At 68.8% G+C, this 57,142-nt stretch carries 49 protein-coding genes and 2 pseudogenes (1 of these 51 cut by a window edge); 27 read left to right on the top strand and 24 right to left on the bottom strand.

Annotation, left to right across the window (positions count from 1 at the left end):
• Positions 1-323 carry the beginning of a class I SAM-dependent methyltransferase gene (locus AB0L89_RS28475; protein ID WP_365146745.1) on the bottom strand. Its footprint begins 445 nt before the window's first position, so only the first 323 of its 768 coding nucleotides appear in the window; it begins with the start codon at positions 321-323; its stop codon lies beyond the left edge, outside the window.
• A gap of 75 nt (positions 324-398) precedes the next feature.
• Positions 399-1,085, bottom strand: coding sequence for a helix-turn-helix domain-containing protein (locus AB0L89_RS28470; protein ID WP_365146742.1), 687 nt, complete (start codon positions 1,083-1,085; stop codon positions 399-401).
• Positions 1,086-1,308: 223 nt separating this feature from the next.
• Between AB0L89_RS28470 and AB0L89_RS28465 the strand changes: the two genes are divergently transcribed.
• The 7 genes from AB0L89_RS28465 (at position 1,309) to AB0L89_RS28435 (ending at position 9,228) form a co-directional block, all read left to right on the top strand.
• Entirely contained in the window at positions 1,309-2,451 is a 1,143-nt protein-coding gene (locus AB0L89_RS28465) for an NAD(P)/FAD-dependent oxidoreductase (RefSeq protein ID WP_365146739.1), read from the top strand.
• 88 nt (positions 2,452-2,539) lie between these two features.
• On the top strand, positions 2,540-3,364 hold the full coding sequence (locus tag AB0L89_RS28460; RefSeq protein ID WP_365146736.1) for a tetratricopeptide repeat protein: 825 nt from the start codon (positions 2,540-2,542) through the stop codon (positions 3,362-3,364).
• Positions 3,365-3,799: 435 nt separating this feature from the next.
• On the top strand, positions 3,800-5,173 hold the full coding sequence (locus tag AB0L89_RS28455) for an aspartate aminotransferase family protein (RefSeq protein WP_365146733.1): 1,374 nt from the start codon (positions 3,800-3,802) through the stop codon (positions 5,171-5,173).
• A 107-nt stretch (positions 5,174-5,280) separates the two neighbouring features.
• Entirely contained in the window at positions 5,281-5,925 is a 645-nt protein-coding gene (locus AB0L89_RS28450; RefSeq protein WP_365146730.1) for a nitroreductase family protein, read from the top strand.
• A 16-nt stretch (positions 5,926-5,941) separates the two neighbouring features.
• Entirely contained in the window at positions 5,942-6,949 is a 1,008-nt protein-coding gene (locus tag AB0L89_RS28445) for an aldo/keto reductase (RefSeq protein ID WP_365146727.1), read from the top strand.
• 32 nt (positions 6,950-6,981) lie between these two features.
• Positions 6,982-8,175, top strand: a complete 1,194-nt coding sequence (locus tag AB0L89_RS28440; RefSeq protein WP_365146724.1) for an acyl-CoA dehydrogenase family protein — start codon at positions 6,982-6,984, stop codon at positions 8,173-8,175.
• 84 nt (positions 8,176-8,259) lie between these two features.
• A complete protein-coding gene (locus AB0L89_RS28435; RefSeq protein ID WP_365146721.1) occupies positions 8,260-9,228 on the top strand; it encodes a 3-oxoacyl-[acyl-carrier-protein] synthase III C-terminal domain-containing protein in 969 nt (322 codons plus the stop codon).
• Between the two features lie 58 nt (positions 9,229-9,286).
• On the opposite strand, the gene cs1 is transcribed toward AB0L89_RS28435, so the two are convergent.
• The 4 genes from cs1 to AB0L89_RS28415 form a co-directional block, all read right to left on the bottom strand.
• On the bottom strand, positions 9,287-10,261 hold the full coding sequence (gene cs1, locus AB0L89_RS28430; RefSeq protein ID WP_365146718.1) for a clavaminate synthase Cs1: 975 nt from the start codon (positions 10,259-10,261) through the stop codon (positions 9,287-9,289).
• Positions 10,258-11,208 carry an agmatinase gene (gene speB / locus AB0L89_RS28425; RefSeq protein ID WP_365146714.1) on the bottom strand — a complete coding sequence of 317 codons (951 nt, stop codon included), beginning with the start codon at positions 11,206-11,208 and terminating at the stop codon, positions 10,258-10,260. The genes cs1 and speB overlap by 4 nt, the downstream gene beginning before the upstream one ends.
• Positions 11,209-11,269: 61 nt before the next feature.
• Positions 11,270-12,817, bottom strand: coding sequence for an asparagine synthase-related protein (locus AB0L89_RS28420; RefSeq protein WP_365146711.1), 1,548 nt, complete (start codon positions 12,815-12,817; stop codon positions 11,270-11,272).
• A gap of 3 nt (positions 12,818-12,820) precedes the next feature.
• A complete protein-coding gene (locus AB0L89_RS28415) occupies positions 12,821-14,536 on the bottom strand; it encodes a thiamine pyrophosphate-binding protein (RefSeq protein ID WP_365146708.1) in 1,716 nt (571 codons plus the stop codon).
• 445 nt (positions 14,537-14,981) lie between these two features.
• Here AB0L89_RS28415 and AB0L89_RS28410 point away from each other — a divergent pair, with 445 nt between their 5' ends.
• The 3 genes from AB0L89_RS28410 (at position 14,982) to AB0L89_RS28400 (ending at position 19,031) form a co-directional block, all read left to right on the top strand.
• Positions 14,982-17,123 carry a BTAD domain-containing putative transcriptional regulator gene (locus AB0L89_RS28410; RefSeq protein WP_365146705.1) on the top strand — a complete coding sequence of 714 codons (2,142 nt, stop codon included), beginning with the start codon at positions 14,982-14,984 and terminating at the stop codon, positions 17,121-17,123.
• A 207-nt stretch (positions 17,124-17,330) separates the two neighbouring features.
• Positions 17,331-18,494 (top strand): bifunctional glutamate N-acetyltransferase/amino-acid acetyltransferase ArgJ, encoded by a 1,164-nt coding sequence (argJ, locus tag AB0L89_RS28405; protein WP_365146702.1) that lies wholly within the window; start codon positions 17,331-17,333, stop codon positions 18,492-18,494.
• 21 nt (positions 18,495-18,515) lie between these two features.
• Positions 18,516-19,031 carry a flavin reductase family protein gene (locus tag AB0L89_RS28400; RefSeq protein WP_365146699.1) on the top strand — a complete coding sequence of 172 codons (516 nt, stop codon included), beginning with the start codon at positions 18,516-18,518 and terminating at the stop codon, positions 19,029-19,031.
• Positions 19,032-19,114: 83 nt separating this feature from the next.
• Here the strand turns inward: AB0L89_RS28400 and AB0L89_RS28395 are convergent, their stop codons facing one another.
• Complete coding sequence (locus AB0L89_RS28395; protein ID WP_365146696.1) at positions 19,115-19,600, bottom strand: DUF4232 domain-containing protein; 486 nt, start codon at positions 19,598-19,600, stop codon at positions 19,115-19,117.
• A gap of 248 nt (positions 19,601-19,848) precedes the next feature.
• On the opposite strand from AB0L89_RS28395, the gene AB0L89_RS28390 reads away from it, so the two are divergent.
• Both AB0L89_RS28390 and AB0L89_RS28385 read left to right on the top strand, forming a co-directional pair.
• Positions 19,849-20,616 (top strand): phosphotransferase, encoded by a 768-nt coding sequence (locus tag AB0L89_RS28390; RefSeq protein ID WP_365147243.1) that lies wholly within the window; start codon positions 19,849-19,851, stop codon positions 20,614-20,616.
• Between the two features lie 126 nt (positions 20,617-20,742).
• A complete protein-coding gene (locus AB0L89_RS28385) occupies positions 20,743-21,408 on the top strand; it encodes a Type 1 glutamine amidotransferase-like domain-containing protein (RefSeq protein ID WP_365146693.1) in 666 nt (221 codons plus the stop codon).
• Between the two features lie 18 nt (positions 21,409-21,426).
• On the opposite strand, the gene AB0L89_RS28380 is transcribed toward AB0L89_RS28385, so the two are convergent.
• Positions 21,427-22,364, bottom strand: a protein-coding gene (locus tag AB0L89_RS28380) for an IS5 family transposase (RefSeq protein ID WP_365146690.1) whose coding sequence is annotated in 2 segments (ribosomal slippage) — positions 21,427-21,968 and positions 21,968-22,364 — 939 coding nt in all. Because the reading frame shifts where the segments join, the coding sequence is not laid out codon by codon here.
• Here AB0L89_RS28380 and AB0L89_RS28375 point away from each other — a divergent pair.
• Positions 22,353-22,982 carry a class I SAM-dependent methyltransferase gene (locus tag AB0L89_RS28375; RefSeq protein ID WP_365146687.1) on the top strand — a complete coding sequence of 210 codons (630 nt, stop codon included), beginning with the start codon at positions 22,353-22,355 and terminating at the stop codon, positions 22,980-22,982. The genes AB0L89_RS28380 and AB0L89_RS28375 overlap by 12 nt on opposite strands.
• A 187-nt stretch (positions 22,983-23,169) precedes the next feature.
• On the opposite strand, the gene AB0L89_RS28370 is transcribed toward AB0L89_RS28375, so the two are convergent.
• On the bottom strand, positions 23,170-26,067 hold the full coding sequence (locus AB0L89_RS28370) for a BTAD domain-containing putative transcriptional regulator (RefSeq protein ID WP_365146684.1): 2,898 nt from the start codon (positions 26,065-26,067) through the stop codon (positions 23,170-23,172).
• Between the two features lie 267 nt (positions 26,068-26,334).
• On the opposite strand from AB0L89_RS28370, the gene AB0L89_RS28365 reads away from it, so the two are divergent.
• Complete coding sequence (locus AB0L89_RS28365) at positions 26,335-27,129, top strand: DeoR/GlpR family DNA-binding transcription regulator (protein ID WP_365146681.1); 795 nt, start codon at positions 26,335-26,337, stop codon at positions 27,127-27,129.
• A 68-nt stretch (positions 27,130-27,197) separates the two neighbouring features.
• On the opposite strand, the gene AB0L89_RS28360 is transcribed toward AB0L89_RS28365, so the two are convergent.
• Positions 27,198-27,830, bottom strand: a complete 633-nt coding sequence (locus AB0L89_RS28360; RefSeq protein WP_365146678.1) for a TetR/AcrR family transcriptional regulator — start codon at positions 27,828-27,830, stop codon at positions 27,198-27,200.
• 95 nt (positions 27,831-27,925) lie between these two features.
• On the opposite strand from AB0L89_RS28360, the gene AB0L89_RS28355 reads away from it, so the two are divergent.
• Both AB0L89_RS28355 and AB0L89_RS28350 read left to right on the top strand, forming a co-directional pair.
• Complete coding sequence (locus tag AB0L89_RS28355; protein WP_365146676.1) at positions 27,926-28,666, top strand: SDR family oxidoreductase; 741 nt, start codon at positions 27,926-27,928, stop codon at positions 28,664-28,666.
• Between the two features lie 110 nt (positions 28,667-28,776).
• Positions 28,777-29,175, top strand: a complete 399-nt coding sequence (locus tag AB0L89_RS28350) for an ester cyclase (RefSeq protein ID WP_365146673.1) — start codon at positions 28,777-28,779, stop codon at positions 29,173-29,175.
• Positions 29,176-29,197: 22 nt separating this feature from the next.
• Here AB0L89_RS28350 and AB0L89_RS28345 read toward each other — a convergent pair whose 3' ends face one another.
• From AB0L89_RS28345 to AB0L89_RS28330, 4 genes are all read right to left on the bottom strand, one after another.
• The gene (locus AB0L89_RS28345) at positions 29,198-30,055 is read right to left on the bottom strand and encodes an NAD(P)H-binding protein (protein WP_365146670.1); all 858 of its coding nucleotides are present in this window, start codon (positions 30,053-30,055) and stop codon (positions 29,198-29,200) included.
• Positions 30,052-30,549 carry a nuclear transport factor 2 family protein gene (locus AB0L89_RS28340; protein WP_365146667.1) on the bottom strand — a complete coding sequence of 166 codons (498 nt, stop codon included), beginning with the start codon at positions 30,547-30,549 and terminating at the stop codon, positions 30,052-30,054. The genes AB0L89_RS28345 and AB0L89_RS28340 overlap by 4 nt, the downstream gene beginning before the upstream one ends.
• A 109-nt stretch (positions 30,550-30,658) precedes the next feature.
• Positions 30,659-31,345: a DUF3159 domain-containing protein gene (locus AB0L89_RS28335; protein WP_365146664.1), complete on the bottom strand. Its 687-nt coding sequence runs from the start codon at positions 31,343-31,345 to the stop codon at positions 30,659-30,661.
• A gap of 451 nt (positions 31,346-31,796) precedes the next feature.
• Positions 31,797-32,459 (bottom strand): helix-turn-helix domain-containing protein, encoded by a 663-nt coding sequence (locus AB0L89_RS28330; RefSeq protein ID WP_365146661.1) that lies wholly within the window; start codon positions 32,457-32,459, stop codon positions 31,797-31,799.
• Between the two features lie 293 nt (positions 32,460-32,752).
• Between AB0L89_RS28330 and AB0L89_RS28325 the strand changes: the two genes are divergently transcribed.
• Entirely contained in the window at positions 32,753-33,178 is a 426-nt protein-coding gene (locus AB0L89_RS28325; RefSeq protein ID WP_365146658.1) for a Rid family hydrolase, read from the top strand.
• Positions 33,179-33,304: 126 nt separating this feature from the next.
• On the opposite strand, the gene AB0L89_RS28320 is transcribed toward AB0L89_RS28325, so the two are convergent.
• Complete coding sequence (locus AB0L89_RS28320; RefSeq protein ID WP_365146656.1) at positions 33,305-33,724, bottom strand: MmcQ/YjbR family DNA-binding protein; 420 nt, start codon at positions 33,722-33,724, stop codon at positions 33,305-33,307.
• 202 nt (positions 33,725-33,926) lie between these two features.
• Here AB0L89_RS28320 and cobF point away from each other — a divergent pair, with 202 nt between their 5' ends.
• On the top strand, positions 33,927-34,736 hold the full coding sequence (gene cobF / locus AB0L89_RS28315) for a precorrin-6A synthase (deacetylating) (protein WP_365146653.1): 810 nt from the start codon (positions 33,927-33,929) through the stop codon (positions 34,734-34,736).
• Positions 34,737-34,783: 47 nt separating this feature from the next.
• Here cobF and nrdR read toward each other — a convergent pair.
• Positions 34,784-35,218: pseudogene (gene nrdR / locus AB0L89_RS28310) on the bottom strand (transcriptional regulator NrdR); the annotation flags it as partial.
• A 336-nt stretch (positions 35,219-35,554) separates the two neighbouring features.
• A complete protein-coding gene (locus tag AB0L89_RS28305) occupies positions 35,555-36,232 on the bottom strand; it encodes a GGDEF domain-containing protein (RefSeq protein WP_365146650.1) in 678 nt (225 codons plus the stop codon).
• A 973-nt stretch (positions 36,233-37,205) separates the two neighbouring features.
• On the opposite strand from AB0L89_RS28305, the gene AB0L89_RS28300 reads away from it, so the two are divergent.
• Entirely contained in the window at positions 37,206-37,952 is a 747-nt protein-coding gene (locus AB0L89_RS28300) for an aminoglycoside phosphotransferase family protein (RefSeq protein ID WP_365146647.1), read from the top strand.
• A gap of 139 nt (positions 37,953-38,091) precedes the next feature.
• Here the strand turns inward: AB0L89_RS28300 and AB0L89_RS28295 are convergent, their stop codons facing one another.
• A complete protein-coding gene (locus tag AB0L89_RS28295) occupies positions 38,092-38,622 on the bottom strand; it encodes a GNAT family protein (protein ID WP_365146644.1) in 531 nt (176 codons plus the stop codon).
• Between the two features lie 298 nt (positions 38,623-38,920).
• Here AB0L89_RS28295 and AB0L89_RS28290 point away from each other — a divergent pair, with 298 nt between their 5' ends.
• The gene (locus tag AB0L89_RS28290; protein ID WP_365146641.1) at positions 38,921-39,589 is read left to right on the top strand and encodes a hypothetical protein; all 669 of its coding nucleotides are present in this window, start codon (positions 38,921-38,923) and stop codon (positions 39,587-39,589) included.
• A 101-nt stretch (positions 39,590-39,690) separates the two neighbouring features.
• On the opposite strand, the gene AB0L89_RS28285 is transcribed toward AB0L89_RS28290, so the two are convergent.
• Positions 39,691-40,275, bottom strand: coding sequence for a TetR/AcrR family transcriptional regulator (locus AB0L89_RS28285; protein ID WP_365146638.1), 585 nt, complete (start codon positions 40,273-40,275; stop codon positions 39,691-39,693).
• A gap of 227 nt (positions 40,276-40,502) precedes the next feature.
• Between AB0L89_RS28285 and AB0L89_RS28280 the strand changes: the two genes are divergently transcribed.
• From AB0L89_RS28280 to AB0L89_RS28270, 3 genes are all read left to right on the top strand, one after another.
• The gene (locus tag AB0L89_RS28280) at positions 40,503-41,441 is read left to right on the top strand and encodes an alpha/beta hydrolase (RefSeq protein ID WP_365146635.1); all 939 of its coding nucleotides are present in this window, start codon (positions 40,503-40,505) and stop codon (positions 41,439-41,441) included.
• Positions 41,442-41,602: 161 nt separating this feature from the next.
• Positions 41,603-42,436 (top strand): methyltransferase domain-containing protein, encoded by an 834-nt coding sequence (locus AB0L89_RS28275; RefSeq protein ID WP_365146632.1) that lies wholly within the window; start codon positions 41,603-41,605, stop codon positions 42,434-42,436.
• A 45-nt stretch (positions 42,437-42,481) separates the two neighbouring features.
• On the top strand, positions 42,482-43,414 hold the full coding sequence (locus tag AB0L89_RS28270; protein WP_365146629.1) for a hypothetical protein: 933 nt from the start codon (positions 42,482-42,484) through the stop codon (positions 43,412-43,414).
• 118 nt (positions 43,415-43,532) lie between these two features.
• Here the strand turns inward: AB0L89_RS28270 and AB0L89_RS28265 are convergent.
• A pseudogene (locus tag AB0L89_RS28265) lies at positions 43,533-43,697 on the bottom strand (pirin-like C-terminal cupin domain-containing protein); the annotation flags it as partial.
• Positions 43,698-43,792: 95 nt separating this feature from the next.
• On the opposite strand from AB0L89_RS28265, the gene AB0L89_RS28260 reads away from it, so the two are divergent.
• Positions 43,793-44,947, top strand: coding sequence for a tyrosine-type recombinase/integrase (locus AB0L89_RS28260; RefSeq protein WP_365146626.1), 1,155 nt, complete (start codon positions 43,793-43,795; stop codon positions 44,945-44,947).
• 45 nt (positions 44,948-44,992) lie between these two features.
• Here AB0L89_RS28260 and AB0L89_RS28255 read toward each other — a convergent pair whose 3' ends face one another.
• The 4 genes from AB0L89_RS28255 to AB0L89_RS28240 all read right to left on the bottom strand — a co-directional run bounded on the left by AB0L89_RS28255 (position 44,993) and on the right by AB0L89_RS28240 (position 51,086).
• On the bottom strand, positions 44,993-45,178 hold the full coding sequence (locus tag AB0L89_RS28255; protein ID WP_365146623.1) for a helix-turn-helix domain-containing protein: 186 nt from the start codon (positions 45,176-45,178) through the stop codon (positions 44,993-44,995).
• Between the two features lie 269 nt (positions 45,179-45,447).
• Entirely contained in the window at positions 45,448-48,990 is a 3,543-nt protein-coding gene (locus AB0L89_RS28250) for a hypothetical protein (protein WP_365146620.1), read from the bottom strand.
• 270 nt (positions 48,991-49,260) lie between these two features.
• Complete coding sequence (locus AB0L89_RS28245; protein ID WP_365146617.1) at positions 49,261-50,370, bottom strand: XRE family transcriptional regulator; 1,110 nt, start codon at positions 50,368-50,370, stop codon at positions 49,261-49,263.
• A 56-nt stretch (positions 50,371-50,426) separates the two neighbouring features.
• A complete protein-coding gene (locus AB0L89_RS28240) occupies positions 50,427-51,086 on the bottom strand; it encodes a hypothetical protein (protein ID WP_365146614.1) in 660 nt (219 codons plus the stop codon).
• A gap of 339 nt (positions 51,087-51,425) precedes the next feature.
• Between AB0L89_RS28240 and AB0L89_RS28235 the strand changes: the two genes are divergently transcribed.
• From AB0L89_RS28235 to AB0L89_RS28225, 3 genes are all read left to right on the top strand, one after another.
• The gene (locus AB0L89_RS28235) at positions 51,426-54,704 is read left to right on the top strand and encodes an AAA domain-containing protein (RefSeq protein WP_365146611.1); all 3,279 of its coding nucleotides are present in this window, start codon (positions 51,426-51,428) and stop codon (positions 54,702-54,704) included.
• A gap of 63 nt (positions 54,705-54,767) precedes the next feature.
• Entirely contained in the window at positions 54,768-56,024 is a 1,257-nt protein-coding gene (locus AB0L89_RS28230; protein WP_365146608.1) for a hypothetical protein, read from the top strand.
• Positions 56,025-56,050: 26 nt separating this feature from the next.
• On the top strand, positions 56,051-56,833 hold the full coding sequence (locus tag AB0L89_RS28225) for a Shedu immune nuclease family protein (RefSeq protein WP_365146605.1): 783 nt from the start codon (positions 56,051-56,053) through the stop codon (positions 56,831-56,833).
• Positions 56,834-57,142: the final 309 nt, after the last annotated feature.

Here is a 57,142-nt window from a genome sequence, read left to right as displayed (position 1 = left end):
AGCGCGGCCGCCGCGTAGACGAGTCCGTACTTCGCGCCCGGCCGCAGGTCCTCGAACGCGGTTCGCTCCGTCCGGACGTCCGTCGGTACATGTTTGCGCAACTCGGCAAGCATGGCCGCGTCGGGATCAGTGGCGGTCACGGCGACCCCCTGCCGGGCGAACAGCCGGGTCGCCTTGCCCGTTCCGGCGCCGATCTCCAGAGCCGTCCGGACCGGGTGACCTGCGTAGGTCATCACCATGTCAAGGAGCTCCGCGGGATATCCCGGCCGATACCGTTCGTACGTTTCTGCCGTTGCTCCGAAACTCAATGCGCGATCAGACATACCAGTCAGCCTGACATCGGCTCCTCTGCCGCCGCTTGCGATTTCCGTCGCCGCGGCTTCGGCCGGGAGTTCTGGCTAGGCGGTGTCGGTCACGCGGGCATCCGTGGCGAGGATGCCGTTGAGGAGGGTGTCGATGCTCCAGCGGCGGCGCTCGGCGGGGGCGCCGGAGACCAGGTTGTCGGCCTGCGCGCGTACGTGAGGCAGCGTGTCGGGTGAGGCGGTGGCCAGTGCCCGGCGCAGCTGGATCCAGTCGCGCTCGGCATGGGAGTCCTCGCGGCGGGCGGAGTGCTCGGCGGCGGAAGCCGTGGAGCGCTGCAGCAGCAGGTCGACGCCCCAGGCCGCCTGGCGGTCGGGTACGCCGCCCTCCGCGAGCAGGGCGAGCAGCGCCTCCAGCAGGGCGAGGTAGTTCTCGCCCGCGGCCCGCGCGGTCAGGGCCGACTGGGCGAGTGCCGGATGGGCGAAGAGGACCAGTTCGTAGCTGGCGAGCACGGAGTCCAGGCGCTCCCGCCAGTCGGCGTCGGCGTCGGCGGTCAGGTCGACGCGCCCCAGGAGGCGGTCCAGGATCGCGGCGTGCAGTTCGGCGGTGTTGGCGACGTACACGTACAGCGAGGCCGGGCCGGTGTCCAGGGCCTGGGCGAGGCGGCGCATGGTGACGCGCCGCAGACCTTCCTGCTCCATCAGCAGGACGGCGGCGTCGATGATGCCCTCGCGGGTCAGGGCGGGTTTGGCGGGCCGCTCGCGGCGGCTCTTCGGAGTCGGCATGTCGAGGATTCTACGGCCAAACACGTTCGGGACGAACTTGTTCGTGGCGAACATGTTCGTTACGTTGGTGGTGGTAGTGGCCGGCCGAGTGCTTCCCGGTCGGCGGCCGTACGCCGGGCCCGCCCCGGGCCGGCCGGCGGAGCGGTCGCGGCAGCCGTCGTCCGCCGCACGTATCGCCCGCACCGCACGCACCCAGGCGACCCCCTCAGTTCGGAGCCCCCGCATGAGCACCAGCCATTTCCCCGTCGCGATCATCGGCGGGGGCCTCGGTGGCCTGACCGCCGCCCGCGTTCTGCACGTCAACGGCATCGAGTCGGCCCTTTTCGAACGGGAGACGTCGGCGGCGGCCCGTACCCAGGGCGGGATGCTCGACATCCATGCCGGGAACGGGCAGAAGGCGCTGCGCGCCGCCGGCCTCCATGACGACTTCCTCAAGATCATTCACGCGGGCGGTCAGACCATGCGCCTGGTGGGGCCCGACGGCACGGTGCACGTGTCCGAGGAGGACGACGGCTCAGGCGACCGCCCGGAGGTCGACCGCGGGGACCTGCGCGACCTGCTCCTGAACTCGCTGCCCGATGGCACGGTCCACTGGGGCCGGAAGGCCACCGTCGCCAGGGCACTGGACGACGGCCGCCACGAGGTGACGTTCGCCGACGGCCCGACCATCACGACCGACATTCTGATCGGCGCCGACGGCGCGTGGTCACGCGTGCGGCCACTGGTCTCGGACGCGAAGCCCCGCTACACCGGCATCTCGTTCGTCGAGACGGACCTGTTCGAGGCCGACACCCGTCACCCGCACGGCGCCGCGCTCATCGGCGGCGGCTTCTTCATCTGTCTCGGTGACGAGCGCGGCTTCCTCGCCCACCGGGAGACCGACGGCAGCCTGCACGTCTACGCCGCGCTCAAGGCCGACGAGGGCTGGCTCGACACCATCGACTTCACCGACCACGCCGCAGCCAAAGCCGCTGTCCTGGCCCACTTCGAGGGCTGGGACGAGGGGCTGCGCGGCCTGGTGGCCGACGCGGAGACCATCACCCCGCGCCGCATTCACGCCCTGCCGGTCGGACACCGCTGGGACCGGGTGCCGGGAGTGACGCTGCTGGGCGACGCCGCCCACGTCATGTCCCCGTTCGCGGGCGAGGGAGCCAACCTGGCCATGTTCGACGGCGCCGAACTCGCCCTGGCCGTCGCCGCCCACCCCGGTGACACCGAAGCGGCCCTGGCCGCCTACGAGAAGGCCCTCTTCCCGCGCAGCGAGGCGTCCGCCGCCGAGTCCGCCACCAGCCTGGACACGATGTTCGGCGCGCGAGGGCTGGAGCGGATGGTCGAGTTCTTCAGGTCCGGCCCGGCGGCCGAGTGACGCCGCGTACGACGGCCGCCCTTCCACCGGCCGACCAGGTCCCACCCCTTCCGCGGGCGGCGTGCGCGGCATTCGTATGCTCCCGGCCATGAGATTCTTCCGGCCACGCGGCCGAAGCGACGCCAGACGGACGACGGGAACCCCTGTCCAGCAGGCCAAAGCCCTTTACGAGGCCGGGCGTTACGGCGAGGCGGAGGCCGAGGCCCGTGCCGTGGCCCGGTCGCGTCCACGCGACGACGAGTACATGGCCGTGGCGCTCAACATCGCCGCGGTCGCCACGGGCGCCCAGGGCCGTCACGCCGATGCCCTCGCCACGTACGACGAAGCGCTGTCGGCCTTCGGCCGGATATTCGGAGCCGGCCACTGGCTGACCCTGAAGCTGCGTTCGGACCGCGCACAGCAGCTGACCGTGCTCGGCCGGCACGCCGAGTGCGAGGCGGAGTGTGCGGCCGTCGCCCGGGCCGCGACCCGCGGTACCGGCCCGGAGATGTCACGCCTGGCGGCGGCCGCCCGCAACGGACTGGCCTTCGCCCTCAACGGCCAGGGCCGCCACCCGGAGGCCGAGGCGATCGCCCGCGAGGCCCTGGCCGCCCATCACGCACCCGACCGCATGTCTCTGGTCCTGCGGCTTGGCCTGGCCCGCAGCCTCAACGGCCAGGCCCGCCACGAAGAGGCCCTGGCCGAGGCGCAGCGCGCCGACGAGCTGTACCGCGGGCTGTCCCAGGACCAGCGCCATCCAGACGCCGGCGCCGTCGAACTGGCCCTGGCCACCGCCTTGTCGGGGCTGCGCCGCGATCCCGAAGCCCGCCTCCGGGCCGTGGCCGCTCACGACGCCTGCCTGACCTCCTTCGGCCCGGACCATCACCGCACCGTCGAGGCCCGAGCACTGCTCGCCCGCATCGACGGCGCGTGACCGCGAGCGCAACGCTTCCGCCACCCCCTCAGCGGTGACGCGTTGCCGGTACGCGGATCCGGCTCTCTGCCGTGCGCCGCCGCCCGGACCGCCCCCATCCGGCCCGGGCGACGACTTCCCCCTCGCCGCATCGTCGTGTGTGAGCTGCCCCAAGGAACTCATCCGCAGGCGACCTCAACGGAGCCGAGGGGTGGCGGACGTGGGCACTCCAGACGGCGGTCGTGGCAACGCTTGCAGCCCGCTCGGTGCTTCGCTCGCGCTCCGTGCCAGTCGCCTGCAACCCCCGGCTGCAAGACTCCCCGTGATCCAGCCGTTCGTCGTGGCCGCCCCCCTCGCGTGTACCTCCTGGTACCTCCCGGGGGCTTCCTTCCCCCAGGCATCGCCGGGCGACAGTCGCCGGTGTGCCGAAGGACCATCCGCAAAGGAGCTTGCCTCATGTCCGCATCATCGGCGGTATCCATGTCCGGCTCGGACCGGACGGCACAGTGGGTCAGGTCCGACCGGGACCGGCTCATCCATCCGAATCTCCCGAGCACCCGCACGGACCGCACCGTCATGGTCGAAGGCCATGGTTGCCACGTACGCGACAGCTCGGGCAGGCGGTATCTGGACGCCGCGGCGGTGCTCGGCATGATGCAGGTGGGGCACGGCCGGAGCGAGATCGTGGAGGCCGCCACCGCCCAGATGGGCACCCTGGAGTGCTTCCACCTCTGGGAGTCCATGAGCAACGACAAGGCGATCGAGCTGGCCGTACGGCTGACCGACCTCGCGCCCGACGGCCTGGACCGCGTGTTCTTCACCAGCGGCGGAGCGGAGGGCAACGAGATCGCCCTGCGCATGGCACGGTACTTCCACTACCGCAGGAACGAGCCCGAGCGGACGTGGATCCTCTCGCGGAAGACGGCCTACCACGGCATCGCCTACGGCGCCGGAAGCGTCTCGGGGCTGCCCGTCTACCACGAGGGCTTCGGCCCCCAACTGCCGCACGTGCACCACCTCACGGCCCCCGACCCCTACCAGACCGCCGCGTACGACGGCGAGGACGTCACCGAGTTCTGCCTGCGCGAACTGCGGGACACCATCGAACGGCTGGGGCCCGACCGGATCGCGGCGATGATCGGCGAGCCCGTGATGAGCGTCGGCGGCGCGGTCGTCCCGCCGCCCGACTACTGGCCCCGGGTCGCCGAACTCCTGCGCTCCCACGGCATCCTGCTGATCCTCGACGAGGTGGTCACGGCGTACGGACGGACCGGCCACTGGTTCGCCGCCGAACACTTCGGAGTGCGGCCGGACCTGCTGGTCACGGCCAAGGGCATCACCTCCGGCTACGTCCCGCACGGCGCGGTGCTCGTCACCGACGAGGTGGCGGACGCGGTCACCGGCGCGGCCGGCTTCCCGATCGGGTTCACGTACACCGGGCATCCCACCGCCTGCGCGGTCGCACTCGCCAACCTGGACCTGATCGAGCGGGAGAAGCTGCTCGACAACGCCACGACGACCGGCAGTTACCTCGCCGACAGGCTGGCACCGCTCCGCGACCTGCCCGTCGTCGGCGACATCCGTCAGATCGGTCTGATGCTGGGCATCGAGCTCGTCGCGGACAAGGCGGAACGGGCCCAACTGCCCACCGGCACGGCCCCGGTGGCGCAGGCGCTGCGGGAGGACGCCGGCATCATCCTGCGCGGCAACCCGCGTTCCCTCCTGATCAACCCGCCCTTGGTGATGGACCGCGCCGCCGCCGACGAACTGTCCGACGGACTGCACGCGGTCCTGTCCCGCGTCGAGCCGGACGGCCGGATCCGCCCCTAGCCCCGGGCCGAACTCCCGGGCCGAACTCCCGAGCCGAACTCCCGGGCCCGGACGCCGTCGCCCCCGCCTCCCCCCGCTTCTCCGCCCACGGACCGAAGGACCACCTCATGCCGCTCATGGATCTCACCCCGGACGAACTCCTCACGACCACCCGCTCCGTACGCAAACGCCTCGACCTGACCCGGCCGGTCCCGCTGGACCTCGTCAAGGAATGCGTCCGCGTCGCCCTCCAGGCACCGACCGGCAGCAACCGGCAGAGCTGGCACTGGATGGTCGTGACGGACCCGGCGCAGCGCGCCGAGATCGGCCGCTACTACCGGCTCGCGGTCAAGGAGTACCTGCGGTCCGAGGGGAGCTGCGGGTCGCTGTTCCCCGAGGACCCGGCGCGCCACGCCGTGCAGCGGCGCGTGGGCGACAGCGTCGCGTACCTGGGCGACCACATGGCCGAGGTACCCGTGCACGTCATCCCCTGCCTCGATGTGAACGAGGCTCCCGAGTACAACGAAGCGGGCAAGTGGGGATCGATCATCCAGGCCGCCTGGAGCTACATGCTCGCCGCCCGGGCGCGCCGGCTCGGGACCGCCTGGACCACCCTGCACCTGATGTACGCGAAGGAGATCGCCGAACTGCTGGGCCTGCCGGACGGCGTCGTCCAGGCGGCACTGATCCCCACGGCCTTCTCCGTCGGCACGCGCTTTGGGCCCGCCCCACGCCAACCGCTCGAGCACGTGCTCCACATCGACTCCTGGTAGACGGAGGAGCAGACGCATGAGGAAGGACGACGGCTCACCTCTGCCGACACGCAGGCTCGGCGAACTGACTGTCTCCGCACAGGGGTTGGGCTGCCTGAGCATGAGCTCCTTCTACGCACGGGCCGACCCCGCCGAAGCCCTGGCCACCGTGCGTCGCGCGATCGACCGGGGCGTCACCCTGCTGGACACGGCGGACGTCCAGGGACTCGGCGAAGGCGAGCGATTCGTCGGCAGGGCCGTCGCGGGCCGACGGGACCGCGTACTGATCTCCACGAAGGTCGGCCTGGAGCGCGACCGGGACGGAGAGTTCCTCGGAGTGCGGGGCGACCGCGCCTACATACGGGACCGCTGCCACGGCTCGCTGCGCCGCCTCGGCGTCGACCACCTCGACCTCTACGTCAAGCACTGGGTGGCTCCGGGGGAGCGGATCGAGGAGGCGATCGGCGCGCTGGCGGAGCTCGTCGCCGAGGGCAAGGTGCGCCATCTGTGCCTGTCCGAGGTCTCCGCCGATACCCTCCGCCGCGCCCACGCCGTGCACCCCATCACAGCAGTCCAGAGCGAATGGTCGCTGTGGACCCGGGGCATCGAGGCCGAAGTGGTGCCCATGTGCCGGGAGTTGGGCATCGGCGTCATCGCGTCCTGTCCGCTGGGGCGCGGTCTGCTGACCGGGCGGATCGCCTCGGCCGCCGACCTCGGTCCTGCGGCGGACTTCCGGCACTCGCTGCCGCGGTTCAGCGGCCCGAACCTCGTACGCAACCAGGCGATCGTGGCGGCGCTGCGGCCCTTGGCCGCGCGGCGCGGTGTGAGCGTCGCCCAGCTCGCCCTGGCCTGGCTGCACCACCAGGGCGACGACGTCGTCCCCATCCCGGGCACCTGCCGCCGCGACCACCTGGCGGAGAACCTCGGCGCGGCCTTCGTCGCGCTGTCCGCCGAGGAGCGGCGAGCCGTCGCGGACGCGGTGCCTCCGGCAGCCGTCCACGGCGAGCGGTACCCGCCCTTCCTGATGCGGCTCGTCGACAACTGAGCCGCCCCGGCACTAGCGGAGGACGAGAGAGCGTGAAATTCCTGCAACTCGACCACGACATCTGCGAAAAGCTCCTGCCCGGCCTGGCGGGCCGCCTGTCCGACATCCCGTTCGATCAGTTGGAGTCCCGGCAGAGCCCCGCCATCGCGCTGTTCAAGGAGCACGGCGGCACCAATCTCCTGATCCCCCGTGACCACGGCGGCATCGGCGCGTCCGCGCTCGAAGCCGTCCGGGTGATCCGCGCGCTGGCGTCGCTCGCGCCGTCCCTCGCGGTGGCCACGGCCATGCACCACTTCTCGGTCGGCATGCTCTTCTCCGTCGGCCCGTACTACGAGAGCGGCACCGGCCCCGAGAGCGGCACCGGCCCCGAGAGCAGCACCGGCCCCGAGAGCGGCACCGGCATCCGTACGTCCGTGCTCGACGTCGTCGCGAAGAACCGGTCACTCATCGCGTCGGGCTACGCGGAGGGACGCTCCGGGCACGGCATCCTCACCCCGATGGTCGAGGCCCGTGAGACAGCCGGGGGCTATCTCGTCAGTGGCTCCAAGAAGCCCTGCAGCCTGTCGCGTTCGATGGACCTCCTCACCGCGAGCGTCGCGCTGCGCGGGGACGACGGCGGTGCCGAGATGGGTCTCCTGGTGCTCCCCGCGGATACCCCGGGCATCTCCGTCCACGACTTCTGGTCGACGTTCCCGCTGGTCGGCGCGGAGAGCCACGAGGTGTGCCTCACCGACGTGTTCGCCGGTACGGAGCACATCCTCCGCGCGCCGGCGAACGCCGCCGAGAAGCTGGACGAGCTGAACGAAGCCGGTGTGATCTGGTTCCAGATGATCGTCGCCGCCTCGTACACGGGGGTGGCCAGCGCGCTGGTCGATCTCGTTCTGCGCAACGAGCGCGGGTCGGCGGACGAACGTGCCCGTCTGTGTCTGCTCATCGATTCGGCGGCGTCCCTCGTGGAGGGGATCGCCCGCCGGATCATGGACGACGATCTCGGCAACGACTGCGCCGCCGCCTCCCTGTTCACCCGCTTCTCCGTGCAGGACATCATCACCAGGGCCGTCGGCCAGGCGGTGGAGATGCTGGGCGGCATGGCCTTCATCACCTCCCCGAAGATCGCCTACCTGGCCTCCGCCGCGCAGGCCGTCGTCTTCCATCCCCCGTCGCGGATGAGCATGAGCGGAGCGGTCGTCGACTACTTCGCGGGGAAGCCGTTGTTCTTCGCCTAGCCACCGACAGCCACTGACAGGACTGCCACTGACGGGACTGCCACCGACAGGACAGCCACCGACAGCACCCAAGAAAGGAGAGCCATGGCGGGAGTCGTCGATTTCTGCACCGTGCTGCCCTCGGCACGGGTCACCGTCCAGCAGATGGCCGAGAAGTCCGGCCTCACGGAGGAAGCCGTCCGCGCGATCACCACCTGCGACAGCATCCCGGTGCTCGCGGCGGGCGAGCAGGAGTGGGAGCTCGCCCTGCGGGCCGCCCGGACGGTGCTGGAGCGGAACAGGATCCCGCCGTCGGCGGTCCGCACGGTGATCTATGCGGGCTCGGGCGAATGGGAGACGCCCCTGTGGTCCCCGGCGGCCAAGGTGGCGCATGAACTCGGGATCGAGCGGGCGTACTGCTTCGAGCTGGCCAACCACTGCAACGCCATGACGGCCGCCGTGCAGTTGGCCTGCGACACGGTCGCGTCGCGCCGTGACGAGTACGCGCTCGTCCTCATCGGCGACCGGGCCAGCACGATGCTGGACTACGGGGAACCCGCGGTCAAGGAGCTGTTCAACAACGGCGACGCGTCCGGTGCGATCCTCCTGTCGGCGTCCGCCCCGCTCGCCGAGGTCCTCGGCTCGCGGATGGTCACCGACCCGAGCTGGTGCGACCACTACACGGGCGTGCGCGAGGGCGACAAAGTGGTCGTCCGCCGCCACGGTCACCGGGACGGCCTCGGCGAGGCCTACATGGAGCACTTCGGCGCGCTCATCGGGGACGTTCTCGCCTCGCTGGGCAAGGACATTACCGACGTCGACCGTCTGCTGGTCACCCACGGCAACCGGCACATCCACGAAGGCCTGCTGCGGAGCCTGGGACTTCCCGCGAGCAAGAGCGTGTTCCTGTACGACCGGCTGGGGCACATGGGCAACGCGGACACCCTGATCGCCATGCGGGAACTGATCACTCGCGACAGCCTCGACCGCGGCGACCTGGTCCTGCACGCCACCAGCGCCCTGGGCTTCAGCTGGGGCGTCATGGCCATGGAGTACCGCGGCCCGGCGGTCTGATCCGGCGCACGGGTGTGGGGGCCGCCGACCAGGGCGGCCCCCACACCCGCGCGCCGGATCAGTGGCGCGGCACGAAGTCCACCACGTCGCCGGCCCGTTCCCCGCCGGACAGCTGGCCGCCCCGGTCGGTGCGGATGTAGACGCGGTACAGCCACCGGTCCTTGCCGTCCCAGCGCGGCGCGAAGGGCGTGCGGGCGTGCGTCGTACGGAAGTTGTCCACGATCAGCAGGTCACCCGGGACCAGGTACACCGCCTCACGTACTTCGTCGAGGGCCTTCGAGAGGACGGCGACGGCCTCGACGTCGGCGGCGTCACGGGGCGCGAGCAACTCGCGGTCGTAGCCGAGGAACGGATCCCGCGGGTCGCCGTAGAGGGGCTTGACGTCGGCGATCGCCCCCGGATCCTCGACGCCCCCGCGGAAGGCGACGTCCACGCGGCAGGGCAGCGGCCTGTCGAAGAGGCGGGCGCGGGTCTCCTCCGGGAGCAGCGGCAGCGCCTTGCGGACCGAAGCGACGAGGGTGGCCGCCCTGCGTTCGTGGTCCGCCCGGGAGCAGGCGAGCAACACGTAGTTCGGCTGGCGCACGTGGTAGGCCATCTCCGTGTGGAACTCCAGCAAGGTCTCGGAGGTCTCGGAGGAGAGGTAGTGCGCGCCGGGCGACGGATAGACGTCGTGGTAGACGCTGGCGGAGCGCAGTTCGCGGTAGCCGGTGTGCAGGCCGAGGCGGCGGCCGACGACGGCGAGCATGGCCTCCTGGTCGAGCAACGGCCGGTCCACGGGCGCGGGTGTGCTGTCGGGCGTGCGGGGCAGGGCGTCGTCGTCCTCCACCGGCAGACCGCGCAACAACAGATAGCCGTCCTGGTCGCCGTCGGCGTCGAAGTCGTCCAGCGCCGCCGCCATGGGCACGGGGAGCGCGTCGGCGGCCGTGCGCGCCGCGTCCAGGAATCCGTGGAGGTCGGAACGGGGGATCCGCGGCAGCCGTCCGGCCAGCGCCAGCAGGTCCGCCGAGTGCGCGGAGCAGTCGAGCACGGTCATGAGGAAGTCCTTTCTCGGGAGAGGGCGCGGGCGTACTGGTACAGCAGCTCCGCGCCGATTTCGGTGGCCAGGACGGAGGTGATGCCGCCGTGGTCGTACAGCGGCGAGACCTCCATGACGTCGAACCCCACGGGCCGCAGATCACCGACGCCACGGAGCAGGGCGAGCACCTCGCGCGAGGTGGGCCCGCCCGGGGCGGGCGTGCCGGTCCCCGGCGCGAACGCCGGGTCCACGACGTCGACGTCCACCGACACGTACACGGGCCCGTCACCGACGCGGGCGCGGACCAGCCGCTGGGCGCTCTCGGTGCCGAGCCGGCAGAACTCGTCGGAGGTGACGATCCGTACGCCGTGGCCGCGGGCGTAGTCGAGTGAGTCGGGCCGCGGATTGTGGCCGCGGATGCCGATCTGCACCATGCGCTCCGGGTCGACGAGCTTCTCTTCGATGGCGTGCCGGAAGGGTGTGCCGTGGTGGTACTCGCCGCCGTAGAAGGCGGGGTTGGTGTCGGAGTGCGCGTCCAGGTGCAGGACGGCGACCGGCCCGTGCCGGGCCGCGACGGCGCGCAGCGCGGCCAGCGTCAGCGAGTGGTCGCCGCCGATCATGAGGAAGGCCGCGTTGTCGGCGAGGAGGCCGCTGAGCCTCTCCTCGGCCGTGGCCATGGCGATGTGCATGTTGAACGGGGTCAGGTCGATGTCCCCCGCGTCGACGCAGTCGATCAGGTCGAACGTGCCGGGCCCCCGGTCGATGCCCACGCCGTGGATGAGCCCGGACTCGTTGCGTACGGCGCGCGGCCCGAAGCGCGCCCCGGGCCGGTAGCTGGTTCCGCCGTCGTAGGGGGCGCCGATGACCACGACGTCCTTGCCGCGCGGTTCGGGGTCGTGCGGCAGGCGCATGAACGTGGGGATCTGCGCGTAGCGCGGCGAGACGGTGGTGTCGATGCGTTCCACGGTGCGGTCCCTCCTTTCCTGTGATGCCTGTGATGCCTGTGATGCGGTGTCGCGGGCGCGGTCATCGCGGGACCGGACGGGCACGGCGCGCCGGGCGGCCGGCGACCTGCTCGACCACCGCGTCGACCGCCACCTCGTCCGGATGCCGTCCGCCGACGACGACCTGGTCGAAGATCTCCTCGACGACCAGGCGTTTGGCCTGGTGCACCTGGCTTTGGGGGACACCGGCGTCGGTCAGGAGCCGGGAGAACGCCGACGTGGTGCCCGACCCTTCGTGCACGCCGAGCTTGGGGCGGACGACGACCTCGTGCGGCAGGACGTCGCCCAGGGCGGCGCGCAGCACCCACTTGTCGCGCCCGTGGCGGCGCTTGAGCCCGGCCTCCAGCGACACCAGGACGTCGAGGACGTCGCGGTCCCAGTAGGGGTGCGTCGACCAGTGGCCGGCCATCGTGGAGAGCGTCGGCGTCATCTCGTTGAGGCCGTCGAAGGTGTCCATGTCGTGGCAGACGGCCGTGTCCAGCTGCGGCAGCCGGTTCTCGCGGTGCATGCCGCCGAGGGGGATGTCGGCCCCGTAACCGGTGAGGATGCGTCGTCCGGCGTCGCCGCCCCCTCCCGTGTCGCCAAGGCGCAGGTACAGCGCGGTCAGCGGCAGCAGGTACTCGACGACGTCGGGGTCCAGGCACTCGGCCGCCCAGACCGCGTGCGGCAGTCCGCGCAGCAGGTCCGCGGTCGGCACGGTGATCTCGCGGTGCACGGAGCCGATGTGCCGGGCGACGACGCGTGCCTGCGGGAACTCGTCTGCTTCGTCGGTGCCCATCGAGACCGTGTCGACCGGCCCGGCCGACCGGCCGGCGGCCAGCGCCGCGACCGCGGAGGAGTCGATGCCGCCCGAGAGCACCACCAGGGGCGTGCCGGTGCCCGTGCGGGCCCGTACCGCACGCTCCAGCGCGCGGCGGACGACGTCGACCGCCTCGTCCTCCGGCAGGATCCGGCGGGCCAGCGGTGGCGTCCACGTGCGGTGGGGGACGCACGTCCCGGTGGACACCTCGATGTCGAGGACCGTGCCCGCCGGGACCTGATGGGTGCCCGGCCGTCGGCGCACCGGCCGCCCCTCGGGGACGGGCCGCCCCCGAGGGGCGGCCCGCAGCGCCTTCGCCTCCGTCGCCACCAGCACCTGGCCAGGGGCGACGGAAACGTACAGAGGCACCGATCCGGCGTGATCCGTGGCGAGTACGGCGCGTCCGCGGTCCGCGAGCAGCGCGGCGAAGCGGCCGTTGAGGAGCCGGAAGGCATGGACGCCGTAGACGTCGAAGAGGGCGACGACGAGCGCGGCGTCGCTTCCCGGCAGCACGCGGCCTGGCAGCAACCCGAGCAGTTCGTTCTGGTTGTACAGCTCTCCGGCGAGGACCAGCGTCCTGCCGCCGTCGCGTGCGTATGCCTCGTCCGGCGCCCCTGAGTGCACGAGGACGGTGCGCAGACTGTGGTCGGCCGTCCGCTCGTGCCACCGGACCAGGGAGCCGCGGGCCGCGAAGACCGGTTCGAGCGGCCGGGCGCCGTCCTTGCGGACCTCCGCCAGGAAACCGATGGCGGCGGGCAGGTTCGCCTCCATGGCTCAGATGGTCAGGGCGGCGAAACCGCCGGCCTGGAAGTCGTAGCTCACCGGCACCTCGATCAGGAACGGCCGTCCCAGACCGGCACCCTTGCGCAGTGCGGCGAGCAGTTCCTCGCGGCTGGTCGCCCGGGTGGCCTCCACGCCGTTGGCGCGGGCCAGCGCGGTGAAGTCGACGCCGGTGAACTTCACCGCCGGGTCGTGGGAACGGTGGTGGCCGATGTTCTGGTACAGCTCGATCAGGCCGTTGGCGTCGTTGTTGACGACGACGGTGACGATGGGCAGGTTGAGCCGGGCGATGGTCTCCAGGTCGGCGCTGTTGGAGTGGAAGCCGCCGTCACCCGCGATGAGGAAGGTCGGCTGTCCGGGCCGGGCGAGCTGGGCGCCGATCGCCGCCGGGATGCCGTAGCCGAAGCTGGAGCAGCCGGCCGAGGTGAGGAAGCCGAACGGCTGGTCGGCGCGGGCGAAGAGGACGCCGTAGTGCCGGAAGAACCCGATGTCGGAAACGATGGTTCCCTCGCCCGCCTCGGCGGTCTCCGCCATGACGGTGTTCATCGAGTCCATCACCTGGTGCACGCGCAGGCCGTCGTCGTAGTGACGGGGGTCGGCGAGGAACTCCGCGATCCGTTCCCGCAGCGGCGAGATGTCGTGCGGGGTCTTCGCGGCGAGACCCGCGGTGTGCCGGTCCAGGTGCTCCACGAAGGCCCGTACGTCGGTGACGACGTCGAGGTCCGGACGGTAGACGCGCGGCACCGGGTTGGCCGTGGGCGACACCCTGACCGTGGTCTTGTCCGCGCCGCGCTGCCACATCGAGGGGCGCAGGTCCTCGGCGTAGTCGTAGCCCAGGGTGAGGACGAGGTCCGCCGGACCGAAAAGGGTCTCCAGGGCGGGGAAGGACAGGATGCCGTCCATGTAGCCGGTGACCGCGCCGTAGTTCAGCTCGTGCCCGTGCGGCAGCACGCCCTTGGCGATGTACGTGGTGATGACCGGGATCCTCAGCCGCTCGGCGAGTGTGCGCAGGGCGGGCACGGCCCCGGAGCGGATCGCGGCGGCGCCGACGACCAGCACGGGGTGCCGCGCCGAGCCGACCAGCTCGGCCGCCTTCAGCGCGGCCTCCTGCCAGCCGTCCTCGACCGCGCCGACCGGCTTGGCCGGGATCCTGGCCGGGGGCCGCGGCCGTGAGGTGTCGACCTCGCCGCCGAGCAGGTCGACGGGCAGGGAGATGAAGCTGGGCCCGACCGGTTCGGTCATCGCCGCGCTCATCGCCGAGTCGACCAAGTCGCTTATGTCGTCGGGTCGTTCGAGCTCCACCGCGTACTTGGTCATGGGGCGCATGACCGACACCGAGTCGAGGCACTGGTGCGTGTCGTTGGGGAAGATGTCGTGCGACTCCGACTGGGCGGCGAGCGCGACGACCGGTGACCGGTCGAGGACGGAGGTGGCGACCCCCGTGGCCAGGTTGGTCATGCCGGGGCCGAGCGTGGCCCAGCACGCCTGCGGTCGGCCGCTGATGCGGGCCAGCACGTCGGCCGCGACTCCGGCGGTGAACTCGTGCCGGGTCAGCACGAAGTCGATGCCGTCCGCCTCGTCGAAGAGGATCGACGCGGCCTCGCGGCCGACCACCCCGAACACGGTGCGCACGCCGTGGTCGTGGAGCCGTCGCAACAGGGCGTGGGCGGTGGTCGGGTGGGTGCTGGGGCCGGTGGAGACTCGGGACATGGCAGTTCCTCTGCGTCAGAACGGATGATGGCTGCGCCTGGGGTGCTTCCGGCATACGGACTGTGCGGAGCCGAGGAGTTTCTTCGACGGCCACCCGCCACTGTGCCGACCCCGCCTTGCAGGGGGGTGGGCGCTCCTCTTGCACGGTCCCTGTGGACGGCTGAGGCGTTGCCGATGCTCGTCGGCTCCCTTTCGTCCGGTGGCCATGCGGGCATCGATCGGGCGCCGATGGCCCGTGCTCCGGGCACGGAAACGTACGTACCAGTCGACTTGGCGGCCGGACGGGTGGCACCAGAGCCACCGGCGCGGGCAACCGGACCACCGCATTCAGGCAAGGGCAGGCACAAGACGTACCGAACCGGGCAAGGACGGCGCCCGCACATCGGGCGAGGGTGGATGCACCACAGGTCAGCCGCGCGCCACGCAGAGAGGACTGGATGACGCAGTGAAACCGACGAGCCATGAGTCCCCGGCCGATGTGCGTGAACTGCCCGGACCACCGCCGATCGGCGCGTTGGGCGCCCTCTCCGTGAGCGTCGACAGCCGCCCTCTGGAGCTGGGACCGCCACGCCAGCGAGCAGTCCTCGCCCTGCTGCTGATCGGCGCGGGCGGCGTGGTGTCGGTCGACTCGATCATCACGCAGATCTGGGGGGACACACCACCGGCGACCGCCAACGCGACCCTTCAGTCCTACGTCTCCCGCCTGCGCAAGCTCCTCGCCGACTGCGTGCTCCCCGACGGAGCCAGTCCCCAATTGCTCTACCAGCAACCGGGATACGCGTTGGTCATCGATCCCGAGCACGTGGACGCCCACCGTTTCGAGAGGGCCGTGCGGGTCGGCGGCCGACTGGCTCGGACGGGCAGCGTCGAAGAGGCCCACGCCGTGCTGAGCTCGGCCCTGGGCACCTGGGTCGGTACGCCGTACGAGGAGCTGAGCGCGTACGACTTCGCCGTGCAGGAGGCGGGGCGGCTCGAACAGCTTCGGCTGAGCGCGGTGGAGTCGTGGGCGCAGTGCGCGCTCCGGCTGGGACGCGAGGAGGACGTGCTGCACCCGCTGGCCGTGGAGGCCCGACGCAACCCCCTGCGCGAGCGGCTCATCGGGCTGTACATGCACGCCCAGTACCGGCTCGGCCGACAGGCCGACGCCCTGCGGACGTACGAGGACACGCGTCGCGCCCTCGCCGACGAGATCGGTGCGGACCCGGGCAGGGCGCTGGCGGCGCTGCACGCGGCGATCCTGCGGCAGGACTGTTCGCTGGACCGGGCGCCCGAGGTCCCCGCGCGGGACACGCGGACCGGCTCCCAGGGCGGCCCCGCGGCACGCGTCGCGGGGCCGCCCCACCCGGGGGCCGCCGCCGCATCCGGCCGCATCACCATTCCTCAGCCCCGGACGCACACCGGCCCCTGGGAAGACACGGCGGTACAGCGGCGCGGCGAGGAAACCGGTCAACCGGTGCTCGTCGGTCGTGACGACGAACTGCGGGCCCTGCTGGACTGCGCCGCCGGCGCGTTCCACACGTCCGGCCGGGTGGCGTTCGTCGTCGGTGAGGCCGGAATCGGCAAGACGCGGCTGGTGTCCGAGCTCATCCGGACGGTCCAGGACGGCGTGCACGCCGTTTGGACCTCCTGCTCGGAGAGCGAGGACAAGCCGGACCACTGGCCGTGGACGACGCTGCTGCGCAGGCTGAGCGTGCTCTGGCCCGAACGGGTGCGTCGATTACCCGGCTGGATCCGGCACAGCCTCGCGTATCTCCTGCCCGAAATGTGCTCGGACTTCTGCGATCCGACGGACCACGAGCCGAGCGCGCCGACGACGAGGGCCCCGCTGTCCAAGGGCGACCGGTTCACGCTCCATGACGCGGTGTGCCAGGCGCTGCTGCGGACCGTCCGCGAGCCGACGGTCCTGGTCGTGGAGGACGTGGACCGGGCCGACGCGCCGTCGTTGGCCCTGCTGCGGTTGTTCGTCGAGCAGCTGCGCAGCGTCCCGGTCCTCCTGGTCGTCACCACGCGCACGTTCCAGCTGGCCCATGACGCCGAGTTGCGGCGGGCCGCGGCCGTGATCCTCCAGTCGTCGGACGCACGGCGGATCCTGCTCAACCCGCTGGACCTCTCGGCCACCGCGTCGCTCGCGAAGAGGACGCTGGGCGACAGCCCGGAGCCGCACCTGCTGGAAAGGCTGCACCGGCGAACCGTCGGCAACCCCTATTTCCTCGGCTACTTGCTGCATGCGCGGACGCAGGGGCTCTGCGCGGACCTGGACGCCGGAATCCCTCATGAGCTGGCCGGTGTCGTGCTGCAACGCCTGTCGGGGCTGCCGCCCGGGGTGCGTCGCGTCCTCGAACTCTGCGCGGTCGCGGAGGACGGCTGCGAGCAACGTGCGGTGGAGGCGACGCTGCGGCACGAGGGCCTCTCCACGGACGCGGCTCTCATGGCCCTGCACGGAGGCCTCCTTGAGCCCGACCCGTCCGGCGTCGCACGGCTGCGCTTCGTTCATCCGCTGGTGCGCGAGGCGGTCCGCCATGACCTGGGGCACGCGCGTCCGGCGCTGCCGGCCGCCGGTGGCGTGACGGCGTTGTCCGCCGGCTAGCCGCCGAAAGAGCGGCGGGACGCGGGGCCGCGCCGGGTCGAGCCGTCCCTCGTTCAGTCGAGCCGTCCCTCGTTCAAGGTCGAGCCGTCCCTCGTTCAAGGGAGTTCCAGCGGACGGCGCAGTGGGCGGCAACCGGGGTGTGCCACGGTGGCCGGGCAGGCGCCGGACTGGCCGGCACCAGTGATTCGAGAAGGGATCTCCGGGCCGATGTACGCCTCTTCTCCCCAAGGTTTCCTTGTTCACCACGGCCGGGCCGGCATCAAGGACGCACGTCCGGACTTCGCCGTGATCGCCTCAGAGGTGCCCGCGGCCACGAGCGCGGTGTTCACCCGCTCCCGCTTCGCGGGGCCGAGCGTCCGGCTCAGCCGCGAAGCGGTCGCGGACCGGATCGCACGGGGCGTCGTCGTCCTGTCGGGCAACGCCAATGTCGCCACCGGGGCGGGGGGCCGCCAGGACGCCGAGGAAATCCGCCGCCAGGTGGCCGAGGCGATCGGAGCCGACGCGAACGACGTGCTGATCGCCTCGACGGGTCTGATCGGCCACCGCTACCCCATGCCCCTCCTGCGCCGCCATGTCGCCTCGCTGCGCTGGCCGTTCCCCGGGGCCGACTTCGACGCGGCGGCGACCGCCATCATGACGACCGACACCCACCCCAAGATCCGCCGCGCGCGCTGCGGCGACGCGACCCTGGTCGGCATCGCCAAGGGGGTGGGCATGATGGAGCCCGACATGGCGACGCTGCTGACGTTCTTCTGCACCGACGCCGAGGTGGGTCCTGTCGTACTGGACGACATCTTCCGTCGCGTCATGGACCGCACGTTCAACGCCCTGAGCATCGACACCGACACGTCCACCAGCGACACGGCGGCCGTGTTCGCCAACGGCCTCGCGGGCCCGGTGGACCTGGTGGAGTTCGAAAGGACCCTGGGAGCCGTGGCGCTGGACCTGGTCAAGGACATCGCCCGCGACGGCGAGGGGGCCACCAAGCTCATCGAAGTACGGGTCACCGGGGCCCGGGACGTCGCACAGGCCAAGCGCGTGGCCAAGGCCGTGGTCAACTCTCCGCTGGTGAAGACCGCCGTGCACGGAGCGGATCCGAACTGGGGGCGGGTCGCCATGGCGGTGGGGAAGTGCCAGGACGACCTCGACATCGTCCCCGAGCGCGTCACGATCGGCTTCGGGGGCCAGGAGGTGTATCCGGAAAGCCCGGGCCCCGATGAACTGGAGCGCGTCGCCGAGCACCTCAAGCAGGCGGAGGTCGCCCTCCGCGTCGACCTCGGTGTCCACCCGCACTCCTCCGCCGAGTTCACGGCCTATGGCTGCGACCTCACTGAGGGGTATGTGCGCCTCAACGCCGACTACTCGACCTGACTCCGCCGGCCCGGTGACGTCATGACGCACGCCTCTGATTCCGTGTGCTCCCCGGACACGGACCGCGCGCCGGATTTCCGTACGGTATTGGGTCGTTGTCCCACGGGAGTCGCCCTGGTGACCGCGCCCGCGGGGCGTTCCGGGGCGGACCCGTCCGGGATGGTCGTGGGCACCTTCACCTCGGTGTCCCTGGACCCGCCCCTGGTGGGTTTCCTGCCCGCCCGCACGTCGACGACCTGGCCGCTGATCCGGGCCGCGGGCCGATTCTGTGTCAACGTGCTGAGTGCCGGACAGCGGAGCGTGTGCGAGGCGTTCGCCGCGAAGTCGCCCGGCCGCTGGGACATCCCCTACCGCTGCTCGCCGTTGGGCAGTCCCCTCCTGCCCGACGCCGTCGCCTGGGTCGACTGCACCCTGCACGGGCAGTACGAGGCGGGTGACCACTGGTTCGTCACGGGCTCGGTACGGGCGATGGGTACGGGGGACCAGGGGCCGCCGCTGGTCTTCCTGGGCGGCGGCTACGGAACGTACGCGCCGTGACGCGAGCCGGACGACCAAGGCCGCTGTGGGGTAAGGCGGTTGGCTGTCGGCGTCGGCCGTGGGTGCTGGTGCTGGTGGTGGTGCTAGTTGGTGGTGTGGGTGGGGTAGACCTGGACGTCGGTGTAGGCGCCCTTGATGTCTCCGGCGGTGGTGGGCCAGTCCAGGGTGACGGAGTGGGTCTCGTTGGGGGGCGTGACCTCGATGTTGGTGGGGGAGGCGAGGCTGTTGCCGGAGGGGTCGATGTCGTAGGCGAGGTTGAAGACGGCGGCGTCGCCGGGCTTGAGGGTGGTGATGCGGGGCTGGGCCTGGCCGCGTTCGATGGGGTTGGAGGTGTGGTCGGCGTCGGTGCCGGCCTTGCTGTCCTTGCCGGAGCCGGATGTGCCGTTGCCGGCCTGGGAGTTGTCCGTGCCGGAGCCGTTCTCCGTCTTCGCGTCGCTGTTGGAGGACGAGGAGGACGGGGTGTCTTTGGCGGAGGAGTCGGTGGTGGTGTCGTCGCCGCCGCAGGCGGTGAGCGAGAGGGTGGCGGCGAGGCCGAGGGCGGCGAGCGCGGCGATGCGGGTGTGCTTCATGGTGTTCCCCCAGAAGTGGTGCGGTGGTCGTGCGGTGGATGTCGTGCGGTCGGAAGTATTTGTATCTCGCACCGAGTTACAGGGGGTTCCCCGCGAAGTCTTCGTTCTGTCACAGGGGAGAAGGACCTCACGGGCTGTTCCGTACAGGCACATTTCGGAACCGTCCCGCGCGCGGCCGCCCCGACGGTAGCGTGATCGACGTGACGGCTGAGGGCGAGAAGGCAGAGGGCGAAGCCCTGGTCGGCGGCATGGTGAACGCGGGCGCGGTCTTCCGCCGCGGTGCCCTGGTGGAGCGCCCGGCGCCGCCCACTGCGCGCGCACTTCATGCCCATCTCCGCGCACTCGCGGAACGCGGGTTCGACGCCGTTCCGAGGCCGGTCGGTCTCACCGCGGACGGCCGCGAGCAGCTGACCTTCATCCCCGGCGACGTCGCTCTACCGCCGTATCCGCGCTGGGTGATGACCGAGACCGCGTTGCAGTCGGTGGGCAACCTGCTGCGGCGCCTGCACGACGCCAGCGCGGCCATCGCGGTTGACGCGAGTGCCGTGTGGCCCCGGTCCCTGGCCGACCCGGCGGGAGGGACGATGCTGTGCCACAACGATGTGTGCCCGGACAACGTCGTCTTCCGCGACGGCCGTGCCGTGGCTCTGATCGATTTCGACTTGGCGGCCCCCGGCCGAGCGGTGTGGGACGTCGCCATGACCGCCCGCTACTGGATTCCCATGCTCGATCCCGAGTCCGCGGCGGCTTCCCATCCCACGGGACTGGATACCCCGAAGCGACTGAGGATCCTCGCCGACAGCTACGGCCTCTCCCCAGAGGAGCGCGCTGAACTGCCCGACGTCATCGAACAGGCCACCGCAGCCTGCCGGGCCTTCGTCACCGACCGAGTGGCCGCCGGTGACCCCGTCTACGCCCAGGCACTGTCCGAGCGTGGTGGCTGGAAACGTTGGGACCGCATCCAGGAGTGGCTGACGGGTCATCACGAGGCTTTCAAGGCTGTCTTGTTGGACTGATGGGCCCAGAGGCCAACGAAAACGATCAGTGCCTGTTCCTGATGCGGCCATGCTGTGGTGGCAGCTCTGTGGTGCGTTGGTGAACGGCTGGTTGTTGACGCGCGCGACCAACACCTTGGAAAGGGCATGATGAAGCTTCTCCTCACGGACTCAGGTATCAGGAACACGAGCATCCAAAATGCGCTGGTCGACCTCCTGGGCAAGCCGATCTCCGAGTCCAGCGCTCTCTGTATCCCCACCGCGGGGTACGGAGGCCCTGGTGCCGATCCAGGCGGGCCTTGGCAATTCATCAGCGGACGGTCGCCCAGCCCCATGACGGAGCTGGGGTGGAAGTCGGTGGGCGTGTTGGAGCTGACGGCGCTGCCCAGCATCGACGAAGTGCTCTGGGCCTCGTGGGTGCGGGAGGCTGACGTCCTGCTGGTCAATGGCGGGGACGCGCTGTACCTGTGTCACTGGATGCGGGAGTCGGGGCTGGCTGGGCTCCTGCCGTCGCTGCCCGACACGGTCTACGTGGGACTCAGTGCCGGGAGCCTGGTGCTGACCCCTCGCGTCGGGGAGGAGTTAGTGGGCTGGAGGCCGCCCACCGGCGGAGACGGTGCGCTGGGTGTGGTTGATTTTTCGATCTTCCCGCACCTGGATCATCCGGATTGTCCGGACAACACCTCGGCCGCGGCGGAACGGTGGGCGGCCGGGATCGGGGGCCCGGCGTATGCGATTGACGAGCAGACTGCCATCAAGGTGACTGACGGCGCCGTCGAAGTGATCTCCGAGGGCCACTGGAAGTCGTTCTAAGGCCTGTCTGACAAATGATCACCTGGCCACTTCACGGAGCCAGAGGATCAGGGAGGCCAGTACGACTCCCGCGCGGTAGCGGTCCGCGAGCTTGTCGAACCTGGTTGCGATCGCACGGAGCTGTTTGAGGCGAGCGAAGCATCGTTCGACCACGTTGCGGTCGCGATAGATCTCCGTGTCGAAGACGGGTGGCCGACCACCGCGGCGCCCCCGGCGTCGGCGGTTGGCCATCTGGTCGCGGCGCTCGGGGATCGTGGCAGCGATGCCCCGACGCCTCAGCAGATGGCGGATGGCCCTGCTGGAATACGCCTTGTCACCCAGCACACGGTCCGGTGTCGTGCGCGGACGGCCCGTGCCGGCCCGAGGAGTGCGGACCCCATCGAGGACATCGGCGAACGCTGTGGCGTCGTTGACGCTTCCGGGTGTGAGCACAATCGACAGCGGCAGCCCCCGGCCGTCGACGGCGAGATGGACCTTGGTGGTCAACCCGCCCCGAGACCGACCGACTGCCTGGCACGCCTGCGAGCGGCCCGGATCTTCCAGTTCGTCCCCGTCCACGTCCCCCTTTTACGGGCGCCCGCGGCATGCTGATGGGCCCGGTTGACCGTGGAGTCGACGGCGACGGTCCACTCCACCCGGCCCGCCGCATCGTCACAGACCTGGACGTGCTCCAGCAGCTTCGCCCATGTGCCATCGGCCTCCCAGCGGGCGAACCGCTCGTAGACGGTCTGCCACGGCCCATACCGCTCGGGTAGGTCGCGCCAAGGAGCCCCGGTCCGCAGCCGCCACAGCACCCCGTTGACCACCTGCCGGTGATCGCGCCACGGACGGCCGCATCCGCCCACCTGCGGCAACAGGGGCTCTATTCGCCCCCATGCCGCATCCGTCAACTCACCTCGACCTGCCACAAGATCAATTATCAGACCGGCTATAGAGTCCTGCCCGTGGCAAAACATCAGGACGAGACCAGGACGGCCTACGACGGTGTCGTCGAGCTGTACGCATCGCTGTTCGCAGACCGGCTGGAGACACAGCCTTTCTCCCGGGCCATGATCGGCACCTTCGCCGAACTGGTGCGCGCGACAGGCAACAGGCGGGCAGCGGACGTCGGGTGCGGGCCCGGACATCTGACAGCCATGCTGCACGAACTGGGCCTGGACGCCTTCGGACTCGACCTTGCCCCCGGCATGGTCGACCATGCCCAGCGGGCCCATCCGGCGCTGCGTTTCCAAGAGGCGCGGATGGAATCCCTGCCGATCGAGGACGGCGCGCTCGGCGGCGTACTGGCCCACTACTCGATGATCCACACCCCTCCGGGGGAGCTGCCGGAGCTGCTCTCCGAACAGGCACGCGTCCTGGCGCCGGATGGTCTGCTCCTGGTCTCCTTCTTCGGGACCGACGGACAAGAACCGGTCCGCTTCAACCACAAAGTGGCGCCCGCCTACAGCTGGCCGGCAGATAGCCTCGCCGAACTGCTGGCCGATGCCGGGCTCGATCCTTTCGCCCGGCTGCTCCACGATCCGGCATCTGAACGGGGTTTCCTCGACGCCCACCTGCTGGCCCGCCGCTCGTAGGTCCTGCCCGGCAATACCCGCCAGATGTCGGCGCATATCCGGACTGCCAGCTCGACGGACGCTCGCTGATCCGACGGGAATTGTCAGACAGCCCCTAGTGCCTGTGCCAAGTCCGCTTCGAAGCGCTGAACTCGGCGAAGGTAAGCGAATGACCGGCATGGGTCCGCGCTAGAGCGGTAGGACACGCTCAGGGAGGATCCGCCGCCGCGTCGTGCAGTTTCTCCAGCAGGTGGTCGGCGTCCGGGTGGCCCCACTCGCCGAGGATGGCCGCGGCCTGGCCCCAACTGGACTGTGCGGCCGTGTGGTTGCCCTGTTCGTGGAGTGTGTCGCCGATGTGGCCGAGGGTGTCCGCCTCAAGGGTGCGGTCGCCGATCTCCCGGAAGAGGACGAGGGCCTGGCGGTAGCAGGACAGGGCGTGCGGGTGCTGCCCGAGATGGTGGTGGGCGTATCCGAGGCTGTCCCAGGCGGCGGCCTCGCCGTTGATGTCCCCCGTCTTCTGGTGCAGCGCGACGGCCGTGGTGCACTGCGTGAGGGCCTCGTGGTGATCGCCGCGCAGGATGTGGGTCCAGCCGATCTCGTTGAGTACGCCGGCCTGCCTGCTGACGTCGTCCGTCGCGCGGTAGTGGGCGAGGGCCTGGGCGTAGTGGTCCAGGGCTTCCTGGTGGCAGGCGCGGCTGTTGGCCAGGAAGGCGAGGCTGCGCAGCGTGCGGGCCTGACCACCGCGGTGGTCGAGGGCGGTGAACAGGTCCAGGGCGAGGCCGAGGTGGGACGCGGCCTCCGCGTCCGCGCTGACGCGGTGCAGGGCGAAGCCCAGCGTGCGATGGAGGTGGGCCTGTCCGAGCCGATCGTCGTGGCGCTCGGCCGCTGCCAGGGCCACGCGCTGCACGGTGATCTGTTCCTCCCTGAGGCCCCGGCGGTCCAGGAAGAGCTCCAGGGCCAGCGCCAACTGCCAGGCGTGGGTGGGGAATCCGACGGTCGCGGCGCGTTCGACCAGGGAGAGCAGCCCCGGGAGTTCGACGGTGAGCCAGGCGGCGGCGGACTCCCGTCCCGTGAGGGGCTCGGATGTACTGCCGGGGCGGCACGGAGGCGGCGTCTCGCGTTCGACGCGGTGCGGGAAGAGCAGGTCGGCCGCCGTCTGCGCGGTACGCAGGACGTGGTCGAGGAGCCGCCCGAGCGCCTCCCGGCGCCCTTCCTCGCTCTCCTCTTCGTGGAGGAGTTCGTCCGCGTAGGCCCGCAGCAGATCGTGGCTGGTGTAGCGGCCCGGGGAGTGCTCGATCAGGAGGTGGGAGCGGGTCAGGGCGGTCAGCGCCGTGCGGGCCTCACCCGGCCTCAGCGCGGCCAGGTTCGCCGCGGCGGACCGGGAGACGTCGGGGCCGGGATGGAGTGCCAGGAGGCGGAACAGCCGGGCGGCCGCGGGGGCGAGTGCCCGGTGGGACCAGGAGAACACGGCGCGGACGTCGGCCTCGTCGCCGGAGAAGGCCTCCAGATTGCCGTGGCCCTCGCGCAACTCGGCAGCGATCGATGCCAGCGGGAGTCCGGACCCGGCGGTGGCGCGCGCCGCCACGATGGCGAGGGCCAGGGGTAATCGGCCGCACAGGGCGATGACGGCCGCGACGGCGGCCGGTTCGGCGGCGAGCCGCTGCGCGCCGATCCGCTGGGACAGGACCTCGCGTGCTTCGGCGTCGCCGAGCGGGCCCAGGGTGAGGGAGTGGGCGCCGTCGGCGGCGATCAGGCCCTGGAGCCGGCTGCGGCTGGTGACGATGACGAGAGATCCGGGTGAAGCAGGCAGCAGGGGCCGCACCTGCGCGGAGTCACGGGCGTTGTCGAGCAGAACCAGCACGCGGCGGTCCGCCAACAGGCTGCGATAGAGCGCGGATTGGGCGTCGGGGCCCGCGGGCATGTCGCGCGGATGCACGCCCAGGCCGTGGAGGAAGGCGCGCAGGGCATCGCCGGGGTCCACGGCGGCTCCAGCGGGGCCGAAGCCCCGTAGGTCCGCGTAGAGCTGGCCGTCCGGGAAGCGGTGGGCGACGCGGTGGGCCCAGTGCACGGCCAAGGACGTCTTGCCGACGCCCGCCATCCCCTCGATCGTGGTGAGCACCGTTGCCTGTGGGGTGGCTCCGCGAGAATCGAGCACGGGTAACAGGGTTACGGCACGAGCGAGTTCGCCGCGTCGACCGGCGAACACCGGCAGGTCGGCGGGGAGCTGGGCGGGGCGGGTCGGTGGCGTGCGGGGTCCGGACGGCGCGGCGGGCCCCGGGGCGCGGCACGGGTCCGGAGCGTCGCCGGTGTCCGGACCAAGGGGCGTACCGGATCGTCGTACGTCGGAGGGGTCCTGGTCGAGCACGCGCTGATGGGCCTGCGTCAGTTCGCGCCCGGGAGCGATGCCCAACTCCTCGGCCAGGCGGTCCCGTACGGCGTGGTAGGTCGCGAGCGCCTCCGCCTGGCGCCCGGCGGCGGCGAGAACGAGCACCAGGCGAGCTTGGAGCGGCTCGTCCAGGGGATGAGCGGCGACGGCCCGCCGCAGCGGGGCGAGGACGCGATCCGGCGCGCCGGCCGCCAGGGCGTCGACGGCGGCGTCGCGCACGGCGCTGACGCACTCCTCGTCCACGGCGGTGAACACCGGATGAGCCCGGACGTCCGCGGGGACGCCGTCGGCGATCGGCCCGCGCCACAGCGCGAGCGCTTCGCCGTACAGATCCGTCGCGGTCTTCGGGGAGCCTTCGCTCGCCGCCTGCCTGGCCTGCGCCACCAGGCGGCGGAAGACCAGCAGGTCCAGACCGTCGGCGTGGGTGTCGAGGCGATAGCCGCCGGAGCAGCGCACCACCGCCCCGGCTGCTCCGTCTCCGGCCTTCGGCGTCTCCGGGTTCAACAGGCGCCGCAGCGAGCCCACATGATGGCGCACGACGTTCGTCGCGCTCTTGGGCGGACCCTGCGGCCACAGTACGTCGACCATGTCGCTCAGACTCACCGGTGAGCCCGCCCGTACCAACAGGAGCGCCAGCAGCGCCCGTTGCTTGGGAGGCCCCAGAGCGAGCTCCGTTCCACCTCGCCATGCCCTGACCGGTCCGAGCACCGTGAACCGCATAGCCAGAGACTGTAGTCGGACCCGTGGTGACCGCCCGGTCACAGCGTCGGCCCCAGCCCGCCGCGAAGCTCTTTTCGACACCTTTTCGACACGCCACCTCGTCTACGCTCGCGACGATGCGGCGGCCGGAATGACACGTGTGCCCGTTGGCCGACTGAACCGGCTGGTCGCACACCCCGTACAGGTGTGATGCGCGGGGGCAAAGGACGGCCGGCCCGGCTGATGGAACAGGGGCCCGGCTGAAGTCGACACGGGGGAGGGCCACACATGACAGGCACGGTCATCGGCCGCGCGGCTGTTGCGGAGGGTGAGGAACGGCGGCGCCGCATCGTGACCAGCGCGCGTCGAACGGGATCCGTCGACGTCACCGGGATCGCCGCCGACCTCGGCGTGTCCAAGGAGACGGTGCGGCGCGATCTGAGCGCGTTGGAGCGGCGCGGCCTGGTGCGGCGTACGCACGGGGGTGCGTATCCGGTGGAGAGCAGGGGTTTTGAGACGACGCTGGAGTTCCGTACGGGCATGCACGTCGCGGAGAAGGCACGGATCGCGGTGGCCGCCGCGGAACTTCTGGGGGATGCCGAGACGGTCTTCATCGACGAGGGGTACACCCCGCAGCTGATCGCCGAGGCGCTGCCCGACGACCGCCCGCTCACCGTGATCACGGCGTCGCTCGCCACGGCCCAGGGCCTGGCGGCCAGGCCGAAGGTCACCGTCCTGCTCCTCGGCGGCCGGGTCAGGGGCGGCACGATGGCCACCGTCGACCACTGGGCGGCCCAGATGCTGTCCGAGTTCGTCATCGACCTGGCCTACGTGGGCGCCAACGGAATCTCCCGCGAACACGGCCTCACGACCCCCGACCCGACGGTCAGCGCGGTCAAGCGGCAGGCCATGCGCGTCTCACGCAGACGGGTCTTCTCCGGGGTGTACTCGAAGTTCGGCGCGGTGAGTTTCTGCCGCTTCGCCGACGCGCGCTCCTTCGAGACGATCGTCACCGACACCCGACTGCCGCCGACGGAGGCCCGGCGCTACGCGCTGCTGGGACCGGAAGTGCTGCGGGTGTGACAGCGGGTGGGATCCCTGGTCGCGGGAGTCGGCTCGCCGTGCGGGAGTCCCGCGCCCGGCTCTCCCGCTCAGGCGCTCGGCCGAGTCGGGGCCGTGGCCGGTGGCCAGCTTCGCAGGGTCATGTCGGCGACCTGTTGGAGGACGCTGCGCGTGGTGCCGCCGGCGGCTTGGACGGCGATGCCGTTCGCCACGGTCATGAGGTGGCGGGCGAGTAGTTCCGGATCGGTGCCGGGAGGCAGGTCGCCTTCGTCGACGGCTTGCCGGAACCGGTCGCGCAGGAGGGAGGTGTGCTCGTTGCGCCAGACGATGAGGGCGTCGCGGGCATTGCCTCCCGGGTCGCCGGCGGCGAGGGACCCTTGGACGCCGAGGCATCCGGTGGGGCAGCCGGGGCGGGTGGTGGCCCGGACGGAGCCGTTGAGGAACGCGGTGGCCACCTGCCGGGCGGTCGGCTCCCGCAAGGCACGCGCACCGTACGAGGCGGGCCCCTCGGTGTACCGCTCCAGGGCCTTGCGGAACAGGTCCTCCTTGTTGCCGAAGGCCGCGTACATGCTGGTGCGGGTGATGCCCATGGCGTTGGTCAGGTCGGTGAGGCTGGCTCCGTCGTAGCCCTGCTCCCAGAAGACCCGCATGGCGTGTTCAAGGGCCTGGTCGGTGTCGAAGCCCCTCGGCCGGCCGATCGGCGCCTTCTTGCCTGTCTCCATGCAATCGATCGTACCTCTTGTGTACCGATCGGTGCGGAAGGTGTTACGGTCCCCTTCAGTACCGATCGGTACTTTAATGTGCGGAGGTCGTCGTCATGAGAACGTTCGAGGGTAAGACCGCGGTCGTCACTGGCGGCACTACTGGGATCGGCTTGGCGACTGCGAAGCGACTCGCGGCCGAGGGTGCGCACGTGTTCATCACCGGCCGACGCGAAGCGGAGCTGCACAAGGCTGTCGCCGCCATCGGCAACGCCACCGCAGTGTGCGGTGACGTCGGCGTCGCGGCCGATGTGGACCGCCTGTACGAGCGCGTGAGGGAGCATGGGCAGGGCCTGGACGTGCTGTTCGCCAATGCGGGCATCAACCACATCGCGACGCTGGACGAGCTCACCGAGGACATCCATGACGCGGTCTTCGACACCAACGTCAAGGGCACCTTCCTCACGGTGCGGAAGGCCCTCCCGCTCCTCAACGACGGCGCCTCGGTGATCCTCACCGCCTCGACCGCGGCCGAGGGAGGCGCGGCGGGCATGAGCGCCTACGGAGCGTCGAAGGCGGCCGTGCGGGCTTACGCCCGAGCCTGGGCCGACGAGCTCGGCAGCCGAGGCATCCGGGTCAACGCGATCTCGCCGGGCCCGGTGAACACCCCGATGTGGGACGCGGCTTTCGGCGATCGTGCCGGGGAGATGATGCAGACCGTCGCGGCCGGGCTGCCCTCCAAGCGGGTCGCCGAGCCGGACGAGATCGCCGCCGCCGTGACCTTCCTCGCCTCGTCGGACAGCAGTTTCGTCTACGGCGCCAATCTGTACGTCGACGGTGGAATGAACCAGATCTGACCGGACCGAGGTTCCCGCCTTCAGCGACGGCCACCACGGCGAGACCGCGAAAGGGCTTCGTGCTTCATCGCCATCCGGAAACACCCCGAACGGGGAACTGAGAGGCAATCATGTCTGACGCCGAACTGCGCGATTTCTTCCGGCGCTACATCGCCGCGCTCAACGCTCATGAGTTTCACCGTATGACCGAGTTCATCCACGACACGCTCGTCATGAACGGGCGGCCGGTCACGCGGGACGACGTCGTCGCGGATCAGGAGGGGCACGCCGACGCGGTACCGGACTTCACCTGGCGGGTCCTGGACGTCGCCATCGACGGTGATCGAGTGGCGGCCCGTCTTTTCAACTGGGGTACGCCCGTGAAGGAGTGGTTCGGCGTACCTCCGACCGGCGCGACGGTCGAGTATGCCGAATACGCCTTCCACAAGGTCCGCGACGGACGCTTCTGCGAGATGAACTATCTGATCGACGCCCAGGCGGTGCAGCGGCAGTTGGCCGCCGTCACCTGACCGAAGCGGCAGGCCGCCGCGTTCAGGACGTGAGCAGTGCGTCCCGGTGTTCGCTGATGAATTCCTGGAGGGAGCGCGGCGGACGGCCGGTGAACCGGTTGACGGTTTCGGCCACGAAGTCGTTCTGACCGGCACGAATGAGATCGTCGAGGCCGGCAAGCGAGGCGGAGAAGTCGGCAGGGTAGCCGGAATCGACGTACTGCCGCACCCGCTGTTCGACGCTGACTGCGATGTGCCGGATCGGCTTGCCGGCCGCCTTGGTGAGGACGGCCGCGGCATCGTCGTAGCTGAGCGACTCCGGCCCGGTGACGAAGAACTCGCTGTTGTGCGCGGCGTCGTCGACGAGGAGGGCAGCAGCGGTGGCACCGATGTCCCTGGCGTCGACGAACGCCTGCTTCCCGCTGCCGGCCGCGGTGACGAACTCGCCCGAGGAACGGATCGCTTCCGCGAGCGGGTGCCTCCCGACGAAGTTCTGCATGAACCACGACGGCCGGAGCACCGCCCATTCCGGCATGACGGACTGGACGAGCGAGGCCACCTGTCCCAGCCCCGGGTCGCCTGTCCGGACGGCCGATGAACTGAGGAACACCGTTCGGTGCACCCCGGCCTGCCGCGCCTCGGCGAGAAACGCCTCGACCGGCGGGACGGGGTCGGCCACGCCGACCGGCGCGATGAGGTACATGCGGTCCACCCCGGCCACCGCCGTCGCGTAGGTGCCCGGGTCGGACCAGTCGAACCTCACGTGGTCGGTACCGGTGCTCCGGACGTCCTTCGTCGAGGTGGTGCGTATCGGCACCCCGCAGGCCTGCAGGCTCTTGGCCACCGCGCCGCCGGTGTTTCCGCTGGCGCCGAGCACCAGGATCCTCGATGTGGCGATCATGACTGCTCCCGCGCGGTGAGGATCTCGGTGAGGGGCTTCTCTCCGGTGACGGCTGCCACGATCTGGGGAATGGACCCCAGCGCGTGCCCGGCGGCCAGCGGATTCCAGTAGTCCTTGTAGGACACGATGCCTTGGTCGCCCACGCGGATCACCCCTACGTAATCGATGTCGTAGCGGCGCCCGGTGGCGAGCGCGGTCCCGCCCACCCCCCACTCGACGATCATCACATCCGGATCGGTCGTCTCGTGGCGCGTCTGATGACGGATGCTCCGCAGGTCGACGTGCTCGGTGTAGGAACGCACGTACTCCCGCACTTCCTCGCGGCCGCTCAGGTTCGCATGGCCCGGGGGAGCGAAGGGGAACTCCATGACGCCGTCCGGGGCCCACAAGTCCGCGAAACCCATCATGTCGTGCGCCAGGAGCACTTCATGCATGCGGTCCATCACGTCGTGGACGCGCTGTCGGCGGGCAGCGGAGTCGAGTGGTTCAGTCATCACAACCTCCTTGTTCCGGTCGGCCTTCGCCGACCTCGGGGAGGGTGCCGTACCGTCCGAACTCTCTTTCTGGGCCCCTTGGCCGGCAGCCGCCCGCGGTGAAAGAGGGTCAGGCGCCCCGGTCGGGCAGCAGCCCGACGGCCTTCAGCCGCTTGTCCGAGGCCCGGGCGGCCCAGGCGGCCACCAGTAGGCCCACGGCCAGCAGCGGATAGCCCATGGCTATCTTGGCGAAGCCCAGTGAGCCGACTTCGTCGGCCTCGTAGAGGTACTGCTGCACGACGAACCGGGCGCCGAAAATGAGGGCCAGCACCACGGTGGCGACGTTGTAGTAGAAGCGTGAGCGCCTGTCCGTGCGCCATACGGTGCCCTTGCCGGTTGCCGCGTTCCAGATCAGCCCGGCCAGGGGCCACCGCGCCAGGACGGACGCCATGAAGAGGACGGAGCCGGCCAGGCTCGCCCAGATGCCGATGAGGAAGTAGTCCTTGGCGGAACCCGTGTACCAGGTGATGCCGGCGGCGACCGCCGCGCCGAACAGTCCGCCCAGCGCCGGCTGGAGGGATTCCTTGCGCAGCAACCGGATGAGGGTGGTGGCCGCCGCGACGGCGACGGCGACGATGATCGCCGTCTTCAGCCCGCCGACATTGTTGGCGACGACGAACGCCACCACGGGCAGTGCCGAGTAGGCAAGGCCCTCGACGCCGCCCGCCTGCTCAAGGGCGGTCGGCTTCCTGCTCCGAACTGCCGTCTGATTCATCTGCATGGCGGTCGCCGCCTCCTGAGGAGTGGTGGTCTGCACAGTGATCGACTCTTCCGGTTTCGCGTGGTCGCGAACGTGATCTCGCAGCATCACTGAATGTCAGTGTGTCACTAAGTGACGTACGAAGGTACCCGCAGATTCATGATCCAGATCACACGGCCGTGTGATCCCAGGGTGGCGGCGCACGGTGGGCGGGGCTCGCCTGCCTGGTGCGGCAACGGCGGGGGTGCATGCGGGGGCTGTTCCGGCCCAGGGGGCCCTCGATCCCGGGTGGCTGATGCCGATGACGCCGGTGACGATCACCTCCCGGGACGGCCTCGCGCTCCCGACCGGGCCGCGATCATGGCCGATTCCCTCCGGGAGTAGGGGATCGCGGTCGAGTGTGCCCTCGTGCGGGGCCCTGCGGCCGACTCTCGACCGGTACGCGCTTATGCCGTCCCGGCGTCGAGCGTCGCGCGTCGACCGGGCCCGGCTCAGGAAGTGATCGGCTTCAGGCGGTGATCGGGTCTCCCACGGCTCCGCCGGTGGCTCTGCGGACTGCATGGGCGATGCGGGTGGAGGTGTCCGCGAACTGACGGGGGTCGGCGCCGTCAAGGAGGCTCGCGCCCACGTCCTCATTGATGACCCGCAGTGTGGCAGCGGCTGCCGCGGCGTGCAGGCGCACCTCTGTGTCCTTGACCGGGAGTTGAAGCCGTCGCGCGATGATCTCGGCCATCTCCCGCTCCACCTGGTCGCAGGCCATCAGCCAGGCGGTGCGGATGGCCGGCTCGCTGTCGGCCAGCCGGATCATCTTCATCGCGAGCAGGCTGTCGGCCGCCTCCACCGGACCGAGCTCTTGGCCGATCCTCGTCGATTCCGCGAGGAAGTGGGCCTCGAGCGAGAGCTCGGGGGGCCAGCTGCGCAGCGTGGACATCTCCAGCTTCACCCCCTCCATCACGATGGGCTCGGCACAGCTCTCCTTGCTGCGGAAGTGGCGCCAGATCGTGCGGACCGACAGTCCGACGGCCTCGGCGATCTGGTCGCCGCTGGTCGCGTCCACACCCTGGTCCCAGAACAGACGGCATGCCTCACGTGAGATCTCCAGGCGAATGCGGTGCCGCCGCCGCTCGCTCATCCCGCCCCCGCCGCGTTTGGTCGATGCCGTGCCGGCCATCTCGCCACTCCTCATTCCAAACTGCCAGGTAGTGCCATAGTGGCATTTAGTGACGTCGAATGCCAATGCGGGCCCATGCGATGGGCGCATTGGGGCCCGCGCGAGCGGCGGAGGCTTCGACGGGCCGACAACTCTACGAAGGCGAAGCGGGGGCCGTCCTCCGGAGGGGCCCACACCTCTTCAGCGCCATCCGTCATGACTTCACACGTGAACTCATCATCTGCTAGTCTCACTTCAAGGGTGAAGTCGAGTACGTGAAAACACCCCCCCTATGAACAGACAGAGGGAGCATCATGAGCACTGTTACCTTCGGCGTCGTCCCGGGCTACGGCGAGAAGCTGCACGAGGCCCTCGGCTACAGCGGGGCCGTCCGCGTCGGTGACCGGGTCGAGATCTCCGGTCAGGCCGGGGTGGATGACGACCTGGTCATTCCGGACTCGCTGGAAGACGAGATCATCCGGGCCTTCGACAACGTGGAGCGCACGCTCGCCACGGTCGGCGCGACATGGAAGGACGTCATCCACGTCAACTCGTACCACAAGGTCGCACCGGGGGACGACGCCATCGGTGACGACCACAACAAGGTCATGGCCGAGCAGTTCCGCCGTCGCCTCGGCGGCCGCGCGCCGATCTGGACCGAGTCCGGCGTCACGGTTCTCGGACTCGCCGCCATGCGCGTGGAGATCCGCGTCACCGCCATCGTCGGCTCGGGGAACTGAACCATCGCTTCCCGTACCGAGTTGGAGACGGTAAGGGCATGACGGCACCACTTCGCGGCAGGCCGTCACCTCGAAACCGGGGCGGCGGCCTGCGGAACGCTCTGCGGCCTGCGGAACGCTCTGCGGTCAGCTGAGCGGAGGCGGGAGGGCGACTCGGGCGGCGAGAAACTTCGGGGCCATCTCGAGGTAGCTGTCGGTGATCAGTTCGGTGAGCTCGGCCCAGTCGGTGTCGTCACCGAGCACGGTGGCGACGACGTTGTGGCCCCAGTGGGCACGAAGGAAGGGGAACCCGCCTGCGGTCAGGCCGAGCAGGTCGTCGACGGGTACCCGAAAGGTCATCACGACTAGCTCCCGATCCGCGGATACATACGGGGCGTAGACCGGGGAGCGCTCCACGTCCGACGTATAGACATGGGCGAAGGTCCGCGTACGTATCCGCCAGCGCACGCCGATCCAGGCCGGTTCTTCGTACGACTCGGGCAGTTGACGGCAGATCGGCCGCAGTCGGTTGAGGATCTCCGGCGGCACGTCTCCAGGGCTTGACATGGGTCGACACTAGCTGCCGTCGGTGAATTCCGTGTCGGCCGCGGCCGGGCCGTGCAGATGACCGATGGGCGTTGCGTTGGCGGTCGCGCTCGGGGGAGTGGTCGGACACCGCCGCATCAGTGGGGTGCGTACTTCGCCGCCTCCAGGCGGTGGGCTCACTGCCCGGGCACAGGCTCAAGATTGAGCTGCGAGACTGTCCGTCATGAGCACGCACAGTACGGACAGGCGCACGATCCTCGTCATCGGCATAGGGGCGGGCAACCCCGACCACCTCACCCTCCAAGCGGTGAAGGCCATCCGGCGCGCGGACGTCTTCTTCATCGTGGGCAAGGGTGCCGGCAAGGCCGCCCTGACGGATCTGCGCCACCAGATGCTGGAGGAGCACGCCGAGGCTCCGTACCGCGTGGTGGAGGTCGAGGACCCGAGCCGGAACAGGCGTCCTATGGACCGCTCCGACTACACCGCGACCATTGAGGATTGGCGTGCTCGCCGTGGGGACCTGTTCGAGCGGCTGATGCTCGACGAACTGGCGGCGGGCGAGACCGGCGCCTTCCTCGTGTGGGGCGACCCTTCGCTCTACGACAGCACCCTCGGGATCCTCTCCGACATCGAAGCACGCGGGCGGGTCTCGGCGGCCGTCGAGGTCGTCCCCGGGATCACCAGCGTCTCTACTCTTGCCGCGCGGCACCGCATTCCGATCAACCAGGTGGGTCGGCCCGTCCACATCACGCCGGCCCGCCGCCTGTCCGACGTGGGTCAGAACGACGACGGTGACATCGTCGTCATGCTCGACGCGCACGAGTCGTTCACCCAGGTCGAGGGGGAGGACGTCTGGATCTACTGGGGTGCGTACCTGGGAACGCCCGACGAACTGCTCGTCGCGGGACCCCTGCGTGACGTGTCCGACCGCATCAGGGAGGTCCGAGCCGCAGCCCGGGAGCGGCACGGCTGGATCATGGACACGTATCTGCTGCGAATCCTGGAAGAGCCGTCGAAGCAGCCGGGTCAGTGATGTCGGCAGTTCATCTGGTTCGTCACGGGAACTCAGCCGCACCTGGCGCGCAGATCGGCGATGGCGTTCTCGAAGTCGGTGAGTGATTCGAAGGCGCGGTAGACAGAGGCGAACCGCAGATAGGCCACCGGATCCAGTTCGCTCAGCGGTTCCAGAACGGCCAACCCGACTTCGTGAGTCGACAGTTGGGCGCTCCCGGTGGCCCGCACGTTCTCCTCCACCTGCTGACCGAGCCGGTCGAGCATGTCTTCGGTGATGGGCCGGCCCTGGCATGCCTTACGGACACTGCTGACGATTTTGGTGCGGCTGAACGGCTCCGTCACACCACTGCGTTTGACCACGAGCAGGGAGTAGGTCTCCACTGTGGTGAAGCGGCGTTGACAGTGGGTGCATTGCCTCCGACGGCGAATCGAGGTGCCTTCATCGGTCGACCGGCTGTCGATGACGCGACTGTCGGGGAGCCTGCAGAAGGGGCAGCACACCGTTCGTGTCCTTTCCGATTCTCTCGGATGGTTGAGGCGTCTACCGGTGTCCGGCCGACCGTGAATCCGATCCTGATCATAAAGGAACTGACCTGGCCTTTTTCGCCAGATGCACAACACCGACGAGCCGGGCACCACGCCGCACCATGTGGTGACGTCGAATGCGAGGTCGGAAGCGGTGCGGTATGGAGGGCACTCGGGCCGGATGCCACCCGATGGGTCCCGCCTCGTCGTCGACGCCCGGACCCATCGGGTAATTGAGTGGTCATCAGCCATGGAATTCGGTCGTGGGAGGGCCGCTCGCGCAGGCGGACCGGCCCGCCGGAGGGCGCTGGGTCATGCGGCACGGCCCCAGGCGGCGGTGCCGGGGCGGCCGGCTCGACGGCCGTTGATGGACGGCACCGTGCGGTGGTGCTGGCCTGCCAACTGCGCCTGGCCGGAGTGCTTGCCGTCATAGAGCGCTGCGTCGGCGGCGCGTTGCAGCGCGGGAAGGTCACGGGTCCCGATCCCGTCGGGGGTGGCGGCTCCGACCGACGCGGCGACGTCGATGAGCCGGCCGTCCTCGAGGACGGTGGGTGTGTGCAGCAGCTGCATCAACCGCTGCAGACGCTGGACGCGTTGGCCGCGGGGCAGGTTCAGGACGATCGCGAACTCGTCGCCGCCGAGCCGTCCGATGGCCGCGCCTTCGCCGGCCCAGGCGGTGAGGCGGTCGGCCAGCGTCATCAGGACGGTGTCGCCGGCCGCGTGGCCCTCCGTGTCGTTGATGGCCTTGAAGTGGTCGGCGTCGACCATCACGACGGCGGTGCCGTCGCCGTGGCGGCGCAGGATCTGGCGGGCCCGGGTGGTGTAGGCGTCGCGGCGTAATAACCCGGTCAGCGGGTCGCGCTTCGTCGCGGCCAGCTGCCGGTACAGCAGTACGGCGTGCAGGGTCCAGCCGGTCAACGGGAGGGCCACGCTGGTCAGCAGGAGGGCGCGCTGGCTGCTCCGGGTGGGCGTGTACATGTGGGACGTCATGGTGGTGTCCTCCGTACTTGTCCGGTGTGGGGTCGATGTGTCCGAAGAGGTGGCCGCCTGGCGCGTCCGCCCGTGGCGGCCATCTGTGCGGGGATGCTGTGTCGTCCGCCTTCGTGGTGCCGGTGGTGAGGGACCACCGCGTCCGCCCCGGCGCTGCGCGGGGCTTGGTGGGATGGGTACGAAGCGCCCACCGTCGGGCAGCGGTTCCGTACCGCTCCGCGGGACGGTGTGGGCACAGGTGGAGTCCGGGACGCTCGCCGGTGGCCGCGCATCCTCACGGGCGCGGAAGCAACGGAACCAGGCGGAGGCCCTCTCGTCGCCGTCCGCGTCCGCGCCGGTCCTCCGCAGCGGTTGCGCGCAGGGGTACACCGCCGGGTGACCGAGCTCGGTTACGTGAAGGTCGGGGCTCGATCGACCTGCTCCGTCACCAGTGCTTCGGCAGTGACCATCTCGGTCCTGCTGCCGTAACTTCCGCCACGGGATGCTCTGCTCAGGCCACGCGGGCACGCCGGGGAGCGTACGGGGTGCTCCCTGTGGGGCACCAGGGAAGCGCGACGGCCGAGCGGGTTCAAGGCGGTCGACCAGGTTCTGCTCGGGCGCGGAGACGCCACATCGGCCAGAACTTGGCCGTGGCCACCGAGCATTCCGTCCTCATGGGCGAGCGCAGTCCCACCGCCGAACGGCCTCACCGGGCGCGGCCGGCCGGTCGGCCAGATCGAGCCAGTCTTCTCTGCGGCCGGTCCTTGTGGGCCGACACATGTAAATCCGCGGTGGAGTTCTGAGGCAACTCTCATGCCTACGTTGTCCTGAACGGCTGCGGCCGCCGCCACGGAATTCTGAAGAAGCGGGTGAGTGCGACCTGTTCAAGGTCGGTGTCGTGCATGAGTCCGCCGAGCCGCGGAAGCGGTCGACCCGTACGCGCACGCGATAAACCTGGCGACGTCGGCGATCATCCCCGGGATACTGGGCGCCCATGGATGAGGTCAAAGTCGTCGTCGCCCATTCCGAGCGTGCGACGCTGCGTGTCGGCGACGTGTTCTTGAAGGTGGACGCCGATCAGGCGCGCGTCGACGTCGAGGTGGAGGCGATGTCCCTCGCGCCGGTCCCGACCCCCGAGGTCCTGTGGCGCAAGCCGCCCGTGCTCGCTATCGCCGCACTGCCGGGGACGACGCTTGGGCGCCTCGGCGGGTCGTCGACCGGGTCGCCGGCGGCGTGGGCCGCGGCGGGCGCCGCCATCCGGAAGCTGCACGAAGCGCCGCTGCCGCCGTTTCCGGGCCGCGCCGGCCGAAGCACCGTCGCTCTGGCGGCGGAACTCGACGAAGAGTGCGAACTGCTCGTGACGAACGGCCTCCTGCCCGCTGACCTGGTCACCCGCAACCGCCAGGTCGCCGAGGCCGCGCTCCGGCCGTGGACTCCGGCGTTCACGCACGGCGATCTGCAGATCGCCCACGTCTTCGTCGACGGCGACGAGATCACCGGCATCATCGACTGGTCCGAAGCGGGGCAGGGTGACGCCCTGTACGACCTCGCCACCTTCACGCTCGGACACGAGGAGCACCTCGACGACGTCGTCGCCGGCTATGGCGCCGACGTCGACCTCGACGTGATCCACGCATGGTGGTCATTGCGAAGCCTGCTGGCAGTGCGCTGGCTGATCGAGCACGGCTTCGACCCGTTCGCGCCGGGCTGCGAGGTCGACGTACTGAGGTCCCGGATGTGAGGCTGCACGGGCCCGACTGCAACGTACGCGGTGCCGGCCTGGTGGGTCGGCACGCCGAACCGTCCGAAACCGATGAAGCGATCGCCTGATGGGTCGCGGCGCAGCCTTCGCGTGGGCCGGTGCAGCGCTGGAGCGGGCATCAGGGCCTCAACAGCCCGCCCACCCACCAGTCGTGCGGCTTGCCGTCGTTGGCGATGCTGCGATGGCGCAGTATCCCTTCGACGGTGAAACCGAGCTTCTCGGCGACGGCACGCGAGCCGGTGTTCCCGACCATGGCCCACCACTCGATGCGGTGCACGTCGAGGGTGGCCCAGCCCCAGTCGCACAGGGCCCGAGCGGCCTCCACCGAGTACCCGCGTCCGCGCTGCTCCTTGACCGCCCAGTAACCGAGTTCCCAGACACCGCGGCTGATGAGGGTCAGGCAGTACGAGCCGACCAGGGCACCACTGTCCCTGCGGAACGCGCCGAGGGTGTAGTCCTTGTCCTCGGCCCACTGCGTGGGCAGTTGCTCGCCGACGAGCTTCTCCGCGTCCGTACGCCGGTACGGCACCGGCACCGGCGTATAGAACTGGATGTCCTCGTCCTGGCAAGCCTCGTACACCGCATCCACGTCGGCAGGTGTGAAGGCCCGAAGCACCAGACGGTCGGTCTCAAGAGTCACCGGATCCATTGCGGCAGTATGAACACCACCGGTAAGCAGAGACCAGCGAATATCTTCGGGCGCCGCACATCGCGTCACAGCACCACGCCCTCGGCCGGTTGACGATCGTCGCCCACCACTACGTCTGCTCCCTGACCGGTCCGGTCAAGGTCGCCGGCTCCCGGTGGGCGGTCGAAGACGAATTCCAGAACCTCCCCTCTACTCTCTGCCAACCGCCCAGTGAAGACAAGACTGTAATTTTTGCTGTCAAAACCGGAAAATCATCACCGGGTGGAAGTCTGCGCCGCTCTCCAACGGGAGGACGCTCATGTCAGAAATCTGGGATCCGCACGGCAGTCTGCAGCGCATGCTGTGGATCGGCGGCGCACAGTGGTCCGGCAAGACCACCGTGGCAGAAATCATCGCCAAGGGGCATGGCTTGACGGTGTATCACTACGACTACCACGACGCCCGCGGCCACCAGGATCGCCGGATCGCGCGCCGGGTCGCCCTGGGTGAGCCCGTGGGAGATCCCGCCCCCGACCATGTCTGGGTGGAACAGAGCCCGGAGGAGATGACCTCCGAGACGCTGGCCGGATTCCCGGTCCGCTTCGAGTGGGCGTTGGACGACCTGCGCGCACTGTTCACCGGCCGGCCGGCGATCGCTGAGGGATGGGGACTGCGACCGGAGCTCGTCGCGCCGCTGCTCGACTCACTTCGGCGCATGGTTGTCCTCGTCCCCACCGAAGACTTCCGTCGCCACCAACTCCGTACCCTTCCGCGCGCAGGAGCCCTCAGCATCCCTGTCACCAACCCAGCCCGCGCCCAGGCCAACCGCATCGCCCGCGACCGGCTGATCGCCGAGGATGCGGTACAGAACGCCCGCAGCCTCGGCATCCGCGTCATCGAGGTCGACGGCACGCTCAACGCGACGGCGGTGGCGGCGGAGGTGGCCGAGCACTTCGCCCCTCACCTGGGCCCGGCGACCGCTGCGTGAACGCTTGGCGCGAGCGGGCCTACGCTCTTGATCGCCAGGACACTGCCTAGTGGAATAACGGTACGTACCAGGCTGCGAGTCCGACGGTCACATCGGATTCGTTACGCGCGCACCGCCTGCGACAGCGCCTCAACGGTCACGCCCACGATGGCGAGGAGCTGCGCCGGGCTCGTCCCGGCCCTGCTCATGACGGCGAGCGACTGGTTCACGGCCGCCGCGTGGACGGCGAAGGCCTCGGCGTCCTGGTCGGTCAGTCCGCCGGCCTTCAGCGCGGTGCGCAGGCGCAGGAGCTGGCAGCCGAGCGCCTGCTTGGCGTGCGCGGCGACGCCCGGACTCAGCACTGGAATCGCCATGGCCGACTGGGCGATCAGGCATCCATCGGGCAGTTCGGGATCGGCGATGCGCTGGAGGGTGACGTCGAAGAACGCGCGAAGAGCGACAACGGTGTCCGAGGCCGCCCCCGACAGGGCGGTGTCGTACTTCTCGCCATAGCGCGCGGCGTAGAGGTCCAGGCAGCGCAGGAAGAGCGTGTCCTTGGCGCCGAGGGAGGAGTAGATGGAACTGCGGTTCAGACCGGTGGCCCGAGACAAGTCGTCCAGTGAGGTGTCGGCGTAGCCGTCGCGCCAGAACTGGATCATCGCGGCGTCGAGCGCCGTGTCCATGTCGAACTGCTTCTTGCCTGCCACGCGGTACTTCCTTGCCGATGCGTCGATGGTTCGGACCGTGCCGCACGCCAGTCTATCTTGAACCAATCGGTTCAAGATGCGTTAGTCTTCAAGCGGTGGTCACGGCCAGGCATGCCGCGCACCTCGCGACCTCGCGACCGTGCGAGAAACACCCCGCGCGGCCCCCAGCCACCGCCGCCAGCCGCACCGCCCAAGCCCCTCACCTCTGGCACCGATGGAGGATCCCCGTGACCGGCTCAGCCACCAGCACTCCGCATGTCTCCGCAAGCAACCCCATCCGCGACCTGCCTCTGCGGCATCTGGCCGGATTCACTCACCGCTGGGTCGACGCGGACGGAGTCCGCCTTCATGCCGTCGAAGGCGGGCGGCCGAGCGGCCCGACCGTCGTCCTGCTCGCCGGATTTCCGCAAACTTGGTGGGCTTGGCGCAAGGTGATGCCCGGCCTCACCCACCGGTTCCGCGTCATCGCGATCGACCTGCCGGGTCAGGGCCACTCCGAACGTCCCGAGCGCGGCTACGACACGCACTCGGTTGCCGCGCACGTCCACGCCGCCGTGAAGGCTCTGGGGGTGTCGACCTACTCCCTGGTCGCCCACGACATCGGCGCCTGGGTCGCTTTCTCCCTTGCCCTCAACTTCGAGAGCCACCTGCGCGGGGTCGCTCTGCTCGACGCCGGAATTCCCGGTATCACTCTCCCGGAGGCGATTCCCACCGACCCGGACCGGGCGTGGAAGACCTGGCATTTCGCGTTCCACATCGTGCCCGAACTGCCCGAGACGCTACTTGCCGGCCGCGAACGCGATTACGTCGACTGGTTCTTGAAGATGAAGGCCCTGTCTCCCGACACGTTCGACGACGCCGAGGTCGACCACTACGCGGCGGCCGTCGCCGCCGACGGCGGCCTGCGGGCTTCCCTCGCGTACTACCGAGACGCCGCGGAATCAGCGCGCAAGAATCGTGAGGCGCTCACGTCGCGGCACCTGACCGTGCCGATCCTCGGCATCTCCAGCAGCCACGGCTCCATTCCGGACATGGCCGCCTCCATAAGCCCCTGGGCCGACAACACCACCGGGATCGTCGTGCCCGAAGCCGGACACTTCATCCCCGACGAGCAGCCCGAAGCCGTCACTGCCGCGATAGCAGACTTCATCGCGGACGACGAGTGACATCCGTCGAACCACTGAAGTGGCTTTTAGGCGGTCTCATTTCGGTGAGGGGGCCAATGTGTACGTGACATGAAACCTTGCCAGGACCTTGGACAGTGGTTTGCCGGATCTGGATCATGAGATTCGTGACGAGAACGATTGGGCCCGATCCAATAGCAGTTGTGCGGGACTACTACGAGCAGTCGGCAGAACGGGAGGCCGACCGGCTGGACAGGCCCACCGACGGGGCCATCGAACGGGAGCTGCACGCGCGGGCGCTTGAGGAGCATCTGCCTCCTGCCCCCGCGCGGATTCTGGACAACGGAGGAGGCCCAGGCACATGGACCCTGTGGCTCGCACGCCGTGGATACCGGGTGACGCTCACCGATCTGTCGCCTGCGCTGCTGAACGTTGCGCGCGATCGCGTCGGACATGCCTCCCGGCAGACTGCCGCGAATGTGGAGGCCGTCGCGGAAGCGGACGCGCGTGATCTGAGTGCTTTCCCTGACGCTTCCTTTGACGCCCAACTGTGTCTGGGGCCCTTTTACCACTTGATCTCCAGCGCTGACCGGCGTCAGGCCATACGGGAAGCTCATCGAGTCCTGCGACCAGGCGGGCTGCTGGTGGCGACCGTAATGCCACGCTACATGCGATTGGTCTCCACCGTGCTCGAGCGCGGGTCAGCCGCATTCACCACTGGGGCAGTCGATCTCCTTCTGGACGAGGGCCGTTACGACGACACGCGGCCCGGACGCTTCACGGGCGGATATCTCACCCGCCCGGAGAATGTCACGTCTCTCTTCGAAGACCATGGCTTCCGTGTGCGGCGCCTGCTCGCATCTCAAGGCATCCTGTCCTGGGCGCAGCCGGAAGTGGCTGCTCTTGCGCAACGGGACCCTGACGCCTACGAGCAACTGCTCGACATCGCCTATCGGACTGCCGACGACCCGTCCATCCACGGTATGAGCGGCCATCTGCTGGTCATCGCCGAACGATCGGCGGATCACACCGTGTAGACGCCATTCCTGCTCGTACTCTTGGTATGGCCGGGAGGGGGCAGCGTGGACGTCAACGACCGTGCGGTGCCGCGGCAGTGGGAGACTCCGTTGCCTGAGCACTTCGATCAGCTCGCCAAAGGAATGCGGAGTGCGGCCCGTGTCGCGGCCCGAGAGCTACGTCGGAAACCTTCTGACCCGGCTCGGCGGACGTGGGCCTTGGGCGTGCTGGCAGGGCACGCCCAGGCGATGCTGGGGCCCGGCATGCCGGACCATCCGCCGGTCGGGGACGCCGCGCAGGAGGGATTCGTCCGTACTGCTCTCGCTCTTGCCCTGCATGTGCGGGCGCACAGTTGGGCGGAGAAGGACCTCGGCGCGGCCGGTGTGGCGGGCCGGGACGATGTACCGCACCCCGGGGAGAGCCTGGCGGCTGACGCTTTCGACGTCCTCAATCGGCTCATGCTCCCGGACGCATCGGCGGAGGGCTGGACCGCCACCCTGGTCACCGACCTGGCTCGCGGTGACAAGACGCTGGAGGCGGCGGTCAAGCTGGGCAAGTACATCCTGCACCCCACCTTCCTGGCCCTCACCGACGACGCGACCCGGCTCATCGGCGAGGCCCTGCACCATCTCCATGCGCACCGTCTGCAGGAGCTCACCCGAAGTCTGCGGCACTACGCGGATGCCGGACCAACCCTCCCGGCGGCGGGACCGGAACAGACCCATGCCGCCTACGAACCGATGCCACTGGAGCCCAAGGTCTCCCGCCAGATCACGACACAGCCGGAGCGCCCCCCTCGGAGGCGCCGCCGCATCAAGCGGGTACCGGAAGTCCACCCCTCCGCGGGCTCGACACCCGATCCCGCCGACCCTCCTGCAACGCCGCAGCGGGGCCCCCTGCAATCCCCTCTGCCGCAGACGGCCGCTCAGGAATCGACGAGAATGCTCGACTTGCCGGGCGAGGAGCCACAACAACTGTCCTGTCGAACGGAACCTTGAGTAACTTCACCCTTGTCTGAGCATCGTCGGTGCCGATGAACGGTGTGCGCGATGCCAGCCTCCCCGTGGTGGGCCATTTCTGTGAGAACGGCACCGCCACTTAGCCATACCTCCCAGCTCAGCGCACCCTTCCCCGCGGCTTCAGCGGGACCGGCGGCAGGGTCGGGGCCGCCAGGGGGCCGCCGGCGTAGCCCTTTACCTCGCCGAAGCGGGTGCCCGTCATCCAGTCCTCCCTCGCCTGCTCGATCTCCTCCTGCGTGCGGCCCACGAAGTTCCACCACATATCACGGTTCTGACGGTTCTCCCCAGGTCAGAGGCGTGACAGACCCTCGGCAGTCAGCAAAAGGTCAGCATCGGACGCCGAGGAGTCAGCACCACATGGCAGCACGCAAGCTCACCCGCGGTATGGGCACCTTCTTCAAGGACTGCGAGCACCCCGAGTCCCGGTGGCCGAAGTGCCCGCACGCCTACAAGATCCGTTTCCGTAACGCGGGGGGCCAGCAGACCGAGGAGGCCGGCTTCGCGCGGCAGGACGACGCGATCGACCGTTTGACGGAGATCTACAACGGGAAGAGGCGCCGGCCGGGATCCCGGGCGAAGGCGGAACGTATAGCGAAGTACGGCGCCATGCGTTTCGAGGAGTACGCGGAGGAGTGGAAGGGGGGCCAGCGCCACCTGGCCGTCGGGTCCATTCGCCATCTCGACTCGCTCCTGGAGCACCACGTCTTCCCGGCGATCGGCAGCCGGAAGATGCTGAGCTTCGATCACAAGGTGGTCGACGGTTTCATCCGGTCCATGGAGCGGGCGCAGACGGGTCTGGCGACGCAGTCCAACGCCTTCGACAAAGTGCGCGCGATCCTGCTCGACGCCCATCGGCTCGGCCTTTATGCGGACAACCCACTGGATGGGGTGAAGGCTCCGCAGTACGACCCGGACCGGGCCGTGATCCCTTCGCTGGAGCAGCTGCGGGCGCACCGGATGGCCGGCGACGACGCCTTCACACTGCTGGTCGATCTAATGAGCGGCTGTGGTCTGCGCAACGGGGAGGCGGCCGCCGTCAACCTCAAGAACATCGTCGCGGACGATGTCTACCGGGTGAACGAGCAGGTGGTCCAGGCGACGGGGAAGTACGGGCCGTTGAAGCACCGCAAGGCGGGGGAGTACCGCGACGTGCCGCTTCCGGCGCGAGTTCGGGACACGATCGACTGGTACGCCGAGAAGTACGGAACGGTCGGCGGGTACCTGTTGCGCCAGCCGACCAACGCGGCGAAGCCGTATCCCCACTGGGGGTTGTCGAACCAGTGGAAGCGCATGAAGGCAGCGATCGAGGTCGATATCCCAGAGGGGATGGTGATCTACGGCTACCGCCACTTCTTCGCTTCGAACTGCCTGACCAACGGACTCGCGATCACGGACGTCGCGGAATGGATGGGACACAAGAGCATCGACGTCACCTTCAAGATCTACCGGCACCTGATGCCCGGGTCGATCGGGAAGGCGGCCCAAGTGCTCGACGTGGCGCTGGCCGCTTGAAATGGCGGCGGCTCCGGACTAGCGAACTCCGGAGCCGCCGCAGTGTCAGCCGAGTCGTTGCTGCCGAGCCCATGCGTCCACGTCGGAGACCTTGAACTGCAACTTCGCGTTCCGCCCGGCGCCGAACTTATGGGCGGCCAGGCCCAGGCGGGGCGCGTCGCGGTAGACCCAGGTCACGGACATGTTGAGGTACTCGGCGGTCTGCTTGGCATTCATGAACTGCGATGGCATCTGACCTCCATGCCTGGACGTGAGGATCAGTGTCAGCGAGAGGGGAAACTTGGCCAGACCGTACTCACCTGATAGCAGCGATTGGTAACGGCCTCGGCCTCGGTCTTTGTGGGAGCGCGGTGAGCGACCTCTGTGCTAATCAGCAGGTTCTTCGTCTGCTGGAGTTCTCGGTGACCCCTTGGCTCAATAGCTCCTCGGCCGGAGCCGACAGCTCCCAGCCTCGACCTTCCGCCTCGTGGGGCGTCCTGCCCGACTGTCCGCCGCTGCACTTACCGGCCACGGACGCGTGTGTCGCGTTCTCGCTCTTCTGCCTTGCGGAGCAACTCCTGCTGTTGTGAGCAGCCGGATGCGGCTACCGTCCGCAGCGCCGGGACACGATCAGCCAGAGCGGTGAAGTAGTCGATGAGCTCCAGGTGTATGCGTGAGCGGTCACCTGACCAGGAACTGTACGAGGCCGCGGCGGCTGCGATCTGCTGCGCGGACACTCCCCGCTCCAGTAGCAGAGGACCGATTTCTTCCAGGGCTTTGTTGCGCTGCTCCTCCAGGCAGGTGACCAGCCGGCCGGGATCGACGGCGTGCTCGTCGAGCAGTTGTCTGGCCAGCTCGGTGTCCGAATTGATCAGAGGGACCAGAGCGCTGGGGCCGATACGGGGCATACCAATGCACTGGAGAGCCAGACGCAGCCTGTGCGGGCGGGGCGGGAGAGCCAGCAGGTCCTCGCTGTTATGGGGGAGAGGTGAGGAATACCAGCCCTGGGCAGCCATGTCCTGCAGCCGACGGCCGAACCACCTTTCGAAGGTGTCGGCGTCGTGCTCGGCCACGTACGCAAGCACGTGGCCCGCTCTCCACTGGTTGTGCGAGGTGAGACGGTCGACGAGTAGCCCCTCAAAGGCACTGCTCCATGCTGCCCGCCAGTCTTCAGGAAGGGCGGGCCCATGCGGGGTGCCCACGGCGAAACTGACCGCTGTGCTCGCGGCGACGGCCGGATCCTTATGGACGAGCAGCCGGTGCATGACGTCGTCCGCGTCGCGGCAAAACAGCCTATCCAGCCAGGGAACGTCCTCGGCCCGCAGCGAAGCGATCACCGTCTCTCCTGCCTGATCCACCACGTTGCGCGCAAGGACCGCACTGATGGCGGCGGGCCGACTGCGCGTGTCCTCAAGGGCGGCCTGCAGCACGGCCGTCGGTATCGCGTCCGGAGCCAGCGTGAGCCACTGTGTCAGGGCGGCGCCCTGCAGCATGCGGCACTCCGAAGCGGATGCTGCCCGGTACCAGGCCGCCGGATCCGTCATCAGCTCGCCCGTGCGGACAGCGGTCAGATGGCCCGAATCCTCGCCCACCAGGCTTGACTGCTCGATCAGTTCATTGAAACGGGCCACTCCCGCGTCAGGACCCAGGGCTGCCAGTTTCCCGGCCAGCGTGGTCGTTCGGGAGTGGACCTGCTCGGTGGCGGTCTCGACGTCAGAGACGAAGTCGGCGTTCCCCCATTCACAGAAGGACTGCAGATCGGGATCGACGTCGAAGACGGGCAGTTCGTACCCGGCTTCACGAGCACGGTCGCGGATGCTGGTTAGCCCGCGATGTGCACGCAACGCCGTACCTGCGCTGCGCTGCAGCAGCGGATACAGCGTGTCCAGGATGCGACGGCCGCCCTCGGCACCGTACTGCGTCTGCTCCGCCGAGACGGCCTCCTGAGAGGAGACGCCCAGCCCGAGACGGACCCAGCCCAGCGCCATCTCCAGCAGCGCGACCAGCGCGCGCGGTGGGCAGGGCCCTCTGTTCTCAAGGCCCTCATCACTGGTCAGGAGCGGGACCACCTGTTCCCACAGGCCGATCAGCCCGGCGAGATTGTCCGCTGCATCGATCCCTCGAGCGAAGGTGTACGTGTCGTGCGTCCCGGGCTCGGGCCAGTTCCCCGACACCTTGACACTGAAGATGCCCGCCAGAGCCTCGCCAGCCACACACCACTGCTCGTCGCTGCTGCAGTGGTCGCGAATCCAGGCGAGTACGGCCCGCAAAAGACGTGTGCGGATTTCCAGGGACGTGCCGAAGTCAGGATCGATGACACCGGCCAAGTCGCTGAGCACGCGCAGCGGATGTAGTGGTGTGGAGTGACGGCGGCGGTTGTCACCCACGGCCATGGCCAGCAGTCCCGCGATTGCTTGGGGCAGCAGAAACTGGCGCGCGCTCTGTACCAGTTGGTTGACCGCAGCATCGCCGAGGAAGCCTGCCTCCACCCCGACTGCCCCTTCCGGCTCGTGAAGAGCGGCCAGGACGGACAGGGCGGCTTTCGTTGCGAACTCGGCTGCGGATACATCCAGATTCGCATACTTCGCGACTACGGCGAACGTGCCGGTGTCCCAGGCTCTGGCTGTCGGCAGTGCCCCAACCCATCGCTCAGCCTCCTCGCGCGCCTGGCGAGAGGAGGGTGCAGCCGCCGCCGCCCTCATTACCGCAGCCGCCAAGTCCAGCTCATGATCAGGAAAAGCGGTCACCAGAGTTGCCCACGGCCGGCGAGTCGGGGCAGTGAAGAACCAGCGGGCCACCAGTGCCGGGCACAGGGCGGGCTGCAAGTGCCACACACCGGCGCGGTGCTCCACCAGCCCGTTGTGTGCAAGATCCTCCGCCATGCCCGACAGCTCGGCCGGAGCCACTCCGACCACAGGCGCGAGGGCATACAGCGTTTCAGGCGATGCTCCGCCCAGAGCGGCCACGCAGGCCAGCGCGTCTAGCACCGTGCGCGAGGCAGTCGCCTCGCGCAAGTACCTCTCGACGTGTGCCACATGTGCCTTGCCACTGAAAACGTCTTGGCCCGCACCGCCAGCCAGCGACTCGCACAATGCCAGCGCCCAGCCCGGCCGACCGTCTGCCTGATTGAGTACCGCGGCCCGGGACCGGTACCCGGTGACACCTGCGGACTCCACCAGCTCGTTCATCTGAGGCCGCTCCAGTAGGACCACCTCGATGACCGTGGCCCCGGGGAGCCACTCCTGCACTCTCTCAAGCCGGTCCGGCCAAGTCGTGGTCACCACGGAGAACGACAGGCCCGTCTGACGGCGCGCATGTCGGAGAGCACTTACCGCATCAGCATGGGCATGGGCGTCGTCGACGACCACTGCATGCGGCTTCGTCAGCAGCAGGTCGTCGTGGAGGTGGCCCAGAGCAGAAGGCTGAAGGTAGACCGCACGCGTGCCCAGCTGACTGGTCAACCGCGTCTTGCCCACCCCTGGAACACCGACGAGCACCACGTCCTGGCTGGCGTCGACCGCGCCAGCCAGGGCCTGTGTTTCCTCGGCCCTGCCCACCAGCGACGGGGGAGACGCCACCATCGGTGGGGTCAGCGGCTCATCGAGCAGTGCTCCGAGCCGGCCCTCAATGTCCAGCAAACTCCTGCGCCAGGCCGCATCCTGCACCAGCTCAGGAACGAACCACTCCTGGCCGTAGACGTGGGGAGGGGGCAGGTCTCGGTCCGAGCACAGCTTGTCGAGAGCCCTGCGGGTACGGCCGTTGACCGGCTTAGAACAGGCCACCACCACTAGGTCGACGCGTAGTCCCTCCTCCTGCATCCGATGCAGGCCGTTGCGCACGTTGGCCACAGGATCGCCCGTCGTGACCATGAGGCGTCCCCGCGCATCCAGGGTGTCTCCATCGAAGGGGAAGTAAATATCTGCGTCACGGCCGAAGTCGTGGCCTTCCTCGACCGCCGACAGCCCTGGGTACCGAGACTTGAGCAGGGCACAGGCGCACTGCTCAAACTTTCCCGGATGCACAGCTTCACCGAGAGCCTGCCGTACACGTGCTGGAAGATTCACAAATCCATACTCTAGGCATAGTTGACTCTCCGGGACGCCCGCAGCCAGGCCGACTCCAGAAGCAGCACTCAGACGCGTCAGAGCGTCAGAGCTGACGGGCGTGGCTCCTACATCTCGCTTACGAACGACAGAAGTTGGTGGTGGGTCTCAGTTTGAGGATGAGCTGGCGTCTCATCTGGCGATCCCCGTCGGTAGCGCGACTGCCTGCGTTATTGGGCGTAGCCGAAGCGTGCCCTGCTCTCGGCTGCAAGGAGCCGTCCGCTGTCTCCATCACCGCACGAGACTAAGGATCCCATCCGGGCTGTGGCCGCCTGCGCGTTCACCGCCTCCATCCATGGACGTCATGGTCAGCCCGAAGATCATCTTCTTCATATCGTCCACTGTGATGCCGAGTTGATCGGCCACGTCATTCGGGCGGATGCCCTTGGTGCGGAGCCCTTGGAAGACCTTGGTCAGAACCTGAGAGGTTTCACGCTTCTTCAGGCCCTGGGGTTCGTCGGTGCGGTACCCACGCGCACTCAGTTCCGCACAGGTGGAGCGGTACTGCCAGTCGGTGAGGAGGTTCAGGTCGTGCATCCGGTATGTGAGTGCCATGGCGGAGACTTTCCAGATGCGCTTGCCTTCGAGGATCTGGTCGACTCGGGCGCCGGCGGGCATGTGCCCGAGCACACTGGCGGCCGGCATCAAGAAGGCGCTTGCGAAGTCGTTCGCTTGACGCTCGGCCTCTGGTCCGGTGCAGGAGCGCTCACCGCTGGCATGCATGACCAGGTGGCCCAGTTCGTGAGCGGCGTCGAACCGGCCACGTTCCACCGTCTTCATCGTGTTCAGGAAGATAAAGGGGACTCCGCACCTCCAGACCGCGAAGGCGTCCACTTCCAGTGAGTCTGGCGGCAAGGAGAAGACGCGTACGCCATGAGCCTCGAGCAGGTGCACCATGTTCGGCGTCGGTGCGTGGCCCAGGTCCCAGCGAGTGCGCACCATCTCTGCGGCCGTTTCCGGGTCTGGCTTGCCGAGGGAAGGGAGATCTGGATCCGGTAGTAGGAAGCGCTCAGCAATCCAGTCGTACAGCTGGGCGGCGAGGGTGCCTGCCGCCCGGGCCGAGTCCAGAACGCGGGGCGGCGTCTTGGTTCGAGCACGCCATGAGATCCCCTCCGCGGGCAGCTCGTTCACCTCCGGACCGCTGAAGAATGATTGAGGGAAGTCCAGCGCTGCGGCGATCTTCCGTACGGTTGGTAGACGCGGCGAGGTACGGCCTGTCTCGTAGTTGGAGAGGCTCTGCAGGGAAACGTCTGCGTGCTGGGAGAGTTCTGCGAGGGTCAGTCCCCGGCGCTTCCGGGCCAGCGTGATGCGTGATGGGGTCACCATGGTGGACTGCCTCATTTGTCGGTGGTGCAGGGTGCGGCACTGGCTAGACAGTGCCGCACCAGGACGGACGATCAGCGGAAGTCGACGGGGATGTCGATCTCGCCGGATCCATCTTCGTACGGTCGTTCGACTCCGTCCATTTCGAGGACCGGAAGAGGTATGCGCTGCTTCCACTTCGTAACGTAGCCGTCCACTACTTCACCCGGCAGTGACAGTTCGTTGTGGATGTGGAGCTTGCCGCCGCCTTCGACTCGGTACGAGACCAGGAACCAGACCTGTAGCCGGTCGGCCTCGTCGGCGCTCAGGACGATCTCGTGACGGCGCACCGGTGGAGGAAAGAACTCCAGCTGGGTGTTGGCCTCTGCGGCGCGTTCAGTCGCGGCGCCTCGACGGCGCTTGTTCCGGGGGTGGAGCGTGCGGTTGCCGGTCGCAGCGTCCCCAGTCATAGCGCCGATAGCGATGGCCCCGTCGGGGCTGCAGACCACTTCCAGGTGGTCATGCAGGAGCCGCTTCCATCCCTCGTGCTGGATGTGCATCTCCCGGATGATGCGGATGTGCTCCTGGTACGCCCGAGTGCCAGCCGTGTTGGCCGGGTGGTTGGGCGTCGCCGAGCGGCGAGCGATCTCGCCGGCCCGTAGGGCCGGATGCAGGTACTCCAGTTTGGTGCCGAGGGCAGCCAACTGCACGCGATAGTCGTCGGACTCAGGTGCAGCGACGGGAAGGACGGCCATTCAACCTCCGGGACTTGATCGACTCGAACTTATAGGAATGCTACCGCAGTTGCGGTGCTGTCTTTATAAGTTCGGAGCAGCAAGGTGGCGTCACAGTAAGGGAGTTCACTGTTATCGCGTCTGTGAGACCAACGGGTAGGTCCCTTGCTCTGTCGGGCGAACACATCGATCAACGAGCGGGGTTGGCACGTCCAGGTGGCGCTATACCGACTTCAGCGAAGCTCTTGCGTCCATGAGCCCTCGCGCCCCCTGCAGTCGCCAGCCCCTATCGGTATGTCGCTTCGTGGGGATGGGTAGATTTGCCAGTCCGAAGGCGGGGCGGGAGCTGGGGGACAGTACGTGGGGTGGCGTGAGGAGATCACGGCGGCACTCGGCGAGTGGATTGCCTTGGAGGGCGGTGCGGGCAGAACGGCGCGATGGCAGCGCATCGGACGGGCGACCCGCACTGGTGAACCTGGCCAGTACGCGGTGGACCTGCGAGGCAGTGACATCGGGCCGGATCAACTGGACAGCCTGCGGCTCTCCGGGCCGGATGACCGGTCCGTTGAGGCCGACGGATTCATCGTCTCTGAGACCGTCCAGAACGGATCTCTGCTCACCCTGCGCGTAGCCGAGTTCGCCGATATCGCAGACGCCCACCTATGGATGCTGAAGCAGCCACCCACCTTCCTCATCGAGGCCCTGCGTGACGGCATCGCCGGGCTGGGTGAACACCCCTTGGCCGCCGCCCTGGCCGCCGGCAGTATCGGAGGTGCCTCGGGACTGGAGCCGGACCCGCCCGGCTTCCACCCCGCCCAGGCGGATGCCTATCGAGCCTGTCTGGGCGAAGGCGTCCATCTGGTGTGGGGGCCGCCGGGGACCGGCAAGACCACCGTACTCAAACGCGCCATCGGTGACCTGATCGCTCGGGGCGAGCGGGTGCTGCTGGTCTCTGCAACCAACGTCGCCGTGGACAACGCCCTGCTCGGAGTGGTGCGAGAGAAGTGCCACGGCCCGGGTGAGATCGTCCGTGTGGGCCCACCGCACCTCAAGGAGATAGCGGAGGACCCTTCCGTCTCTCTGCCACTTATGGTCCAGGCACGATTAGCGGAAACAGCTGAGCGCCGTAGCGCCGTGGAGGCTGCCCTGGTCGCGATCCGTAACCGCGCCGGTCAACTGGCAGCTGTAGAATCCGCACTCGCCGGATTCGATGCGGTCGGATACTTTGCTGCGCTTCAGCTTCTGCGCACGCCCGGTGAGGACCTGGATTCCGCGCTGGCCCGGAGCGACGCGGCCGACGACCGGTATGCCCAGGCGGTTCGAGACCTGTCCCAGGCCACGGCGTACGCCAAGGCGGCCTCGGACCGCGCCGACGCCGCGGAGCCCTCGCGCCAGGTCTGGCGCGAAGTGGACCAGCTCTGCGACGAAATGGTCAGAGTCAGACAGGCAGCGGAACACCGAGCGGCTGACGCGCTGTTGGCCGATGAGGAGTGCCGTCCTTTGCGGAACCAGGTGAAGGAGTGGGAGGCGAAGGGCTCAGTTGCCCGGTGGCGCGCAAAGGAGAAGCTTGCCGCTCTCCAGCAGCAACTGACCGATGCCGAACAGCAGGCGGAGACAGCCCGGCAGCAGTCCGTGGAAACTCAACGCATCGCCACCGCCCGCATCTCGGTACTCGATGCCAGAGTCACGGCCCTCTCCGATTCCGCCCCGCTCACTCAGGAACAGATTGGGCACCTCGACACCGAAGCTGCAGCCACGCAAGCGTCGAACGAGCAGGCGCAGAGGCATTGCGCCGCGGCCGAGCGCGAGAAGAACCGGGCCACCGCAGCAGCCGTCACTGCGCAGGAGGCCCAGGCGCTCACCAAGCAGGCCGCGAAGAAGGGCTGGCCGGCCCAGCACGACAGGGCCGAACGACTGCGTCCGGTCGTGGCCGCCGACAGGGTCAGCAAGCCGCAGTTGGAGCAGCAATACCAGGACGTCCAGGAGGAATACGAGCGCCTGGCCCGCAACGCTCAGGGCGAGATCATCAAGGGTGCAAAGCTGGTAGCCACCACCTTGGCTCGCTTCCGCACCAACCGGGCCGTCTTCGAGGGCCCCTACGACATCGTGCTGGTCGACGAAGCCGGGTCAGCCGCACTTCCTGAAGTGCTCCTGGCCACCGGCAAAGCCAGCCGGGCAGCCGTCCTTCTTGGTGACTTCATGCAACTCGGCCCGGTCATCCCGAGCGAGCTCAAACAGCAGGAACGCGACGACATCAAACGCTGGCTGCTCCCTGATGTCTTCCAACACTGCGGCATCCTCGAACCTGCGGATGCTCAGGCACACCCGGCCTGTGTATCCCTCACCGAGCAGCACCGCTTCGGCCCTGCCGTGATGAAGCTGGCCAACGGACTGGCGTACGGCGGGATGTTGCGGGGCGGTGCCCAGGCTCGCGCGGAGAGGCCCGACAGCGACCCCGAGATCGTGCTGATCGACACCGACGGCCTACACGAGCTGGCGCGGCCGCACCTGACCGGCAGTCGGAAGGGTTGGTGGCCTGCCGGCTCTCTCATCGCCCGAGCGCTCGTGGAACTGCACCGAGAGCAGGGCGAGGAGGCAGGGATCGTCACGCCGTACGGGGTGCAGGCCGAAGCCACCTTGGAGGCACTACGAGATGTCGAAGGCCCGGGAGGCCGTCCGCTGGCCGAGGTCGGAACGGCGCATAGATTTCAGGGCCGGGAGTTCGACGTCGTCGTCTTTGACACCGTGGAGGGCGGTGCGGACAGCCGTGAACTGTGGATGGCGCTTGCCCATCGACAGCCGGGCGCCGACGAATGGAGACGCAATGGCGTTCGTCTTTTCAACGTTGCCGTCACCCGGGTCAGAACCCGCCTGTACGTCATCGCCAGTGGAGAACGTGTCAGTGGAGCTCGGCCGGGAACGGCCCTGGCTCAACTGCACGCCCTCGTCGGCACCCCCGGCGTCCGGGTGCTTCACGCCAAGAACCTGATTACCGCGCCACAGACACCGACAGCCCCCCGTGGTGAATTCGGCATCGCCCTCGCCGAGGTCCTCGGCCGTCACGTCGAGGTGACCGACATCGATGACGAACGGGACTTCTATCGCGCCTTCACCACTCAGATCCGACAGGCGAAGCAGTCACTGTGGCTCTGGGCGCCATGGGTAGCGAACCGCATCCGATCCCTACTGCCTGAACTGAAAGCGGCAACTGACCGCGGCGTTCGCATCACCGTGTTCATCCGCGATGACACCGATCAGCTCCAGAGAAAGGAGAGCAGCCAGGCACTGATCGCGGACCTGCGTGGGGTCGCCCAGACAGTTGTCCCCATACATGTCATGCACCAGAAAATTGCAGTGATCGACGAACAAACCGTCATGCTGGGCAGCCTCAACGCACTCTCACAGAGCAACACACGTGAGGTCATGCTCACGATGCGCGGTGGCTACTTCGCCCGCAAGCTGCTCACACACGAACACGCCGAAACGTTCGCCCGACCTCCCAAGTGCGGGCGATGCACAGGCACAGAGATCGAAATCCGACGCTGGAAGAACAAGTGGGTCTGGCGCTGCTACGCGTCGGTTTGTAAGACGGGTTCGGCTGGCGGCACGAGAGCCTGGACCCGTGACATCCGTTTGTGACGGGAACGCCCTCACCTCTTAATTTGGCCGGCGCCTTGCTGCCTAACCGTCCATCCTGGATGCATGACTTCCATCGATCCCGCCAGACCGAACGAGCCGCCGACCATCACGGCGGTGACACGACGTGACATCTTCGCGTACCTGCGCGGGATGTCGCGCCCCTGGTGGGGCGAATTGGACGAGGTCACGTTCCTGGAGGGCCTCTACGACCTGGACCGACCTACAGCTGGCAACAGCCAGCTTCCGACGGTCCGCGCCGATATCCAGCAGCACCGATTCAACAACGACGACCTGCCCGACGACTGGATCTTCGAGGACTCCCGCTTGGAGCTCTCCGATGGACCGGACGAGGTATTGCTCGCTCTTCTGGCACGGGTGGTCCATCCGGAAGTGGCGGCTGACGTCGAGGAAGCAATGGAGCACGTCGATGAGTTGAACTCACTTCTAGCGCCGGACGGATGGAGTCTGCGTTCGCGCGAGTTCCTCTCCGGCCGCCCCTTGTATGAGCCGGTACGAGTTCCACCTAGGGGCCCGTTGATCCCGCTGCCACTGGAGAACGCTGACACGGGCAAGCTCGACCTGGTTCTCGGCCAGGTTTTCAGCCTCCTCGACTGCGCCGGCGAGGAGACCGCACGTAACCTGCTCCGCACCGCAGTCCTGACCTTCCGACGTGATGGCGGCTTCTTCCAGCCCACTCCTGGTGACAGTTGGACAGCTGACACCTACGAAGCCGTTCTGACGGTGGAGCGCGAGCTCCTGCCCACCTGCACTACGGAGACCAAAGAGGTGGTCTGGCGGGCGTTGCAGTCCGTGCTCAACCAGCTCGGGCGCATCGACGTTCAAGACCTTGTGGTCGAAGGCGACACCCGGCCGCTTCCCAACATCCCACCGGACTGGCGGATCCAAGCCGCAGCTCCCGCTACTCCCCTCGTTCGAGGCCTCCGACTCCCCTTCTCCACAACTGAGTTCGATGTCACCCGCAGGGACTTCACCGACCTTGAGATCCGCGGTTCGCAGGACAGCAATGCGTTCCACTACCTCTATGACAACCGGGCCCGCCGGATGATCACCGACTTCGTCCTCGACGACCGGCCCCAGGTAGCGACCTTGTGCAGCATCACCATCATTAAGAAGGGCGACACCTTCACGCCCAGGATCAAACTCTGGAAGAAGGACAAGAAGAAGGCTGGAGAAGTCTCCGCCACGCACACAGTGCCTGAGACCGGGAGCACCCGGGCCGTCAGGCGCTCGTCGACACCGGGGACGTCCACGAGAATTTCTGGAAAGTCATCAACTTCCTCCAGGGCTGCACCGGCCTGAGCACGCCCGGCAGTTCCCTTCAGCTCGTGGCCGGCGACGAGTCCCAACTAGTCCAGCTGCTCACCGGCCAGGACCGGACGACGGTTCTCGGTGCGGTCAGGACAGCCATCGGCGGCGGGCTCACAGAGGATGACATCCGGCTGATCAGCAACCGCAAGGAACAACTCCAGAGGTTCGAGCGGCTTCTTACCGATCCGGACTACTTCCGGCGGGAGGAGAGCCAGGCAACGACACGCGGGGCGGAGGCGGTCTGGCAGGCCTTCTTCGAGGCGAATCAGTGGATATTTGGCTACGGCCTCAACCTCATCGCCTGCGAATCCATCAATGACGGCAAACTGGAGCGCATGACCACCGGCGCCAACATCTTCGGCGGAGCCGGGAAACGTATCGACGCCATCATGCGGTCCAAGGGCCTGATCAGCAGCATGCTCTTCTGCGAGATCAAGACTCACGAGACCGAGCTGCTCTCCAGAACCCCGTACCGCTCGGGCGTCTACCAGGCGTCAAAGGAACTCGGCGGCGGCGTGGCGCAGGTGCAAAGGGCGGCCAGCAAGGCCCACCAGGCCATCTCCGGCGAGCTCACCCGGATCTACGAGGGGGACGGCACCCCGACAGGTACCGAACTGTCCACCACCCGCCCGCGACAGGTCGTGGTGATCGGGAGCCTGCGCGAGTTCACATACAACGGCGCTGTGAACCCGGAGAAGATGAGCTCCTTCGAGCTGTACCGGACATCCATCCAGGATGTCGAAGTAATCACCTTCGACGAACTCTACGAGCGGGCTTGCTTCATCGTCGAGGATCATTGAGGTGGACCGCTGTCACGGAGCTCCGCCAACATTGCCGCTACCCGTGACGGGGACGGCTTCCGATCTGAGGGCGGGTCCTCAAGAGACGCAACCACCCGGGCTCGATGCGACAGGTGCGCGAGCAGCCCCAGACCAGCTCTGAACGGATCAACGACGCACACATCGTCTTCGACTTAACGAAGGCTGTCGGTTTACATGATCATCGCTGGACGCCTCTTAGACGTCATTTCAGTTGGTGTGATCTTGCGGCAGTCTGGGGTGATGACTGCTGCGCTTGTCGAGCGGATGGCCCCGGAGGACCTGTGGGAG

This window comes from Streptomyces sp. NPDC052114, from assembly GCF_040680155.1.
Lineage (GTDB): Bacteria > Actinomycetota > Actinomycetes > Streptomycetales > Streptomycetaceae > Streptomyces.
The sequence above is the reverse complement of the archived record's forward strand: the minus strand, read 5'-3'. Positions and strand labels throughout refer to the sequence as shown.

Bases quoted from the DNA above. Each gene is read 5' to 3' on its own strand.
- AB0L89_RS28470 (WP_365146742.1), bottom strand. From the start codon at position 1,085: ATGCCGACTCCGAAGAGCCGCCGCGAGCGGCCCGCCAAACCCGCCCTG.
- AB0L89_RS28465 (WP_365146739.1), top strand. From the start codon at position 1,309: ATGAGCACCAGCCATTTCCCCGTCGCGATCATCGGCGGGGGCCTCGGT.
- AB0L89_RS28460 (WP_365146736.1), top strand. From the start codon at position 2,540: ATGAGATTCTTCCGGCCACGCGGCCGAAGCGACGCCAGACGGACGACG.
- AB0L89_RS28455 (WP_365146733.1), top strand. From the start codon at position 3,800: ATGTCCGCATCATCGGCGGTATCCATGTCCGGCTCGGACCGGACGGCA.
- AB0L89_RS28450 (WP_365146730.1), top strand. From the start codon at position 5,281: ATGCCGCTCATGGATCTCACCCCGGACGAACTCCTCACGACCACCCGC.
- AB0L89_RS28445 (WP_365146727.1), top strand. From the start codon at position 5,942: ATGAGGAAGGACGACGGCTCACCTCTGCCGACACGCAGGCTCGGCGAA.
- AB0L89_RS28435 (WP_365146721.1), top strand. From the start codon at position 8,260: ATGGCGGGAGTCGTCGATTTCTGCACCGTGCTGCCCTCGGCACGGGTC.
- cs1 (WP_365146718.1), bottom strand. From the start codon at position 10,261: ATGACCGTGCTCGACTGCTCCGCGCACTCGGCGGACCTGCTGGCGCTG.
- AB0L89_RS28420 (WP_365146711.1), bottom strand. From the start codon at position 12,817: ATGGAGGCGAACCTGCCCGCCGCCATCGGTTTCCTGGCGGAGGTCCGC.
- AB0L89_RS28415 (WP_365146708.1), bottom strand. From the start codon at position 14,536: ATGTCCCGAGTCTCCACCGGCCCCAGCACCCACCCGACCACCGCCCAC.
- argJ (WP_365146702.1), top strand. From the start codon at position 17,331: ATGTACGCCTCTTCTCCCCAAGGTTTCCTTGTTCACCACGGCCGGGCC.
- AB0L89_RS28400 (WP_365146699.1), top strand. From the start codon at position 18,516: ATGACGCACGCCTCTGATTCCGTGTGCTCCCCGGACACGGACCGCGCG.
- AB0L89_RS28395 (WP_365146696.1), bottom strand. From the start codon at position 19,600: ATGAAGCACACCCGCATCGCCGCGCTCGCCGCCCTCGGCCTCGCCGCC.
- AB0L89_RS28390 (WP_365147243.1), top strand. From the start codon at position 19,849: ATGGTGAACGCGGGCGCGGTCTTCCGCCGCGGTGCCCTGGTGGAGCGC.
- AB0L89_RS28385 (WP_365146693.1), top strand. From the start codon at position 20,743: ATGATGAAGCTTCTCCTCACGGACTCAGGTATCAGGAACACGAGCATC.
- AB0L89_RS28370 (WP_365146684.1), bottom strand. From the start codon at position 26,067: ATGCGGTTCACGGTGCTCGGACCGGTCAGGGCATGGCGAGGTGGAACG.
- AB0L89_RS28365 (WP_365146681.1), top strand. From the start codon at position 26,335: ATGACAGGCACGGTCATCGGCCGCGCGGCTGTTGCGGAGGGTGAGGAA.
- AB0L89_RS28360 (WP_365146678.1), bottom strand. From the start codon at position 27,830: ATGGAGACAGGCAAGAAGGCGCCGATCGGCCGGCCGAGGGGCTTCGAC.
- AB0L89_RS28355 (WP_365146676.1), top strand. From the start codon at position 27,926: ATGAGAACGTTCGAGGGTAAGACCGCGGTCGTCACTGGCGGCACTACT.
- AB0L89_RS28350 (WP_365146673.1), top strand. From the start codon at position 28,777: ATGTCTGACGCCGAACTGCGCGATTTCTTCCGGCGCTACATCGCCGCG.
- AB0L89_RS28345 (WP_365146670.1), bottom strand. From the start codon at position 30,055: ATGATCGCCACATCGAGGATCCTGGTGCTCGGCGCCAGCGGAAACACC.
- AB0L89_RS28340 (WP_365146667.1), bottom strand. From the start codon at position 30,549: ATGACTGAACCACTCGACTCCGCTGCCCGCCGACAGCGCGTCCACGAC.
- AB0L89_RS28330 (WP_365146661.1), bottom strand. From the start codon at position 32,459: ATGGCCGGCACGGCATCGACCAAACGCGGCGGGGGCGGGATGAGCGAG.
- AB0L89_RS28325 (WP_365146658.1), top strand. From the start codon at position 32,753: ATGAGCACTGTTACCTTCGGCGTCGTCCCGGGCTACGGCGAGAAGCTG.
- AB0L89_RS28320 (WP_365146656.1), bottom strand. From the start codon at position 33,724: ATGTCAAGCCCTGGAGACGTGCCGCCGGAGATCCTCAACCGACTGCGG.
- cobF (WP_365146653.1), top strand. From the start codon at position 33,927: ATGAGCACGCACAGTACGGACAGGCGCACGATCCTCGTCATCGGCATA.
- AB0L89_RS28305 (WP_365146650.1), bottom strand. From the start codon at position 36,232: ATGACGTCCCACATGTACACGCCCACCCGGAGCAGCCAGCGCGCCCTC.
- AB0L89_RS28300 (WP_365146647.1), top strand. From the start codon at position 37,206: ATGGATGAGGTCAAAGTCGTCGTCGCCCATTCCGAGCGTGCGACGCTG.
- AB0L89_RS28295 (WP_365146644.1), bottom strand. From the start codon at position 38,622: ATGGATCCGGTGACTCTTGAGACCGACCGTCTGGTGCTTCGGGCCTTC.
- AB0L89_RS28290 (WP_365146641.1), top strand. From the start codon at position 38,921: ATGTCAGAAATCTGGGATCCGCACGGCAGTCTGCAGCGCATGCTGTGG.
- AB0L89_RS28260 (WP_365146626.1), top strand. From the start codon at position 43,793: ATGGCAGCACGCAAGCTCACCCGCGGTATGGGCACCTTCTTCAAGGAC.
- AB0L89_RS28255 (WP_365146623.1), bottom strand. From the start codon at position 45,178: ATGCCATCGCAGTTCATGAATGCCAAGCAGACCGCCGAGTACCTCAAC.
- AB0L89_RS28245 (WP_365146617.1), bottom strand. From the start codon at position 50,370: ATGAGGCAGTCCACCATGGTGACCCCATCACGCATCACGCTGGCCCGG.
- AB0L89_RS28240 (WP_365146614.1), bottom strand. From the start codon at position 51,086: ATGGCCGTCCTTCCCGTCGCTGCACCTGAGTCCGACGACTATCGCGTG.
- AB0L89_RS28230 (WP_365146608.1), top strand. From the start codon at position 54,768: ATGACTTCCATCGATCCCGCCAGACCGAACGAGCCGCCGACCATCACG.